This window comes from Sphingobacterium sp. DR205, assembly GCF_011064245.1.
GTDB lineage: Bacteria > Bacteroidota > Bacteroidia > Sphingobacteriales > Sphingobacteriaceae > Sphingobacterium > Sphingobacterium athyrii.
This window is the reverse complement of record NZ_CP049333.1, coordinates 7,208,934-7,251,189: the sequence shown is the minus strand read 5'-3', so window position 1 is coordinate 7,251,189 and position 42,256 is coordinate 7,208,934. Positions and strand designations below refer to the sequence as shown.

The window sequence follows — 42,256 nt, the reverse complement described above, 5'->3', positions numbered from 1 at the left end:
TCTAAAATTGTTAATAAGTTGATTTACAATACGCGACAAAAAATATGTTGATAACTTTCTCTGAGAACGAAGATGACAAAAAAAAATCAGCTAAAAAACTAAAATATAAAATAATTAATAAAAACCTATATATCAGTTATTTACCTTGTAAAATTGTGGAAAACTTGCGCTAAAATTGATCTCTAAAAATAATTATTAACATTCCAAATTTATTTCAAAAAAAAGAACAAAAAAAGTAGTAAACATACTACAGATCAGTCTTAAAGGTCTAGAACTAAATTAACCAAAATAAAAGCGAAATACAACCTTTAGTTCATATATTTTTAATATTAAATTTATAAGAATTTAAAGTCTACTTAACAACATTACTCCATATCTTTCTAACCAATTCTGGAGCCATTGGAAAATAAAAAAATCTCATATCAACAAGCGATCGGAAAATCATTTTGTAACATAGCCGACAGGAAAATTTTAAAAAAGGACTTGGTTTTATATCATAAAAAAAAGGAAACCCGTTTAAAGAATTTCCTTTTTTTATGATATAATATAAGTAGTCCTATCTATCCAACCATCGTATGGGTAAATTTTCCATCACACATTTTCTTTCCCTCCTGCACAATTGCAGCTGCATCGTAATGAGAATTTCGCCATTGGGCACTCTGCTCGGCATGCTCTACAATTCGGTCAGGAATACCTAATCGTACAATCTGACTGTTGTAGCCATGGTCTGCCATAAATTCCAATACAGCAGAACCTATACCACCTTGTAGACAGCCATCTTCAACTGTGATTATCTTTTTAAATTTTTTAAAGACCTGATGCAATAGGACTTCATCCAAAGGCTTGGCAAATCGCAGATCATAATGTGCAGGATGTATTCCCAATTCATTCAATTGCTGTACGGCTTTGACGGCTTCATTACCGATAGCGCCGAAGCTTAGAATAGCAAGTTCTTCACCTTCGGTAATCAAACGCCCCTTCCCGATTTCTATTTCCGTAAATGGACGGCGCCAATCGGGCATTACGCCATTTCCTCTTGGATAACGAATGACGAAAGGCCCCTTATTAGGCAATTGGGCGGTATACATCAAGTTTCTGAGCTCTTCCTCGTTCATCGGAGCAGAAACGGTCATATTGGGGACACAACGCATAAATGCGATATCATAAGCTCCGTGATGTGTGGCTCCGTCCGCTCCAACTACCCCCGCACGATCCAGACAAAAAACAACATTCAAATTTTGTAGCGCGACGTCATGGATAACCTGATCATAGGCACGTTGCATAAATGACGAATAAATATTACAAAAAGGTAATAGCCCCTGTGTCGCCAGACCGGCACTAAATGTGACGGCATGTTGCTCCGCAATACCGACATCAAAGGCCCGGTCAGGCATTGCGTTCATCATGATATTCATTGAAGAGCCTGAAGGCATCGCTGGTGTGATACCAACAATTTTTTTGTTAGCTTCAGCAAGCTCAACCATCGTATGTCCAAAGACATCCTGGTATTTTGGTGCTACCGGTTTTTCACTGGAAGATTTTTTTATCTCTCCGGTAATTTTATCAAATAAGCCCGGCGCATGCCATTTCGTCTGATCCTTTTCGGCAAGCGCGAATCCTTTTCCCTTAATTGTTACAACATGCAGCAATTTTGGACCGGGTATATGTTTAAGATCTTCAAGCGTTTTGGCTAATTTCTTTACGTCATGTCCGTCCACCGGACCAAAATATCTAAAGTTCAATGACTCAAAAAGATTAGCATTCTTTAATAAAGTCCCTTTGATACTTTTCTCCAGTTTTTTAGCAATACCGAGTGCATTTGGTCCTACTTCAGAAATTTTTGTCAGCACAGCAGCGATATCATCCCTGAATCTATTGTATCGTTTTGATGTCGTAATGCTTGTCAAATATTCTTTCAGCGCGCCGACATTAGGATCTATCGACATACAATTGTCATTCAGAATCACCAATAGGTTAGATTTGGAGATACCAGCATGGTTCAATGCTTCAAAAGACATTCCACCTGTCAAAGCACCATCTCCAATAACCGCAATATGCTGACGATCTTTTTCTCCCTTTATTTGGGAAGCAACAGCCATACCCAAAGCTGCTGAAATTGAGGTAGAAGAATGGCCTACCCCAAATGCGTCATATTCTGATTCAAAACGGTTCGGAAAACCCGAAATTCCATTTTCAATACGATTCGTATGAAATACCTCGCGACGTCCAGTCAGAATTTTATGACCATAAGCCTGATGGCCTACATCCCATATCAATTGATCATAGGGTGTATTCATTACGTAATGTAACGCCACCGTTAACTCAACGACTCCCAAACTTGCTGCAAAGTGACCACCATTCACCGAAACCTGATCAATAATAAATTGACGTAATTCCTGGCTTAGTTGTTCTAATTGGTCTTCCTTTAGCTTTTTAAGATCAGAGGGATCGTTTATTTTACTTAATAGTTCTCCAGCCTCAAATTGCATAGTACTGCTATTTACATTAAATGTTTACACAAAGTAACGACAATTTTATTTAATCTTTAAAATAAATCGCATTTCCATATTGAGCTACAACAAATAAAAACAGCAATAGTTTTCATATGAACAATTGCAACAGATTTTATTATGTAAATTTGTATAAGATATGCAAGTAGAAGAAGGTTACGAAATCAAGCTTCCTCAATTTGAGGGACCTTTTGATTTATTACTATTTTTTATCGAGCGGGACGAACTGAACATTCATGATATCCCTATTTCGAAAATTACCGATGATTTTTTGTCTTACGTAAGTCAGATGCAGGCACTCAATATGGAGATGGCCAGCGAGTTTATTTTTGTAGCCTCTACATTGATGCGTATAAAAGCAAAGATGCTACTGCCGAGACCGGATCTGGATGAAAATGAAAACGAAATAGATCTGAGAGAAGACCTCGTTCAGAAACTTATTCTCTATAAGCAGTTCAAAGAGGTCTGCGAAGGCCTCCGGGTGATGGAAGAAAACCGTCTGCAGTTGTATAGCAGAGGCAATATCCATTATGATATACGCCAACAACTTCAATTGGATGCTACAGGTGAAAACCTGGATAGCTTTGATCTATACGGCTTGATGATGATCTATGAACAAATGATGTATCAATTTCGCAATAGGCCACCCGAGGTAACACATACTGTTGTGAAGTATCCCTATACGATTGAACAACAGAAAAAAGCGATAGCTGAACTTATCGAAATTAATAAGAAATTAGATTTTCAGGAACTATTGAAAAACTCCGAAAATAAGGTTCAATTTGTCTATAATTTCCTGGCAATTTTAGAAATGCTCCAACAGCGTCTTCTACAGATTGAAGTAGGATTAGGCTACAACAATTTTAATGTCGAAGAGCGGGATCCGAAACAGGAGGATCTGGTACTCGAAGAAGAATTAGAACAATAAAAAAGGTTGTCCGCCAAGCTGGACAACCTTTTTTATTATCGTCTGAATATTTCAATATCTAACTTCTTCCATATTCATTCATTGAAAACTTGCTGTTCTCTTTAGCTATCTTAATTTAATCCTTCTTTTTGAAAGCATTCCAGCCCTGCGCCGTAATTGGATAAAGATTTCCGGATTTAGAAATCATTTCACAGCCTTCTGATGCAGCCGTCATGTAGCCTATAATACTGATATCGGGCAAATTCTTGATCTTATCGTGATCTGCCTGTGCTATTGTAAACAGCAGTTCATAATCCTCACCCCCATTTAATGCTGCTACCGTCGGGTCAATACCGAATTCACGTCCGGTATCGTAGGTCATCTGGTCCAATGGAATTTTTTCTTCATACAATCTACAACCTTTATCAGATTGTCGACAGATGTGAAGTATTTCGGAAGCCAAGCCATCAGAAATATCCATCATTGACGTAGGTAGGATATCTAATTTTGCAAATAACTCCACAATATCCTTTCGTGCTTCCGGTTTTAACTGACGTTCAACAATATAGTCTTTACCCTCCAGATCCGGCTGCACATTGGGGTTTTCCAAATAAATATCTTTTTCTCTTTCCAATAGTTGCAGTCCCATATATGCTGCTCCCAAATCGCCGGATACACACAATAAGTCGCCTTCCTTCGCACCGTTGCGATAGACAATCTTATCCGCGTCGGCATAACCAATACTCGTAACGGATAGAACAAGACCTTGGGCCGAAGCCGAAGTGTCCCCCCCAACCAAATCGACGTTATACTTCTTACAGGCGATCAAGGCTCCCTGATAGATCTCTTCTACGGCTTCCAGTGGAAATTTGGAAGATAACCCGATAGAAAACGTAATCTGTGAAGCTATTCCGTTCATCGCATAGATATCGCTCAAATTGACCTGTACGGCCTTATATCCCAAATGCTTTAAAGGGACATACCGCAGATCAAAATGAATACCTTCCAAAAGCAAATCGGTAGAAATCAAGGTTTTCTTTCCTTCAAAATCCAATACCGCTGCGTCATCACCAATTCCCTTAATGGTAGATTTTTCGGTCAGCTCCACTGCTTTACTGATATAGTCAATTAAACCGAACTCCCCCATTTCCTCCAAATTGGTGCGTTCAGTATTATCAAAATCAAACATGTTAAAAAATTTAAAATTTTAAACTATCATATAATGCTCAAACAGGTATCTCATACCGCTATGGTTTAGCTCCGTTAATAGCACTATAAAAATAATAATCGATATGAAAACCAACCTGTTATCATATCGATTATCATCAAAAATTATACAATTTATTACAATCCCAAACTTGCTGATATCTCCAACATACGCTCAATAGGCCGTTGTGCGCGAAGTATGACGTCTTCAGGAAGTAAAATTTCAGGCGATTCATATTTCAAACAATTATAAAGCTTCTCAAGCGTATTAAGCTTCATGTGAGGGCAATCATTACATGCACAGGCATTGTTTGGTGGTGCAGGAATAAAAGTCTTCCCTGGGCTTGCTTTCTGCATCTGATAAAGAATTCCAGATTCTGTGGCTACAATATAAACCTGCGCATTATCTGTTTGCGTAAACTTAAGCATCCCCGATGTGGAACCCACATAATCCGCTTTAGCCAAAATATGGTCTTCACATTCAGGATGGGCAATAAACTTAGCTTCAGGATATTCACTCTTCAGGCGATCAATTTTATCTTGAGAAAAAATTTCATGGACCATACAAGCACCGTTCCATAACACGAGATCACGGCCTGTTTTTTTCTTTACATAAGCTCCAAGATTACGATCGGGTCCAAAAATGATCTTCTGATCTTTCGGGAGACTCTCCACAATTTGGACTGCATTACTCGACGTACATACAATATCCGAAAGTGCCTTTAATTCGGCAGTACAATTGACATAGGTAATGACCAAATGGTCTGGATACTGTTCCTTAAATTTAGCAAACAAGTGTGGTGGACATGAATCCGACAACGAACAACCAGCTTTAGCATCCGGCAAGATCACCTTCTTTGTGGGCGAAAGTATCTTCGCTGTCTCCGCCATAAAATGTACTCCGGCAAAAACAATTAAATCGGCATCTGTCTTTGCAGCTTCCTGGGACAAGCCTAAACTATCTCCAATATAGTCTGCAATATCTTGAATTTCAGATTCCTGGTAGTAATGTGCCAAAATTACAGCATTCTTTTCTTTCTTCAATCGTTGGATTTCAGCTACCAAATCCAATGAGGGGTCAATCGGAGCATCGTTATATCCTTTTGCCTGAAGCTCATAATTTACAATTTCCATGCGGGTACTTTCAACAGTTTATGAACAGCAAAAATACGCATTGTTACATATATAAAAGTCAATAAAAAGCAAATTAATCAAATATGTAGCTGAGCAATAGTAGGAAGATATTGTAAATTTTTAATTAAATTATTATCATTAAAATAAATATACAAAGATATCACCCAATTTAAACCCTTTTAGAGTCGGATATTCAGAAAACTGCCGGGCAATATACCCTATATAAAAAGCTCAGCGGGCTTGCACCAAAATCTTTCCCACATAGAAAATGACTTTCTCTCCATTTTCCGCCTATTGAACGTTCTTAGGCATGATACAAAACAAGCAAAAATATAGCACAAACGGAAGCTTTATTTATTAACATTTCACATGCTGTTATCGTTTTGTGCCCGCCAGAATTTAAAATTTGCCACGAGAAAAAGAAAGAAAAAATATATGAAAAGCTCAAAGGCTTTAATAGGAAAGGTGCTGTTACTGTTTCAAACGGGTAACAGCACATATTACCATAGCATATCTAACGACAACCAATGAGCTGCAACAGCATTATGGCTGCTTCCGTTATAAACTCGCTCAGAATTGAATATTTACATACAATAGCCTAATGGGATGCTTTTAAGAAAACCTAAAAGACTTTATTTCGATAAAATTTACAATTTGAGTCCATAAAATTGGAAGGAAATACATTAGGTTTAATTTTTCAATTATCAGATCTCAATTAAAGTCCATGAGAATCGGATATTTTCAATAAATTATAGTATCATATCGTACAATTGATTGTGAGAGGCCTCAAATTGAAAAACAGCACGACACATACTTTAACATATTAAAAGCGAAATTATTCGCGGTAGCCAGGCAAAGACAGCTATCTGGGCTAGGATAGTTTCGAGCAGCTTTGAATAGCGAAGATTAGTTTAACAGTTTATTCGGTGCTTTCGTACTTCAAAGTCGTTTAGGATACGATTATTCTGTAAAAATTGAAAATAAAAAATTATAGCGCAAACTGGCGGGGTTTATTTTATCCATGAAATCATAAGAAGCAAAGTTAACGCCCATTAGAATGCGATATTTGCGCTGTTATTGGCTGAATAAAATTTTATGAAAATCTAAACCAGCTTGTATGAAGAGCTTTAAACACATTATTTTTCGGTTCAATAGGTTTTGAATGAATAAGTTGAAAAAAATCTCAACTAGGCAATGCTAGTGATATCCTACATGAATAGAGAATAGTACAGCTTAAATTTTATTTTATTAATTTATAAATTAATAAAATTACAATAAGTTTATAAAAATTATTAATATTTATTTTAAACAGCAAAAATAGGGCTTTACAATCCATTAAATTTGATAGAGCATTTAAAATAAAAATCTATCGCAATCAGGAGGACTTTATTTTTAAAATAAACCCTTTGACATTCCTCTAAAAAATTTATTATAGCTGATAATGGTAATTATCAAAATCTAAAAGACTAAATTATATTTTTTTTAAGCTCCCAATCGATACTGGGGTCGCAAATATAGTAAGAATCTTCATTCCACAATAATTTTTTAAAAATAATCTCCACAAATTTGATCCATTTGGCATTTGCTAATGGAGGCGATTCAAAGATTTATTGCAAAATCTTTTATCAAGCCGCTTAAAATCCAATAATCAATCAAAACGGCATTTTCAGAAAAAATATTCAATTCTAATTGAGTTTAATTGTATTAAAATTGATAACAAACCCTCCAGAAATTGCATAATTGCCGAAAAATCCTACAAAATTTCAAATATTGCAAAGAAATCGACTATAAGCTGATCTCCGAACAGATTTGCCAGATTTTATGCCCATAAATACACATTTTGAAATCTCCACTGGTAAAAATTAATTCCGATTGATCCAAAGTCACTTAAAATACCATAAAATCTTAAAAATTTATAAAAAAATCTAATATGCAAATCTAAATCGCTTTAGAAAAACGAAAACAGCATATCGATAAAATTCAAATTTAAATATTCCATAAAAATTCATCGAAAACGCTCTCTGCACAGCATATATTCAATTTTTTTTATAAAAAAATTGAATATCCAAACCTAAACGGCTCAAAATGCATATTTTTTTCAATCTCGAAAATTTCAAAGCCTTTCAGACTTTGATAAAATTAAAATAAAGCTACCAAAGTCTAAATAATTTAGTCTAAACGGCTCAAAAACCAATTTCTGGGCTTAAAGACATAAAAATGCCGATACAAACCCTTTTATAATTCCATAAAAAGTTGTTTAAAAAGTTTTAAAAAAAATATTCCATTCTAAAAAGGTCTAAAATACCTCAAGAATCTAGTTATCGAAAATAAAGCCGTTTAGAATTGAATATTTCAAAAGGGGAGTTTATCCCTTTCCAAATATCGTAACCTAAATAGGTTTGATTCGATGTTGACAAAGCTAAACAAAGATTCTCGAACGTATTCCACAATCTTTTTTTTCAATAAATACTAATATTTTAAATTAAAGATTCTCTTATTGTTTATTAGGGTGTGGAAAAGTGGTATAAATTGATCTGAATCGATTTTGATTTGCGGTTTTTATAGAGTTTTCAACAATTTTTCAACAGAATTTTTGCTTTAAAGAGCTGATTTTTAAAAATCTAATTTTTGACGTTTTTAATTTTCCATAATTTTTTGTTGAATAGTCGCTGTCGAGAAAATGTGGAAATCTATCAAATTTTATGCGGAAAAATAATTGGAATTCGTGCTGTGAATAGGGGATCTGTGGAATGTTAAATACTTTTCATTTTTATTTAACCTTTTATTTACACGTTTTCCACATTTTTCGTTAATTTCAACCATCACTTTTGGGGATAGTTTGTGAATTTAAAATATATGGCAGATAGAAAGGTAGATTTTTTGGTCATTGGATCAGGTATTGCCGGATTGAGCTTTGCGTTAAAGGCTTCAAAATTTGGTAAAGTGTTGATAGTCACGAAGTCCAATGAGGATGAGTCTAATACAAAATATGCGCAGGGGGGAGTGGCTGCCGTTGTGGATAAGTCTGATAGCTTCGAAAAGCATATCATTGATACTCAGATAGCTGGGGATGGATTATGTGATGTGGAAATTGTGGAAAACGTCGTTAGGGAAGCACCGGATCGAATTGCTGAACTTATTTCCTACGGAACCTCATTTGACAAGGAAGAATCGGGGGTATATGACCTGGCTAAAGAGGGCGGGCATTCGGCTCACCGTATTCTTCATTATAAGGATATAACAGGTTACGAAATAGAAAGAGCATTGTTGGAACAGGCTCACAGCGATCCCAATATTGAAATTGTCACACATTATTTTGCCATTGATCTGATTACCCAACATCATATGGGGGAATATGTGGATAAGAATAGGGAGGATATTACCTGTTATGGTATCTATGCTTTCAATACTTCATCCCACCTCGTGGACAAAATTTTAAGTAGGGTGACTGTCATGGCTTCCGGTGGAGCTGGTCACGTGTACTCGAGTACAACTAACCCGACTATTGCTACCGGTGACGGTATAGCCATGGTTTACCGGGCTAAGGGCAAGGTGCGCAATATGGAATTTATGCAGTTTCATCCCACTTCATTATATAATCCTAAGGATTCTCCGGCATTTTTGGTGTCTGAAGCCGTTCGCGGTTTCGGAGGGATTCTTAGACGGGTGGATGGTGAGTCTTTTATGGAGGAATATGACGAGCGGGCATCATTGGCTCCCAGGGATATTGTGGCACGCGCTATAGATGCCGAGATGAAAAAATCGGGTATAGATTATGTGTATTTGGATATTACCCATAGGGATAAGGAGGATATCATTAAGCATTTTCCAAATATTTATGAGAAGTGTCTTTCCATCGGATTGGATATGGCGACAGACTTTATACCGGTCACTCCGGCAGCACATTATTTATGCGGGGGAATTTATGTGGATGATTTCGGAAGAAGCAGTATACGCAACCTGTACGCTTGTGGGGAGTGTTCGTCAACCGGACTACATGGGGCAAATCGTTTAGCTTCGAATTCTTTGCTGGAAGCCCTTGTATATGCGCATCGCATCTTTTTGGATGCGACCAAAGCGATTGAATCCATACATTATGTTACTAATGTCCCGGATTGGGATGACTCCAAGACTTCACTTTCTAATGAGGACATTTTGGTTAGCCATAACTTGCGCGAATGTCAGAAAATTATGAGTGACTACGTAGGTATTGTCCGGTCAGATTTTAGATTGGAAAGAGCCCTAAAGCGTTTACATTTATTATATGCGGAAACGGAGGACTTTTATCGTAACACGAGGCTCTCTGTGAAGCTTTGTGAACTGCGTAATGTGATCCAGGTAGCTTATATTGTAACCAAATCGGCTATGCTGCGGAAAGAGAGTAGGGGCCTGCATTATACGACGGATTATCCACAACACTCAACTGTATTACAAGACACAATATTTTAGGACATATGGCACTTATTTTACCCGTTGTGGACAAGTCTCCATTGATCGCAGAAGAATGCTTTTTAGCACCCAATTCGACTATTGTTGGCGATGTGGAGATTGGGCACCATTGCTCGGTATGGTTCAATGCAGTGATCCGCGGAGACGTTAATTATATTCGTATAGGCCATTATACGAATATCCAGGATGGCGCTGTTATTCACTGTACTTATCAAAAGTGCGGGACTACCATTGGTAATTATGTGAATATCGGGCATCAGGCAATGGTGCACGGATGTATCGTGGAGGATTACGTGTTGATCGGAATGGGCGCTATCGTCATGGATAATGCAGTGGTGGAATCCAATGTAATTATTGCAGCGGGGGCTGTTGTTTTGGAGAATACGCGTTGCGAGTCCGGTTTTTTATATGCCGGCGTTCCGGCTAAAAAGGTAAAAGCGCTGACTGAAGAGCAGAAAGCGCTTTTGCAGCAGTTGCCGCACAACTACGTATTATATAGTTCCTGGTTTTAGCTTAAACGTATTAGCAATACAATTTTGCCTTTATTTTTGGCCGTGACCTTGACTTTATTCCTTTTTGAGGGCACTTATTGAAAAGCTATCTTTTTGTTCCCAGTTTGCACGTATCGTGAAAACCTTGTTTAAATAAACAACGGGTTCTGGAAAAGTCTTCTTTTCAACATCTCCGGTATCCCATATGCCGTTGTCATTGTCATCCCGAATGACACGTATGGTATATTTTCCCCCTGGAAATTGTTTATAAACTACTGAAGCATTATTGCTGTTGATTTTATCAACTCTATATATTTTATCTTTTTTCTCATTGATCAGTTCGACAAGGTAGGTTGTGTTGCTATCCAGATCGGTGAAATCAAATGTTAGATCCCCATAGTTTTCGCTATCGTCGTATGTCAGATCGAATTTTTTCTCTTTATTTTGTTCCCCGAAATATCCTGTTATGGCACCTTCGGTAAATTCTATTTGATATTTTTTATCCTTTTTCCAATTATAACGGATATGGTAAATATTGGAATCATTTGTATCCACTGCCAATTGATAATTTGTTCTTACAAGCGAGTCTTCTTTGAATTTTAGCTTTGCCTTATCTATATTTTTTATCGGTGTAAAGGCTGATACCTGAAGGTGATTGATTCTGTCCACTTTTCCATTATTTGGTGTAAATTGCGGATCAATGACCTGTTCAATTTTTACGTTTCCCCTTCTGACGAGAATGGTATCCAAAGGTTTTTCATTTTCCGTTAGAACGAGTTTTAAAGAGTCTATTTTTAGGTTTGGCAGAAACAAGGTCGCGGAATCAGAGCTCTTCGAGAACCGCACTATTTTATCCTTGTTGTTGACTTCATCATTCAGAATATTCAGTTTGGGTTTATCCACTCTTCTATTGAAAATGAGCAGTACACTACCATTTTTTTCAAACTTCTTTTCCTGGGTGCGGAATTTCTTTGGAATTGCTTTAAATATTTCGAGATTGATATTGCTAAGATCTCGCTCCAATACGATGGAATCTTTTAGAAAACCTATTTCTTCATCAGGTGCATTATAGATTCGGTCATTGTTCTTTTCCTGGAGCGCATAGATACGATATGTTCCTTCGCGGAGATTATTGAGTTTATAATTTCCGGCAGTATCCGTTGTTGTAAAAATATTCGCTTTCTTTTTTCCGAAAATTGAATCTTGACTGATGGGGATTAGAAGAACTTTAACCTCTTTCAGGACTTCTTTGGTCATTGCACTCTTTACATTGCCCGATATACTGAGCGAGTCAATTTTATCACCCGTTGCAAATACATAAGCATAATTTACCAATGCATTTCCTGCATTATAATCTACCAGTCCTTTACCAAAATAAATGCTATAGGTTGTATTTTTTTCCAGGGAATCAGGTAAGGTGATTTCCAGATTTTTTTTCTTGATTTTGAACTGGGGGGTACTTCCCATATCAGGTGTGATACTGAATTCCTTTTGCTGATTGGCCAACTTGACATACTCATCAAATGTGATGACTATTTTTTTCTCCGTAAAATTCTTCGAAAAGTTCGTAGGACTTTCCTGTAGAATTTTTGGTGGAATGGAATCTTTGGGCCCCCCTGTCGGCTGTTGTATACTCGCACATTGTATTGACAAGCCAATGAGCATTATAAACATGCTTAAAATAAGTAATCTCGTTTTTAAGCTACTTTTTAGCCTCTCTGAACTACTTTTATTATTTTTTAAGGAAGTTGTCATAAAAAATAGAATCTTGTCTTAAATCGCTTATTTTAAGCTTGTTTATTTTTATTTATAATTACCTGATAATCAATTAATTAACTCATATGTACCATCAAAACGCTGATATCTGACGGGGATACGCCCGAAATGCGCGAAGCCTGCCCCAATGTTCTGGGTTTTACTTTCGCTAATTTCTGCCTGGCTTCTATGGACAGTGAAGTTAACAAACTATAATCGAAATCAGGATTAATTTCTCTATCTTCCATCTTCTTCATGCGGTTGACGATCTCGATTTCCTTTTCGAAATAGCTTTCGTACTTGAGATTAATTTCAGCCTGCTCTATGGTTTCGTTGTCGAATTGAGAAACGTATTGAGCAAAGCCTTCGTCCCCTTTGACGATGTCCTGTATATTAACCTGCGGTCGGGCAAGTACGTTACTTAAACGAGTTTTTTGTGCAAGTGCACTTGAACCCACTTCGGCCATTACGGCATTCATCTTCTCGAGATCGGTTGAATTCTGCTTGAGGTATTCAATGATGTTATTCGAATTTTCTATTTTAGCCTCTACCTTCTTTAGTCTTTCTTCACTCACCAATCCCAGTTTGTAAGCTAATGGTGTAAGGCGGATATCGGCATTATCCTGACGTAATAAGAGCCGGTGCTCTGCTCTCGAAGTAAACATACGGTAGGGTTCTTCGGTTCCTTTTGTGACAAGGTCATCCACCAGTACACCGATATAGGACTCTGATCTTTTTAGAATAAGTTCTTTATCGTCATTGATACGTTGATGTGCATTTATACCTGCAAGGAAACCTTGTGCTGCTGCTTCTTCGTACCCTGTGGTTCCGTTGATCTGTCCGGCGAAGAAAAGGTGTTTCACCAATTGAGTTTCCAATGTTAGGTCAAGCTGCATCGGTGGAAAGTAATCGTATTCTATTGCATATCCCGGACGGTACATCTTGGCATTTTCAAAACCCGGAATGAGTTGAAGAGCTTTTAACTGTACATCTTCGGGAAGCGAAGTCGAGAAACCATTTACATATATTTCCACGGTTTTGAATCCTTCCGGTTCCACAAAAATCTGATGTCGCTCACGCTCCGCAAAGCGATTGATTTTGTCTTCTATGGATGGACAATAGCGTGGTCCTAACCCTTTGATCCGTCCGGTAAACATGGGTGATTTTTCAAAGCCGGTGCGGAGCATTTCATGTACCTTGTCGTTGGTATATGTAATCCAGCAACAGCGTTGTTCGGTGGGCATCTCTACATCTGTATAGGAGAAACGTCCCTTCTTTTCATCGCCCCATTGTTCTTCCATGAGCGCATAGTTGAGACTGCGACCATCAATTCTCGGTGGAGTACCGGTTTTCATTCTGCCCGATTCGAAGCCTAGGGAAACGAGCTGTTCGGTTAATCCTGTAGCAGCCTTCTCTCCTGTCCTACCGCCGCCAAATTTTTTATCACCGATGTGGATCACACCGTTTAGGAATGTTCCATTTGTTAGGACAACAGCATCCGATTCAATTTCTATTCCCATGGAAGTGATTACGCCGCATGCTCTTCCGTTTTTAACGATGACCTCTTTTACGGTGTCTTGCCACATATCGAGGTTAGGTAAAGATTCTAATTGTAATCTCCACTCTTCCGCAAATCGCATACGGTCATTTTGTGTACGTGGGCTCCACATTGCAGGACCTTTTGAAAGGTTAAGCATGCGGAATTGAATCGTTGATTTGTCTGCAATGATTCCGGTGTATCCACCCATTGCATCTATCTCTCTTACGATTTGTCCTTTGGCTACACCACCTATAGCTGGGTTGCAACTCATCTGAGCTATCACACCCATATTCATAGTAATAAGTAAAGTGGAAGAACCGAGATTGGCTGCTGCTGCTGCTGCTTCACATCCGGCATGTCCGGCACCTACTACAATTACATTATATTTTTTAAACATTTTTATATCCTTGTTCCACGTGAAACGTGGCTTTTTATTTGTCTACAAATTTACTCTTTTCTTTAGGTTCCACGTGAAACCCAATGAAAAATTTTACATAAAATCGGCCAGATATAACCAGCGCTCGGACTTTTGATCTATTTGTTCTTGCATTGTTTTTATCTCTTCTGCCAGTGTTGAAAGTTTGGTATGATCTGTCAGTTGGTTTAGTTCCTCAGTCTTGGCTTTCACCTGTAGTTCGAGGCTTTCTATTTCTGATTCGAGTTTATTGTATTCGAGTTGCTCCTTATAAGAAAGCTTTTTCTTTTCTTCTTTTATCTGAGGTTTCGCTATTTCCTGAATGTTCTTTTTTTGCTTTTCCTTTTCTAGTTTTTGAAGCTCGTCTTGTTCTATTTTAAAGTCGGCATAGTTTCCATTATAGATACGGATCTTGCCTGTCCCTTCAAATATGAAAAGTTGGTCAGTCAACTTATCCAATAGATACCTGTCATGGGATACCAATATCAGCACGCCCCTGTAGTTGTCGAGAAACTCTTCTAGTACATTTAGGGTATCGATGTCCAAATCATTGGAAGGCTCATCCAGTATAAGGAAATTTGGATTCTTCATTAATACCCGCATCAGCTGGAGACGTTTTCGCTCCCCGCCGCTAAGTTTGTTGACAAAGCCAAACTGCTTCTCCGGAGGAAATAAAAAGTGCGTGAGTAATTGAGATGCCGTAATTACTTCTCCGTTTGCCATCTCAATATAGTCCGCAATATTTTTTACAACATCAAGTACGCGGTCATTTTCGTTTACTTCGAGTCCCCCTTGTTTATAGTATCCATATACGGTGGTCTCTCCTACTGCTATGGTTCCGGCATCTGGGGTTTCTTCTTTTGTGATAAGATTTAGAAAGGTCGATTTACCTGTTCCATTCTTTCCAGCCAGACCTATGCGGTCTCCTTTTTTGAAGGTGTAAGAAAAATCCGTAATGATTTCTTTTGGTCCATAATGTTTGGATACATGTTCCAGTTCAAGAATTTTAGATCCCTGTCTACTTACTTTTACACTAAGTTGAACGGAGTCGTTTCCCTTTATTGATTTTGACTTTTCCTCCAGATCGTAAAACGCTTCGATACGGGATTTCGATTTGGTACCCCGAGCCTGAGGCTGGCGCCGCATCCATTCCAACTCTTTACGAAGTAGATTTCTGCTCTTTTCGACCATGACTGCATCTATCGTCTCGCGATCCGACTTCTTCTCTAAAAAATAAGCATAGCTACCTTTATAAATATATAGATTGCCCCTGTCCAGTTCCCGGATTTCCGTACAGATATTATCGAGAAAATAGCGGTCGTGTGTGACCAAAAGTACCGTTTTATTTCCGGTGGTAAGCAGCTTCTCTAACCATTCAATGGTCTCTATATCCAGGTGGTTGGTTGGTTCATCGAGGATATATACGTCTGGTTCATCTATCAAAAGCTTGGCTAGTGCCAGCCTTTTGCGTTGGCCCCCGGAGAGACTTTTTATATCCTGTTGAAAGTCCATAATGTTTAGGCGATTTAAAATCGTCTTGATATTATGCTCATATTCCCAGGCGTTCAGTGAACTTATTTTTTCAGTAAGATCTTCTAATTTTTTCTGGTCGATATCACTGCTTTCGAGAAGTTCTTCATATTCCCTGATTAGACGCTGCTGATCGTTGTCCGCACTATATATAAAATCGTTGATTGATTTTAATCCTGTGAAATCAGGATCTTGTTCGAGAAAACCAATTTTTATACCTTTTTCCTTGACAACTTTTCCTGATGTTGGCAAGGTACGGTCTGCTAAAATAGAAAGCAATGTTGATTTGCCTGTACCATTTATTCCGACCAAAGCCACCCGTTCTCCTTTTTGGAGTCCGAAGTGTAAATCTCTAAAAAGCCACCTATCGTGGAAGGAATGGCTTACTTGTTCTGTAGCTAAAATACTCACGTTATATCACCCAAAAATTAATTTTAGTCATTTTTAATACAATAAAATTCCCTTCAAGAATCCATTACCCTTGATGGTTTTTAATGTTTTGAAAATCAAATAGTTATATATATCTTTTTGATTTTCAATTATTTATATATTGAATCAATAATCTGTTTTGATTGCTGACTAATTAAATCTGTTGGGTGGCTTTCTATACGATGTTAACCGCTGCATGACGGGTAAATTGCCTTCGCGCAGCATGGTCTCAGTAACAGTTGATTTAGAATGCACGCAAAAATAAAGAAATAGTTTCTTATTCGATGCGAAAAAAGCTTCGTTGTGTGATAAATCGGCAATAATGATATTACCTTGATAAATTTAATTCAATGCATAATCCGCAATCAGATTGAAGCGTGGTATTTCAACCTGAAAACTGCTATTATCCAAAGAACGGATCATGTTGTAATGACCTTCCATGAAACCAAATTCACTGTTAAGATTACATCCCGAAGTATACTGATGTATCTGGCCCGGTTCGATGACAGGCTGCTCGCCTACAACGCCTTCGCCCGATACTTCCCTATAGTCGCCTTTTGCATCAAAAATTTTCCAGTAACGACTTAGCAATTGTACCGTGTAATCACTCAGATTTTCTATGCTAATGTGATAAGCAAACATAAAATGTTCACGGTCGGGATTAGAATACTCCGATTGATAGATGGTTTCAACCGAGATTTTTACGCCTTCTGTAATTTGTGTGATCATTTGGATGATGTTTATTGTTGCAACAAATACTTATGCTAAAATACTAATAATGAGTTTAAAATTTGCAAACTTAATCATTTTTAAAGGTTAAATTATGCTAAGTATAAAATTACTACAATCAAATGATCGTTAATTAGTAGGTTTGTATATGGCAAATGGTATATTATATTTAATTCCCGTTCCTCTGAGCGATGATGCTGCATTCCAGTCTTTTACTCCCTATTTGGTTGAAACAATCAATACATTGGACGAATATATTGTGGAAAATGAAAAGACTGCAAGAAAGTTTCTAAAGCTAGCAGGTTTAAAAATACCCCAAAGTGAATTGAAAATACATGATTATGGGAAACATGCACGGGACAAAGGAAATATTAATGATTTTTTTGAGGGCTTGAAGCAAGGTAAAAATGTGGGCCTCATGTCGGAGGCTGGCTGTCCGGGAGTAGCGGATCCGGGCGCTTCTGTTGTGGCCCGCGCGCATCAGCTCGGGATTAAAGTGGTGCCATTGGTTGGTCCCAGCTCCATCTTATTAGCACTTATGGCTTCAGGATTTAGTGGACAGAAGTTCGCTTTCCAAGGTTATTTGCCCATTGACAAAAACGAACGTACGAAGAAGATTAAAGATCTTGAGCTACAATCCATGCGTGAGAAGCAAACCCAGATTTTTATCGAAACACCTTTCCGTAACAATCACCTGCTGGAGGATCTTCTGAAAACCTGCAAATCGAATACTCAGCTCTGTGTAGCCTGCAATGTGACCTCAGCCGATGAATCTATACGGAGTCTGACTATCGCGGAATGGAAAAAACAAAAAGTGGATTATCATAAAAAACCAACCATATTTTTATTGTATGTCTGACTTTTTTTTGTTGCGTTCTCCCCTACCCTGCTTGATCTGATAAGGCGATTTTTATATGAAATAGGTATTTAAACAGTAATTAAGGGAGGTTTAGTTAATAAGTGAGCACTCACGTTTTCCTTTTTCGGTAACAAAACGGTAAATGCATGTTGGAACATAGCAAATTGTTGAGTAGATTTAGAAATAGTGATAAGATTATTTGATGTAAATATAATGCAATGATATTTAGTAGATTAGGTTATTTTATATTGTTTTTTTCATTAGCTGTAGGCTTAAAATCTACTTATGCACAGCAAACTACTTATGTTATTGTGCATGGTGCCTGGGGCGGTGCCTGGCAATTTAAAAAGACAGCAAATGAATTGGAGAAAGAAGGACATAAAATCTATCGCCCCACACTAACGGGCCTGGGAGAACGTTATCATTTAGCGGACACTTCTATTGGTTTACAGAACCACATCAACGATGTTATCAATACGATATTATTTGAAGATCTTCGGGATATTGTATTGGTTGGACATAGCTACGGTGGAATGATAATAACCGGTGTAGCAGACAGTCTTCCGGATCGGATAAAAAAGTTGGTCTATTTAGATGCCATCCTTCCGGATGATCAGGAGTCCGTCCTGAGTTTGATGGTAAAGCCTGATGGGGACAATGGTCTTTTAAAACTTGAGAAGGACGGATTTATTATTCCATTTTGGGTAAAGGACGAAGGCAAGTTTCCGCGGGATGTCCCCCACCCTTTGAAAACGATGACTGATAAAATCAGTTTAAGAAATCCGAAACGGGAGACAATTCCGGCAACTTACATCCTGACTTACGAAGATAATAAGGCAATGGACAAAGATGACTTTTATCCATTTTATGCAAAAGCAAAGCAGCGTCATTTTAAAACCGTTGAATTGATCAGCGATCACAATCCGCAAATAAAAAAGCTGAAAGAATTAGTAGATTTGTTATTACAGGAAAAATAAATAAGAGTAAGATATTTCAATGACGCAAGAAGAATTAGTAAAAGAATTAAGTAAACCCGAAGTACTGTATGCAGCCTTAGCCCTGGTCGTTATACGGATTATTATCTGGTTGTTATTTGCGAATACAATTCGCCGGACATTAAACTTGATAGCGGTGGAAAATAGATTGATGACACCCGGTCAGTCTTGGTTGGTCGCCATTCCATTGATCAATATTTACTGGAATTTTCAGGTTGCTTCCCGTCTGCGGGATTCGCTCATCAATGAGTTTTATGATCGCAAGATTGCTGTTGAGGAGAATCCGACCTTTCGGAAAGGATCGTTATATGCATGGATCTATTTGGCTACAAATATTCCCCTGCCATTTTCTATTTCAGGTGTGCTGGTGATCATGCACTTTGTCACATTGGCTAACTATTGGTTTAATATCAATGCAAATCGTAGAATTTTGGAAGAACATGATAAATTTCGAGAAAAGGAGGTCATTATAAACGATGAAAATTAAAGCAGTTATTCAATACCTGGAGCAGCTGGCTCCATTGGATTTGCAGGAATCTTACGATAATGCCGGACTTATTGTCGGCCATGCAGATCAAGAGATTACCAAAGTGTTAATTTCGTTGGATTGTACGGAGGAAGTTGTACAGGAAGCGATCGAAAAAGGGTGCAACTTAATTATTTCGCATCATCCCATTGTTTTCAAAGGATTAAAAAAGTTCAACGGAAAGAATTATGTTGAGCGTACTGTCATAAAAGCTATAGAAAACAAAATTGCCCTGTATGCAATACATACCAATCTGGATAATGTTATTGGCGGAGTTAATTCAAAAATCGCGGATAAGCTGGGCTTAGTTAATCAGGCGATATTGGAATCAAAACCCAATGTACTGCGCAAGATGGTTGTATTTGTGCCAAGGAGCCATGTAGAAGAAGTCAGGACAGCCCTATTTGAAGCCGGAGCGGGCCAGATCGGTAAGCATTATGACCAATGCAGTTTTAATACGGCCGGTTATGGAAGTTTCAGGCCGTTGGCCGGATCTGCACCTACGATCGGCGAAATTGGAACACAGGAACGTGTTGAAGAAACGCGGATTGAAGTGATCTATACCCGTTCAATTGAAAGAAAACTTCTTTTGGCACTTTATGAGGCCCATCCCTATGAGGAGGTCGCTTATGATCTTTTTGATTTGCAGAATACCGCGACAGCAATTGGAGCTGGAATGATCGGCAACTTAGCGGAGCCTATGGATGAACGGGAGTTTTTGGCTTATCTGAAAGAGAATCTCAAACTGAATGTAATTCGTCATACCGCGCTTTTAGGGAAAAAGGTTAGCAGGGTTGCTGTTTGCGGTGGTGCAGGTGGTTTCTTATTAGGGGCGGCAAAGCGCTCAGGAGCTGATTTTTTTGTTACGGCTGATTATAAATACCATGAATTTTTTGATGCGGAGGGTGAAATTGTCATTGCGGATACGGGACATTTTGAGAGCGAACAATTTACGCAAGAATTATTGTACGACATTATTACGAAAAAATTTCCTAACTTTGCAACCTTAACAACAGAAATAGATACAAATCCTATAAAATACTACAGTTGATGGAACAAACCGTAGAACAAAAATTGAAAGCACTATGGCTTTTGCAAGCCATACATACTAAAATAGACAAAATTCGCCAGGTTCGTGGTGAGTTGCCTATGGAAGTTGCAGATCTTGAAGATGAGATTGCGGGTTTAGAGACTCGTATTGAGAAGATCAGAACAGACTTAGACGATTTAGAAGATTCGATCGTTAAGCGTAAAAACATGATTAAGGATGCCCAGGCTGCCATCAAAAAATATGAGTCGCAGTTAAATGAGGTAAAAAACAATCGTGAGTACGACGCTATTTCGAAAGAAATTGAAATCCAGGGTCTTGAGATTCAGGTTTGTGAAAAGAGAATCAAAGAAGCAGAATTCGAGATTCGTAACAAAACAGAGAACTACGATGCTACTGTAGGTAACCTGGAATACAGCAAAAATGAACTTGAGGGTAAAAAGAAAGAATTAGAAACAATTACTTCAGAAACTCAAAAGGAAGAAGATGCTTTATTGGCTAAAGCTGCAGAAGCGGAAGCGAATATCGAAGAGCGTTTGGTAAAAGTTTACTACCGTTTACGTAATTCTTTCAAAAATGGTTTGGCGGTCGTTTCTATCGATCGTGATAGCTGTTCAGGATGTCACAATAAAATCCCTGCTCAGATGCAATCTGAGATTCGTCAACGTAAAAAAATCATTATCTGCGAACATTGCGGTCGCGTTTTGGTAGACGAAGGTATCGTATTGGAAATTGAGCAAGAATACGGTTTTTAATCGTTAATAAAAGGATAAAGCCCTGCCCATAAAGCAGGGCTTTTTTTATATAGTATATTTTATGCAACTTTGTTGATATACGATGTGATTTATTGGACAAAATAGTAGCTTTGTAGAGTAAGTTGTAACCTTTATATTTTTATGAATATGATATGCCGAGCATTGTACTGAACAAAATAGTAGCTTTGCATATTAATTTTAACCATTGAGCATTTATGAATAAAACTCATTTTAAGTTTATTGCTGCATTTTTGATCGGGACTTCATTTCTACAGGTCAAAGCCCAGGAAACTTTATTACTCCGAAATCCAAGTATCAGCGCCAGTAATATTGCTTTTGTGTATGGTGGAGATATCTGGATTGCAGACAAGAACGGTGCAAATCCGAGACGTCTGACAACAAATCCTGGTGTCGAACAAAACCCGATGTTCTCTCCTGATGGCAAGAAAGTTGCTTTTACGGGCAATTATGACGGTAATACAGATGTGTATGTTCTTCCTATTGAAGGAGGGGAACCGCAACGCATTACTTATCATCCTTCTTCGGATGTATTACGTGGCTGGCTGAACAATGATGAAGTTTATTATACGACATCCCGTGATTTTACCTATGCACTAAGCCCACGATTATACAGTTCTAATATTCAGCGACTGGGTATGGATAAGGCTTTATTGATGCCTGAAGCAACACAGGGTAGCCCCTCCATGGACGGACGCTATTGGGCCTATATCAAAAATACCGATCCCACAGAGCGGGATCGCGTGGCTTTCAAGCGCTATAGAGGTGGCGGTACACCTACCATCTGGATTTTTGATACAAAAACAAAAGAAATAGAAGCAATTCCCCAGGTAAAAAGCAACGATGTGAAGCCTCTTTGGTTAGGTAATAAGGTTTATTTCCTGTCGGATCGCGATAAAATAGTCAACATCTTCAGTTACGATACCAAGTCAAAGAAAGTTGAAAAGCTGACTGATTTCAAAGATTACGATGTGCGCTCGCTAAATGGAAACGGTAATGAATTGATTTTTGAATACGCGGGTGTATTGAATACATTAAACTTAACAAACAATAATAAGGTAACCGCCCTTCACATTAGTGTCAATACGGATGCTATGTTTAAGCGTCCTTTCTATAAAAATATCAAGGACGACATTCGTTATGCGACCCTGTCTCCCACAGGTCAACGTGCTTTATTTGAATCTAGGGGCGAGATCTTCACCGTACCCAAGGAGAAAGGTGAAGCACGCAATTTATCGAATTCGCCGGGGTCACACGAACGTTTTCCGGATTGGTCGCCCAACGGAAAATGGGTTTCTTATATCTCAGATAAGAACGGTTCTTATCAGCTCGTTTTAGTGGATCAGTTTGGAAAGGATCAGCCGCTATATTTCAATCTGGGCGAGACCAATTTTTATTTTGAACCTACATGGTCTCCGGATTCGAAGAAGCTGTTTTATAACGATGCTCATCTCAATTTGTACTATATTGATATCGCATCTAAGGCTATAGTGAAGGTTGCGGACGATAAACTGAGCGGCCAAACCGGCAGAGTTTCGAATCATTTTCAACCGAGCTGGTCTCCGGATTCCAAATGGATTTCATTTACACGTACCTTAGAAAACGGCGTACCGGCTGTGTTTATGTACAATCTGGATACCAAGAAAACGCAGCAGATTACAGATGGCATGAGTTCTGTTCGTAGCACTGCTTTTTCACAGGATGGGAAATATCTTTTCTTTACAGCAAGTACCAATACAGGATTGACCAATTCTGGTCTGCACATGTCGGCTACACAACGTAATGTTGACTATGCCGTGTATGCTTTCATCCTGTCAAGTAAAACCCCTTCTTTCTTTAAGAACGAAAGTGACGAAGAGCAGATCCGTGAAGATAAAGCGGACAAACCTGCGGAAAAAGAAAGCAGCAAAACAGCACGCGTAAAAGAAAACGATAAAAAGGCACCGAAAAAGGATAAAAAAGAAGAAACTCCGGCCAGTAAGCCTGAGGACAAAACCATTCCAGTAGATTTTGACCGTATTGAGAATCGCATTGTCGCTTTACCTTTGCCGGTAGGTACTTATTGGAATCTGAACGGGCTGGTTCCAAACCAGTTGACGTATCAGCGTGGAGGTACCATCGGAGCCTATGATTTCAAAGATCTGGAAAATAAAACATTGGTGGAGAATGCCCGTAGTTTTGTGATCAGTGCCGATGGCAAGAAGATGTTATATCAGACAGCCAACGGTTATAATATTGTGACGGCCGGACAGAAAGTTGCCTCCCCGACTGCAGGTGTTATCAAATTGGATGGTATTCAACAATTGGTGGATCCTGTCGCAGAATGGAAGCAGGTCTTTAATGAAGTCTGGGCAATGCAGAAAGATTATTTCTATGTGGAGAATATGCATGGAGCTGACTGGAAAGCCATGAAGGCCAAATATGAGAAGTTTCTCCCTTTTGTTAACCATCGTTCTGATTTGGGGTATTTATTGAATGAAATGATGGGCGAAATGGTTGTTGGACACAATTATATTTATCCGGGTGACCAGCCTTCTACCCCATCCGTGTCGGTGGGCGTATTAGGAGCCGACTATACGATCAAAAATGGCTATTACCAGATCGCGAAGGTATTCACACGCCTGGAATGGAATCCTTCTTTTAAAGCGCCGTTGGCAGAACCGGGATTGAATATCAAAGAAGGTGACTACATTGTCGCTGTAAATGGTATTGAATTAACGGAAGACAAGGATATCTATAGTTTATTTGATAATACAGTAGGCAGACAAGTGACGTTAAGAATTAATTCCAAACCATCGCTTGTTGGCGCCCGCGAAGTCGTTATAAAACCGATTTCTTTTGCAGATGAAATGAGTTTGCGCAGCATGGAATGGGTGGAACGTAACCGCAAGAAAGTGGATCAGCTAAGCAATGGACAAATAGCTTACGTATACATGCCAAATACCGGTCCGGAGGGATACACCTACTTCAACCGTTATTATTTCTCTCAGATGGATAAAAAGGCCCTTCTGATGGACGAAAGAAACAATGGTGGTGGCTGGGTAGCCGATTACGTCATTGACTTACTTTCCCGTGAATTAATTGCTGGGTGGGGGATCCGTGATGGCAAAGGATTTACGACGCCGGGCAATGGTATCTACGGGCCAAAAGCGATGATTATTAATGAAAATGCGGGTTCAGGAGGTGATATGATGCCTTATATGTTCCGCTTCAAAGGTTTGGGTAAGCTGGTTGGCCGCACTACGATGGGTATTCTGGTTGGTATCAGCGGATATCCGCCGTTGTTGGATGGTGGACGCATTACCTCGCCAAACTTTGGAGTATACGACCTGAAAGGTAACTGGATTATAGAAAATGAGGGTGTCGCTCCGGATATATTTGTAGAGCAATTACCGAAGGATCTCTTAGAAGGACGTGATCCACAATTGGAAAGAACGGTGAAGATTTTATTGGAAGAAATGAAAACCTACCCTTACAAAAATCTACAAAAACCAGCAGATCCGATACGGGTAAATTAATAGATCAATATCAATATTGTATAAAAAGGTTCCGGAAATTATTTCGGAACCTTTTTTATATTCCATCTCAGCGCTATTTACTGGATTTTGATACTTATTTTTTTAGTGTTTCCAACTGATCCGGAGCCTTTCATAATACCATTTTTTCCACTGATCCGGTCAGGGATGTCTTATTGAATTGCAGCGAAATGTATAAAGTGGCATGCTTTTATTGTTATCTTTAAAACATATTTAAAATTTTATGTATCCCGAGCAAACTACTTCCCCATTTCAATCATTATTGCGTCTGGTCCTGTTGGTCATCGGATTTACCTTTCTCTCGCAGGTCATCGGTATCCTTATGCTCTTTTTCTATTACAAATTTACAGGACAGGTATTTTCATTGGCTGCCCTCATGCAAGGTTCCGCAAATGAAATGCGTTTTTTGTTGTTGATGAGTAGTCTGGGGTCCTTTGTTGTACCGGCATATCTGATGCATACACGTGAGGGGTATGGAATCACTTATTTTAAACAAGAATACGCGCCACAGGCAAAGCAGTTTGCCTATATCTTTTTTGCCATGCTTGCTTTTATGCCGCTGATGAGTCTAATCGGACATTGGAACGAATCATTACAGCTGCCGGATAATATGAGGTCCGTGCAGGTTTGGATGGAGCGCAGTGAGCGAGAATCAGGAGATCTGATCAAAGGAATTATCGTGGAAACCAGCTTTTTCGGATTTCTGTTTAATCTGGTGGTTTTGGCGCTGATACCGGCCATAGGCGAAGAACTTTTATTCCGCGGTGTCCTCCAGAATATCGTCGGCAGGTGGATTTCCAATCCTCATGTTGTCATTTGGATTGTTGCAATCGTCTTCAGCGCCATACACCTGCAGTTTTTTGGTTTTATACCACGGATGCTGCTGGGGGCATTTTTCGGTTATCTCTATGTCTGGAGCAAAAATATTCTGTTACCTATTTTTGGTCATTTCGTCAATAACGCCGGAGCGACGGTGATGTCTTTTTATTACACACGAAATGGTAAAAGTTATGAAGAAATCAATGCATTTGAGCTGCAATCTTGGTGGATATATGTTGTAGGCTTCATTTTTACTGCTATTTTTGTATTCTTATTTTATCTGTCAACACAAAAAGGAAACCATGGAGAACGATTGGAAGAAAATTAAAACATATACAAATGCTATTCAGGCTGAAATAGTAAAACAGATGCTGGAAGAGAATGGTATCCCGGCCGTGGCATTAAATAAACAGGATTCTTCCTATTTGTTTGGAAAAATAGAACTATATGTTAGTGAAAACTCGGTTGAAACTGCCGAAAGATTGATTGAAGAAGCAGAGGGAGCGAATTAAGATGAAGACAAGAGCGATAACCGGTGCTATTTTTGTAGTTGTCATGGTGGCATCCACTTTATTCGGGCCATACCTATACAGTATCTTTTTTACGCTGTTAAGTGCATGGTGTCTGTATGAGTTTTATGGTATCGTGTCGTCCGAAGAGCGTGCGCCCAATAAGGCCTTGGGAATCATTTTGGCCATTACTGGATTTGCTATAGGATCTATGGTGGCTATGGATCTTTTGGAACCTAAATTTCTTTGGCTCATTACGCCATTGATCGGTTTAACCTATATTATTTCACTTTTTCAAAAGCGAAGTTTTCCCTTTAATGATATCGCCTATACTTTTTTGGGTATCTGCTATGTCACATTTCCCTTCTTTCTTTTTGCAAAGCTGGGTTTTATCAATGGCGTTTATAACCATTATATTCCCCTTGGTTTTTTAATATTGCTCTGGACCAATGATACTGGCGCATATCTTGCCGGCCGGAGCTTTGGTAAACATAAACTTTTTGAGCGTATCTCTCCAAAGAAGACCTGGGAAGGTTTTTTTGGCGGCTTCATTTTGGCTATTGTAGTCGCTATAAATCTGGAGAAATATTTTGGAAGTCTGCCCTTATGGCAATGGATCACTGTTGCCATGATCATCAGTATTGTTGGAACATTGGGAGATCTGGTTGAATCAATGTTAAAAAGGAGCTTACATGTCAAGGATTCGGGTAGTATCTTACCGGGGCACGGTGGCTTTTTGGACCGTTTTGACGGTTTATTATTGGCTGCGCCCATGGTCTACGTTTTCTTAATTTTAATCAGTTAACAGCATTATGAGTCACATTCAAAAATCTACCTTTGATTTTTTGACAGAATTAAAGGAAAATAATTCAAGGGAATGGTTTGCGGAGAACCGCGAGAAATATGAGTCTGCATTAGCGGATGTCCGGAGTTTTCTAACCGATTTAATAGCTGCGCTGAGTGAATTTGACCCCAAAATAAATACCTCCATTCAAGCCAACAAATGTCTGTTCCGTATCTATAGAGATACTCGTTTTTCAAATGATAAAACCCCTTATAAGACTTGGTTTGGGGCTGGGATATCTGTTGACGGAAGGAAGTTGCACGGTCCTGAATACTATATTCATATCGGTGCTGAAAATTCATTTATTGCCTGTGGTTATTGGCGGCCGGAGAAACCTCATCTGGAAGCGATAAGACAGGAAATTGACTATAATGGTGAGCATTTGGCAAAAATTCTCAACGGAGCCTTGGATGATGGAAAAATAACGCTGTTCAAAGAAGATCTGCTTAAGCGTGCTCCTGCCGGCTATGGTGAAGACAATCCCCATATTGATTTTATCAAGCTAAAAAGCTTTGTTCTGGATCAGCCCCTGACCATTAAAGACCTGTCAAACAAAAATGCGCTGGATAATATTAGCGCCTCTTATAAAAAGATGTTACCGTTCAAGGAGTTTTTACAAGAGGCGATAGAAAGTGAGTAGTTTACTCTGGCAGGCTAATTTTGCCCATACAAACCGCCGGAGAGTTTTTAATGTGTTCAACATTAGATCTTGTTCCAGCGAGGGTTTCATTCGCCAATAAAGCAAAGAGAACAGCCTCCTTGGCATCTGGGTCAATCCCCAGGTTGGCGAAGCTTTCTACTTTGCAGTCGGGCAGATTGGCTTTGATACTGTCAAAAAGCAAAGGATTATGTAATCCTCCGCCACTGATATATACAGAGACGTTCGGTAATCCTGCTGCTTGCCGGCGTATGCCGTTGATCATGGCCTGAGCCGAAAAGCGATTGAGTGTAGCCATGACATCCTCATGCGGAAGCGCTACTGTATCTGAACGTTTTTGAGCCTCTTTTAGGTAAGTTAGGTTGAACAGTTCCGGTCCTGTAGTTTTGGGAAACGGCAAGGCTAAGAATTCTTCGGCCAGAAGCTGTTCCAACAAGTCCTTATTGACACTTCCTTTTTTTGCGATCGTGGCGTTTTGATCCATCTCTAGGTCAAAATGCGCTTTCATATACTGGTTCATCATGGTATTTCCCGGGCCCAGATCCGTTGCATAAGCCTCCAGTTGACTTTGATGACTTGGTATGAAGGTAAAATTAGAAATGCCGCCTATATTTAGCAAGAACCTGTTTTCAGTAGGGTGAGAAAAAAGCAGGTAGTCGCCATAGGCTGCCAATGGCGCGCCCTCTCCTTCGGCAGCGATGTGTTTCTGCCTAAAATCTGAGAGCGTAATTATGCCCGTATGTATAGCGATATGATCTCCATCACCGATCTGTAATGTACTGTTAGGCCAATTAAGGTCTTTTGTCAGCGATTGCGGTGCATGGTAGACGGTTTGTCCATGACTGGCGATACAGTCGATTTCAGCAGCTGAAATGTTCCAGCTTTTGAGTGCTTGATTAATCAAATTCGCATGGGTGATACCTATGTATGCATTAAGGCCCGAAAATAGCTGCTGGTCGATGGTTCTTTTTGCGAATATTTCACGGACTTTGGTTCTAAAAATATCCTCGTAGTCCATTGTGATAAACTTTTCCAAACTGATTTTGGTCGTATTTCCGGCATTTTCAATACGGCATAATGCGATATCAAGGCCGTCTAATGAGGTTCCGGACATCAGACCAATAATAAAGCGCTCTTTTTTTAGGCCGATCTGATAAAGTTTTTCGATTTGAGGATTCATAGCTTAAAAATAAACACAAAAATGATATTCATTATAACATTTTTGACAATTGAAGATATTTTGTAACTTCACGGCATTAAAAATCAAAAAATTAGATACAATGAATTTTCCAGCAGAATTGAAATACACCAAAGATCACGAATGGATTCGTGTTGAAGGTGATGAAGCAGTTGTAGGGATTACCGATTTCGCTCAACGTGAATTGGGTGACATCGTTTTTGTTGACATTAACACTGTAGGTGAAGAAGTTGCCGCAAATGAAGTTTTCGGTACAATCGAAGCTGTAAAAACGGTTTCTGATCTGTTTTTACCTGTAGCAGCTACAATTTTATCGGTTAATGATGCAATTGATGCTTCTCCTGAATTGGTGAATTCTGATCCTTATGGTGAAGGCTGGATTGTTCGTATTAAATTGAATAATGCAGCTGATGTAGATGCATTATTATCTGCGGATCAATACAAAGAAGAAATCAACGCTTAATATCGGTGTAATAAAAAAGGGGCTTAATTTTAAAATTAAGCCCCTTTTTTGTTGCCATCTACTGGCATTTTATGACCGTCTTGATCTTTGCCTCCGGCATATCGACATCACTTGTCATCTCTGTTATTTTAGTCAGACAGCTCTTTTTATCCAATACATAAAATCCCTGAATACTACCCACCTGCTTTGCGTCCGATCCAAACATTTTTCCTTCCACATTTACTTTATATCCCTGCTCATTCACTTCGGCGAGTGTCATTTTGTTTTCAATTAGTAAGCCTGATTCTTCCGATTCGGTTTTTGAACTCCATGATTCGCCAACAGCAATGGCCTGTTCAGGTAATACGGTGCTGATATTTTCAAACATACTTCGATCGAAAGGCAGATTGACACCTTCAGGCAATTGTATATCCGAAGATTTTCCCAATTGATCTATCGAAAAGCCTATTTTACTATCCACTAGCTTGCCTACAGTAGCATGCATCTGTTTTGAAAATTCATTGGCTTCGGGATTTTTGGAATCATAGGTCATTTCCATGGCTTCTCCGCTCATTTTCATGTTGATGCCTGTATAGACAAGCTCAAATAGAAAGGAGTTGTCTTTCTTGGCTGTGTTTGTAATATCAAACCCCATCGTCAAATCGGTCACAATCTTCTGTTCCCCGGTTTCGATGTCCATTGCCATAATCACATTTTGCGCTATTTTCTTGCCCTCGTCCGGATTTACCCGTAGGGTGTATTTTTTTTGTGCGGATACAGATAGGGCTATAAACGCAAATAGAGCAGTCAAAGCCATTGTTTTTAGTGTTTTCATCTATTGGATTTTAGTGTTATTGAATAACAGGACAAATAAATATATAAAAAAACCCTTTTACATCAGTAAAAGGGTTTTTTATTTGCTTCGAAAAGTAACGGAATTACTTTTTGATATAAGATACTTCTTTCACGGCTTTAACCACTTTTTCTACACTAGGTAAAGCAGCTTCGATCAAGGTTGGCGCATAAGGAAGAGGTACGTCAGCACAGTTCACACGGATAACAGGAGCATCCAAATAATCAAACGCATTGCGTTGCACATTAAATGCCAAATCCGTAGAGATTGATGCCAAAGGCCAAGCTTCTTCTACGATAACCAGACGGTTTGTTTTCTTAACAGATTCGATAAGCGTAGGGTAATCAATTGGGCGCACAGAACGCAAATCGATCAATTCTACACTGATGCCTTCTTTTTTCAATTCTTCAACAGCAGGGATTACAACACGAGGGAGCATTTTACCGAAAGAAACAACAGTAACATCAGTACCTTCCTGGATGATATTTGCTTTTCCGATTTCGAGGTAGTACTCTTCTTCAGGAACTTGGCCTTTATCGCCGTACATGACCTCAGATTCCATAAAAATAACCGGATCTGGATCAATAATTGAAGATTTCAATAAACCTTTAGCTTCGTAAGGATTTGAAGGAACAACCACTTTCAATCCTGGCGTATTTGCAAACCAGTTTTCAAAGTTTTGAGAGTGTTGTGCTGCTAGCTGACCTGCATTTCCTGTCGGGCCACGGAAGACTATAGGGATAGAAAATTGTCCACCGCTCATGGAGTGGATTTTTGCAGCAGCATTGATAACTTGGTCAATCGCAACAAGTGAAAAGTTAAATGTCATGAACTCAACGATCGGTTTTAGACCGTTCATTGCCGCACCAACAGCGATACCAGCAAAACCAAGTTCAGCAATAGGTGTATCAATGATACGTTTTGCACCGAATTCATCGAGCATACCTTGGCTTACCTTATAAGCTCCGTTATACTCAGCAACTTCTTCACCTAATAAAAATATTTTGTCGTCTTTACGCATTTCTTCGTTCATCGCTTCACGAAGTGCTTCTCTGAATTGTATTTCTCTCATCAGTTGTAAAATAGTGTCAATTTTTAGATTACAAATCTACTATTTAAAATTGATATTTTGAAGATTTGACCAGCCTAATTGTATAGTTTTATGTCATTTTTTAATAAGTAAATGACTTTTGTATTAAATTTTGGAAAATAAGTCCGACAAGAAATCCAATGTTTGGATAAGTGCCTTATTACTATTCATTATTGCCAGCGGAATGTTCCACGTGGCACGGTTTCTTTTTTCCACATAATTGGAGATGCCCCGAAGCTCGATCACCGGGAGATCCATTTTATCCGCTGCAAAGAAAACTGCAGCGCCTTCCATGCTCTCGATACAGCTGTCGGGGTGGAGCTGTTGAAGTTTTGCAATTGTATCTGCATTCCCGTGTACCTTATTTACTGTGATGCCTTGCCCCTGGGGTAAAAACGGAAGCACTATATTTTCACCATGAAGCAAAGACGATTGAAATTTGGATTTTCCGTAACCCAATTGTTCGATCGGAATAAATTGTTGGTCATCCTCCGCCCCCAATTCGACCAACGATTCTGAGATGACCTGTACAACCGCGCCTATTTTCAGGTTGCGGTCCAAGCAGCCCGCAATACCTATATTTATAAGGAGGTCATATTTATTCTCGTGCAGCACCCTTCCTAATTCAAATGCTGTTGCCACCATTCCTACACCTGTGATTATTGTGTCACAGTCGGGGTAATTTGCGGCAACCTCCAGAAAAGGCTGAATTTCGAATTGCGTGGCAGAAACGATTAATATTTTCATGATGAACTTCTTTATAGTATGCGAAAATTACGAATTATCGAGCAGGTCTCGGGTACTTTGATGTAAAAATCAGCGGAGGATCTTTCTCCGTCAATTATATTACCCTATTCTGACGGCATTACTAAAATAGAAATGTTAAAATTGGCCTTAAAGCCGTATCTTTGTATTATTATGATATTTATAACTCGTCGTGAACGTTTTTGTGCAGCACATAAGCTGTATCGTGAAGATTGGAGCAATGAACAAAACGAACAGGTGTTTGGGCTTTGTTCTAATCCAAATTGGCATGGGCACAATTATGACCTTTTTGTCACGGTCAAGGGGGAAGTAAATCCCGAAACTGGTTTTTTGATCGATTTAAAGATCATGAAAGAAATTATCAACCGCAACATTATTGACAAAGTGGATCATCGTAATTTCAATTTGGATGTTGATTTTATGAAAGACGTCATGGCTTCTACAGAAAATATCGCTATTGAGATATTCAAAATCCTCAAACCGCTTTTTGAGGAAGAAGGAGTTGCATTGCATAGTGTACGTTTGCATGAAACCGAAAATAACTACGTCGAATATTTTGGCGATTAATCTTTAATACATTTAAATAGTAGAAACTATGAGTCAACACTCATTTGACAGCGAAGAGTTGGATGGATATATTAAGATCGACAAATACAATACTGAAAAAGTAGATCGCATCGCTTCTCATTATACAGATATATTGGAATGTTTGGGCGAAGATCCCAAGCGTGAAGGTCTGGTAAAGACTCCTGAGCGTGTCGCTAAAGCCCTGCAATTTTTAACGCATGGATATGATATTGATGCTGCAGAAGTGCTTAGAGGAGCCATGTTTGAGGAAGATTATAGCCAGATGGTGGTTGTAAAGGATATTGAAGTGTACTCCTTGTGTGAGCATCATATGTTACCATTCTTTGGCAAGGCACACATTGCCTATATCCCAAACGGTCATATTGTAGGCTTGAGTAAAATTCCTCGTGTCGTGGACATCTTTGCCCGTCGTCTGCAGGTACAGGAACGTCTTACCAATGAGATCAGAGATTGTATTCAGGAAACCTTGGGCGCCCGTGGAGTCGCTGTGGTGATGGAGTGCAAACACATGTGTATGGCTATGCGTGGGGTACAAAAACAAAACTCCGTTACGACGACCTCCGCATTTACAGGCGCATTTCAAAATGACGTAACACGCTCCGAATTTTTACGCTTGATCACAGCCGATCTTGCTTAGTATTTTTATCGCTAAATAATAAAAATAAGCCCTCGCGAAGCACGTCTTCACGAGGGCTTATTTTTTGATGAAATCGGGAAAGAAATACAAAAATCAAAAAATGGGGATAGTGCGTTTTTGGGCTTTTAAGGCTAGTCGCTAAAAAATCTCTTTACAAACCGATAATTATATCATGCTGTTTATCAGTTTTTTATAAAAAAATATTTTTATCATAAAAATGTTTTTTGGTACCTTTGTGGTTATGGAAATTGTTGCCAACGATTTAGAGTCCTATTTGGAACATACTACAGACGAAGAAAATTCGTTACTGAAAAGGGTAAATCGGGAGACATATTTGAAGGAAACAATGCCCCATATGTTATCTGGTCATTACCAGGGAAGAGTTCTTTCTTTATTGAGTAAATTGGTTGCTCCAAAACGTATTTTGGAGATCGGAACTTTTACGGGATATGCAACATTATGTCTCGCGGAGGGTCTTCAACAGGATGGGATATTACATACCATTGATCTCAATGAAGAGCAACAGGAACGAGTCCAAGGGTATTTTGATGGGTCTGAATTCGCGGATAAGATCCGATATCATATTGGTGACGCAGCAGAGATTATACCCACATTGAACGAAACATTCGATCTGGTATTTATTGACGCTGATAAAAAGAGGAATTTATATTATTTCGAAACGATAATAAATCAAGTTCCGTCTGGGGGACTTATTTTGATTGACAACGTCTTATGGAAAGGTAAGGTGTTGGATTCAAAACCAGACAACCAAACAAAGCAGATCATTGATTTGAATGCACGTTTAGCTCAGGACAAGCGCGTAGAAAAGGTAATACTACCGATTCGAGACGGACTTTTTGCATTGCGCAAGAAGTAATTTGTGAACTAAAACATTCTTCATGAATTTAAAACAATTAAAAAGCTTTGTACTGTTACTGGCTTTAGCAACTTTTGGGATTTCAAAAGTTTCAGCTCAAAGTGCGGCATATGTCGATAAGTACAGTCCAATAGCAAAAGAAATGATGGAGGAACATGGCGTTCCGGCATCGGTTATCCTAGCCATCGCTATGCATGAAAGCGGAAATGGGCGTAGCAGGATAGCAAAGAATTTGAATAACCATTTTGGTGTCAAAGGAAGAAACAATAGTACCGTTATTCGGTCAGCTTACAAAGGTTATCGGTCTGTATTGGACTCATATGATGACTTTGTAGGAATAGTAAAAAGAAAAAAGACTACTCAAAGCCTTTTTGAAAAACATCCGGGAGAAAAATATGAAGCTTGGGTAAAGGCAATTGCTCGTTCGGGGTATTCTACAAGTAGAGACTGGACAGCGAAGGTACTTAAGACGATTAAACTATATCATCTTGATGTATTTGATAATGATTCCAAGCAAAATAAATTCTCGTCTACAAAAAAATAAGCACGAAAGTATTGCATGAAGAAGTTTTTTTATGGCATGATTGTATTCATGATGTTGATTACATCATGTTCAAGCCGGAGAGGCACATTATCATCGGCTAAATCCGGCTCCAATTCAAAAACTTCTTCATCTTCTTCTTCAGGTCGGCCTTCCATGGCAGGAAATGACTACATTGCTCATTATAAAGATATCGCAATTGCAGAAATGAACAAATATGGCATTCCGGCCAGTATCAAACTTGCGCAGGCCCTGTTGGAGTCTGGCAATGGTAACAGCTACCTGGCGCGTGAAGCAAATAATCATTTCGGTATTAAGTGCGGTGGTGTATGGAAAGGTAAATCCGTGACCCGCCCCGACGATAATATCAACGACTGCTTCCGTGTATACGATAATCCCGAGCAATCGTTTAAGGATCATTCCGAATTCCTGCTACGTCCCCGTTATTCAGGTTTGTTCAAGTTGGACAAAAATGACTACAAAGGCTGGGCCAAAGGGCTTAAAGCTGCGGGATATGCAACCAATCCCCGTTACCCGGATTTATTGATAGAAATGATCGAGCGATATCATCTTGATCAGTATGACCGGGGAGAGACGCCGAAGGAGAAGGTGGTACGTGAAGAGACCGTGCAAGAGGAAATCGTGCAACAGGTTCAGGAGGCCCCTCCTGCTGTGGTCAAGACCGAAGAAATCAAAAGCCCCGTGGCGATGCGTATTCACGAGGTAAAAGCACAGGATACCCTTTATTCGCTGAGCAAACGCTATAATGTCTCTGTCGAACAGATCAAATCACTAAATGACTTAACAGATGAAGCATTGTCCTTAGGACAGCTATTGGTTATATCTAAATAGTTACGCTTTAAAAGATGTTAAATATTTCAGTTTTGTATGGCGATATAGTAGTTTTACGAAAGTGAAGCTATTACGATATATTTTTTTATTTTCGGCCATCCTCGGCTGTATCCCGCTACTTTTTTGTCAGGAAAAAAGAGTTGAAGGTATCGTATTTGACAAAAACACCAAACAACGTATCGGAAATGTGAAGCTCGCCAATCTCCGCACAGGCGAAGTAATCTATAATAATATTAAAGGCGAATTTGACTTTTCTGCCCGGATAGGTGATCAGGTTGTCGCTATGAGCAAAGGCTATTTTTCAGACACCCTTTCCGTTGACAATAAAGGTTTGTTGCTGTTTCATTTATTGCGTGAATCAATCTACATTGATGAGGTTCAGGTGTCCGCACGAAAGAGCCCCGAAGAAATTCTGAGGAAAGCAAAGGAAGATTATGAGAAAGCCTACCGCCTGGCGGGGTATGGAGACGTCTTTTCAGTAGGTCCTACCGGAGCAGGACTGAGTATAAACTCCATTTATAGTTTATTTAGCAAAGAGGCTAAAAGAGCGCGTAGGCTAACTAAAACCATAGAAAACGATTATAAGGAGAATGTGATTGATTATAAATTTACGAAGGAACTCATCAGTAAAGTTACAGGACTCAGTTTTGAGGAAGCCGAAAAATTTAGACGAATATTTAGACCGTCCTATTTTTTCATTCTGGCGGCGAGTGATTACGAAGTAACAAATTACATCAAAGACTGCTATTCACGTTACCGATTGAACCCTTCGCAATATTTTATAGAGCCTTTTCCAACAATTAATTATAAATTAGTACCGTAAACAAAAAAATAGACGTTTTCAGAATGAAATTATTCAATTTTGTGGGCATGGCTATGCTTTGCCTTTCTTTTACGAGCATAAGGGCACAGGATCTGAAGGATCTTAGAGCAAAACCAGATACCATAATTTCTGTACAAAAAGAGCAACCTTTAAATATCAAAACCATTCGTCCGGTGGTACCCAAGCTCAATCTTGAAGTAGATTACTGGAAGCATTGGACCAAGTTTGGTATCAATTTAAACCAGGCATCCTTTAATGATAACTGGAAAGGTGGTGGTGTCGGTTCCATCGCTGTTGGCCTCAACGCCAATCATAAATCAGACTATACGCGGGACAACTTTAATTTTGTGACCGAGGTAGACCTTCGTTACGGTAAGATCAAGAATACGAATAATATCGCTAAAAAGAACAATGACCGGATATTTTGGGATAACAAGTTATCCTATAAATTGTCGGCAAACTGGGCTTTGTTTACATCGGTTACCTTTGAATCGCAATTTGATGCGGGTTATAAATATATGACTAGAAATGGTAGGGATACAATAGACTATATAGAAAATGCATTTATGGCCCCGGCCTATTTGACCGAATCCTTCGGTCTTGAGTACAAGCCAAGCAATGAGTTTTCGTTACGTTTTGGTACAGGTACCGCACGGCAGACCTTTATTTTGGATGAGCGTGTAAAACCACGTTCGGTACAGGGATTTTATGATAAATATGGTTATTATCTTTTACCTGACATGAACAAGCCCGAGGGTGAAGGTAATCTCCGTAAAGGAACAGGGGAACGATTTGGTGTCAAAGAAGACCGTTCTTTTGCGAATGCACTCGCTTTCCAGCTTACGGGCAACCTGGATAAGAACTTTACGGATAAATTGAATGTGAAGGCACGTTACAATCTCTTCGCGGACTATGAGAAGATTTCGGATCCGACCCATCGTCTGGATGTTACCGTAACAGCAAAAGTGACCCGGGTAATCAACGTCAATCTAAACGGCATTATGATCTATGATCCGGATGTTATTTCAAGAGTTCAGTTGAGCCAGTCGTTAGCGATGGGAATTGTATATAGTTTACCAAAATAATGTTTAGACCAGTGTCAATTGGGATCATACTTGCTGTGTTGATGTCTTTGGCGAGCTGTAAGTCTAAGGGACAAGCCGCTGTGTCCAAACCGTTGGTCGCTTCTTTTGCCCCAGCAGTTGTCCTGGAGGAAAAAGTTGTTGAGGTCAAGCCCGATACAAATCAATTGACACCCCAGGAGAGAAAGGTAATCTTCCTGCAGAAAACCGGGGTTCACCCCGAATGGCGTCAAGCAGAAGCTATTCACTATGATGTTCGCAAGCCAAACTTTGTGATTATCCACCATACGGCACAAGATAGCGTCGCTCAGACCATCAAGACATTCCAGATTCCACGGACCAAGGTGAGTTCACATTATGTGATCGGCCGCAACGGTGAGATTATCCAGATGCTGAATGACTATGTCCGCTCGTGGCATGCCGGTGTTGCAAAGTGGGGATCCATTGTGGACATGAATTCCTGCTCTATCGGAATAGAATTGGACAATAATGGCAGGGAGCCTTTTCCAGATGCCCAGATCAATTCGCTGATGACGGTGTTGGATACTTTAAAATCACGCTATCTGATCCCTGACAATAACTTTATCGGTCATGCAGATATCGCTCCGTCGCGCAAGAATGACCCCAGTGTATTCTTCCCCTGGAAGAAGCTTGCGGAAAGAGGATTTGGTATCTGGTATGATGAAGGCCAACTAATTACCCCTCCTGATAATTTTAATGCCAGTGATGCGCTTAAAATCATCGGGTATGATACCGCTAACCTAAAGGCAGCGATCGTCGCATTTAAGCGGAAATTTATCGTGCGGGACACAACACCCGAGCTGACGGTGTATGATAAGAGCGTACTTTACAATATTTATAAAAAATACCAATAGGCTTTCTAAAAGCGAATCATGATCCATGCTATCAAATAAGAGGTTGGTATCTCGGTTTAATTATATGAAAAGTCCGGATTCGCCATGAATCCGGACTTTTCATATAATATTCGCGGGGCGAATAAAATACCCGCTTTAAATAAAATGCCGATTCGTAATCAGGGTCTTTGTTTACGGGCCGTTTACCGCTACCCTATTTTTTATGGATTGTTGCTATGGATTACTGCTCCTATTTGATGCCGTGGTATCATTTCTGAGCGAAAGCTGTATAAAATACGCGATTATCATTACCGCCACACAGCCGATGAGATTCAGCCATAGAAAAGGGATCTTATCGAGATACCAGATGCCAATAACCATGATCTCAGAGAGGATCGCAGCGATAAAAACGGCTTTCCCCTGAATTTTTTTTAGATAGAAAGCGACGATAAATATTCCGAGTATCGTGCCGTAGAATAAAGACCCTAGAATATTTACCGCTTCCAAAAGATTGCCCAGTCTGTTTGCATAAAGCGCGATAACGACGGTAAAAATTCCCCAGATCAAGGTAAATATACGTGACCAGAAGAGATCCTGCCTTTCGGTTGCGTTGCGGTTTATAAAACGTTTGTAGATATCTATGGTTGTGGTTGAAGCCAGGGAGTTAATTGCACTGGCCGTAGAGCCCATGGATGCCAGGAAAATAACGGCGATCAGTAAACCGATCAGGCCTTTCGGAAATGCTTTGGTTACAAACGAAAGGAATACATAGTTATTATCGTTTGTTTCGGCTGCCGGATTGTTCTTCTTGATCAGTGTCAGTGTACTGTCTTTCACTTGCTGCATCTGTGCATTCAGTTGATGCAATGCCGAGCGTGAGGCCTCGATGCCCCCCTGATCTTCCTTATCCAGTGCAGTACTGAGGCCATTGACGAGAGATTCACGCTGTTGGAATAGCTGCGTATGTTTTTGTTCAAGCTCTTGATAGGGCGCAGCATATTGACTTTCTTTCAACTTCTGTACTTCGACCTGGTTAAAGAAAATCGGTGGTTGATGGTATTGATAGTAGGTAAATACCAGGACACCGATCAGCAGGATGGCAAATTGCATGGGGACTTTCAAAAGTCCGTTCATAATTAGTCCCATTCTACTCTCTTTTATGGATGAACCGGTGAGATAACGGCCTACTTGGCTCTGGTCGGTTCCGAAATAAGAAAGCTGCAGGAAAAAACCTCCGATCAGCCCCGTCCACAGCGTATAGTTGTTATTCAGGTCAAAAGTAAAGTCCAGTGCATTGGTTTTACCCGATTTACCGGCGATATGAAGCGCTTTAGAAAGACCGATATCTGCCGGGAGCAAATGGATGACGAGCATACCTGCAATAAGCAATGATCCAAAGATAATGCTCATCTGGAGTAGCTGTGTATGGGATACAGCTTTTGTCCCTCCATAGGTGGTGTAGATAACCACAAAGCTTCCGATGATCAGGGTCGTTAGTGTCAGGTCGATATGAAGGATAGTGGAAATGATCAGCGACGGTGCAAAGATGGTGATGCCAGTGGAGATACCCCGTTGGATCAAAAATAGCAATGCGGTAAGCCCGCGGGTTTTGACATCGAAGCGTTTCTCCAGGAATTCATAAGCCGTGAAGACTTTAAGTCTGTGAAATATCGGGATAAAAGTGATACAGAGTACAATCATGGCCAGCGGAAGACCAAAATAGAACTGTACAAAACTCATTCCCGAAGAGTAAGCCAATCCGGGAGCGGAAAGAAAAGTAATGGCACTCGCCTGAGTGGCCATTACCGAAAGCCCTACATGGTACCAGGGCAAAGAACGATTGCCCAAAAGATAACCATCAATATTTTTTATACCTCTACTTTTATAGATGCCATAAGCGACAATCGACAGAAGTGTTAGTAATAAAACGGCCCAGTCTACTGTACTCATGAATAATGTTTCGTAAAAAAGTACAGAAAAAGGATAAATATAAATAGCCAGATAACGACCATCCAGTAGTAACGTTTCCAGCTATTCATCCTATTTTTATCTATCTGAGGGCTTTTGAGGATAGATAACACTGTTAAAAAAAGCAGCGATAATCAATCCGATAACCGCACCGCCGATGATACTTAAAAATGTTTCATTTGCAGTGAATCCAATTAATGCACCAAATATTACAGCGACCAAAAGGATGATTCCTTTTGCTTTTCCGGCATCTATCGTTGTGCAATTGTTGTCAATCTGATTTTCCATTGTGATATTCTATTTTGATTTTGATAACAAATTTACAAATAATCTGTAAGCTCCGGGAATTCCTGCGGGTAATTGTCTAAAAAAAGATAGTGATGTATAGACAAATTTTCCTTTCCCATAGTCTGCGATCAACAGAGCCCCTTTATGCAACGGTTCACCCGGATCTTGCATGGCGAGGGGTGTACGGTATCTTTTGTCTATATTTTCAGCGAAATACAAACCTCTTTCCTGCACCCAATTGTCAAAGTCGACTTTTGTAATTTTATTGGGATAATTGAAAATCGGATCTTTTTCGTCAAAATGAACGGCGGCAAGTTCATCGGTGACCCGGCTTCTCCCCAGGCTGAATGCATAGGGACCGAAATTTTTTGAAACCAGTCCGTTGCTCACGTTATATTGCTCAACGACAGTGCCTCCGGTATTGACATAGTCAAACAGCTTGTTCTGAATCTGTGCGATATCTTTATTGACATTGAAGATTCTGACACCCAAGATAATCGCGTCATAGCCCGATAGGTCACTTTTTAAAAGCTGTTCACTGGTCAGTATGTCCACTTTGATGCCAATTGCACTGAGCGATTCAGGAATAAGGTCTCCTGCACCATGGATGTAGGCTACTTTTTTAACCGTATTGATCAGGTTGATATTGCTCATTTTTATCGCAACATCAGGAAAGTAAACAATCTCTGGAATATGGTTATAACCAATTGTTTTTATCTCTTTTAGTCTATCCTTCTGATCAACTCGGAAAAGAAGTGTATCAATGGATGAAATAGTCGGATTCAAAGGGCTTATTGTGATTTCTTTTGATAGCCTGTTGACGTCTGGGGTAAACTGCAGTTCAAATGAAGCCGGATTTATTTCCCAGCCTTTTATTCCAATTGGCGTTATATGAAATGACTGTGCGGGTGTCTGTCCATTTTTTTGGAATGAAATATTTACTTTGACAGATCGGGCATTTTGGGTCAGAGCCAGTGGGCTCGAACTCTTTGCTGTGAGCTGTGGCAGAATGACGACCGGATTATAGATTTCGCCACGGACAGGGTCCGTATACTTATATTGTATATGCTGGTCAAATGTGACGGTGGTACCGTTGATCATTAATTCAAAGCGTACTTTTGGATGATCCGGGTTTTCGGGGTAACCGGTGAGATTGAAGTCCCTGACATTAAACTTCCCTTTGGCGTGCGGTTCATTCAGCCAATAGGGTTGTGTAGCGTTTGTCGCACGTACCGAAATAGTATCCTTTAAAAGAAGGTTGCTGACGAGATTTTTATGGATCTCTTTGCCATTGAGCTTCACCAGTTGTACCGTAACATCCGGACGTCTCGCAATAATGGCGTTGTCGACATTGATCTGATCGCCTAATGCATAATCCGGGTTTTTTGCGATACTTTCAAACCAGATCCCGCCGCAGGCAAGGATCAATTTTTCGACTTCTTTTTTCTTTTGATCCCGCCAGTAATCATTTTTGATCTGGTCGAGTGCTTTATAAAGCTGGAGCAGATCAGGTAAGGCCGATTCCGGTTTGTCGATCTGATAGTTTTGATTGATTTTTGCGATCAATGATTGTACCGTTCCGCTATTTGGTATTCGTTTCCAGGAAGTATCTATTGCTTCCAACGGAGAAGCTGTTGCGGGGGCACCGTCGACATATTCAAAATATTCAATGGAAGAGCCGCGTTGGGCGGCAGATCCAAAGCCCTGGCTTTTGTGGGAAGAGCGGCTATGCGCGG

General features: G+C 39.5%; 36 protein-coding genes (1 of these 36 running past the window's edge). 22 read left to right on the top strand and 14 right to left on the bottom strand.

All coding sequences use genetic code 11. The features are described 5' to 3' along the window. Window positions 1–560: 560 nt before the first annotated feature. Window positions 561–2,489 (bottom strand): 1-deoxy-D-xylulose-5-phosphate synthase, encoded by a 1,929-nt coding sequence (gene dxs, locus G6053_RS30535; protein WP_165309525.1) that lies wholly within the window; start codon window positions 2,487–2,489, stop codon window positions 561–563. Between the two features lie 160 nt (window positions 2,490–2,649). Here dxs and G6053_RS30530 point away from each other — a divergent pair, with 160 nt between their 5' ends. Further along, window positions 2,650–3,438 carry a segregation/condensation protein A gene (locus tag G6053_RS30530; protein WP_108635418.1) on the top strand — a complete coding sequence of 263 codons (789 nt, stop codon included), beginning with the start codon at window positions 2,650–2,652 and terminating at the stop codon, window positions 3,436–3,438. A 115-nt stretch (window positions 3,439–3,553) separates the two neighbouring features. Here G6053_RS30530 and thiL read toward each other — a convergent pair whose 3' ends face one another. Further along, on the bottom strand, window positions 3,554–4,606 hold the full coding sequence (thiL, locus tag G6053_RS30525; protein ID WP_165309524.1) for a thiamine-phosphate kinase: 1,053 nt from the start codon (window positions 4,604–4,606) through the stop codon (window positions 3,554–3,556). A gap of 155 nt (window positions 4,607–4,761) precedes the next feature. After that, the gene (nadA, locus tag G6053_RS30520; protein ID WP_108635420.1) at window positions 4,762–5,757 is read right to left on the bottom strand and encodes a quinolinate synthase NadA; all 996 of its coding nucleotides are present in this window, start codon (window positions 5,755–5,757) and stop codon (window positions 4,762–4,764) included. A gap of 2,856 nt (window positions 5,758–8,613) precedes the next feature. On the opposite strand from nadA, the gene nadB reads away from it, so the two are divergent. Both nadB and G6053_RS30510 read left to right on the top strand, forming a co-directional pair. Continuing rightward, complete coding sequence (gene nadB, locus G6053_RS30515) at window positions 8,614–10,206, top strand: L-aspartate oxidase (RefSeq protein WP_108635421.1); 1,593 nt, start codon at window positions 8,614–8,616, stop codon at window positions 10,204–10,206. A 5-nt stretch (window positions 10,207–10,211) separates the two neighbouring features. Then, window positions 10,212–10,718, top strand: coding sequence for a gamma carbonic anhydrase family protein (locus tag G6053_RS30510; protein ID WP_165309523.1), 507 nt, complete (start codon window positions 10,212–10,214; stop codon window positions 10,716–10,718). Window positions 10,719–10,772: 54 nt separating this feature from the next. On the opposite strand, the gene G6053_RS30505 is transcribed toward G6053_RS30510, so the two are convergent. From G6053_RS30505 to apaG, 4 genes are all read right to left on the bottom strand, one after another. Beyond that, window positions 10,773–12,371 (bottom strand): Ig-like domain-containing protein, encoded by a 1,599-nt coding sequence (locus G6053_RS30505; protein ID WP_241254890.1) that lies wholly within the window; start codon window positions 12,369–12,371, stop codon window positions 10,773–10,775. A 158-nt stretch (window positions 12,372–12,529) separates the two neighbouring features. Next, window positions 12,530–14,389, bottom strand: a complete 1,860-nt coding sequence (gene mnmG / locus G6053_RS30500; RefSeq protein WP_165309521.1) for a tRNA uridine-5-carboxymethylaminomethyl(34) synthesis enzyme MnmG — start codon at window positions 14,387–14,389, stop codon at window positions 12,530–12,532. Window positions 14,390–14,482: 93 nt separating this feature from the next. After that, a complete protein-coding gene (gene abc-f, locus G6053_RS30495; protein ID WP_165309520.1) occupies window positions 14,483–16,348 on the bottom strand; it encodes a ribosomal protection-like ABC-F family protein in 1,866 nt (621 codons plus the stop codon). Window positions 16,349–16,708: 360 nt separating this feature from the next. Beyond that, complete coding sequence (apaG, locus tag G6053_RS30490; RefSeq protein WP_104384765.1) at window positions 16,709–17,095, bottom strand: Co2+/Mg2+ efflux protein ApaG; 387 nt, start codon at window positions 17,093–17,095, stop codon at window positions 16,709–16,711. 148 nt (window positions 17,096–17,243) lie between these two features. Here apaG and G6053_RS30485 point away from each other — a divergent pair, with 148 nt between their 5' ends. From G6053_RS30485 to G6053_RS30440, 10 genes are all read left to right on the top strand, one after another. Beyond that, window positions 17,244–17,954 (top strand): SAM-dependent methyltransferase, encoded by a 711-nt coding sequence (locus tag G6053_RS30485; RefSeq protein WP_165309519.1) that lies wholly within the window; start codon window positions 17,244–17,246, stop codon window positions 17,952–17,954. A gap of 218 nt (window positions 17,955–18,172) precedes the next feature. After that, window positions 18,173–18,931 carry an alpha/beta hydrolase gene (locus G6053_RS30480; protein ID WP_108635427.1) on the top strand — a complete coding sequence of 253 codons (759 nt, stop codon included), beginning with the start codon at window positions 18,173–18,175 and terminating at the stop codon, window positions 18,929–18,931. Between the two features lie 19 nt (window positions 18,932–18,950). Next, window positions 18,951–19,436, top strand: coding sequence for a hypothetical protein (locus G6053_RS30475; RefSeq protein WP_108635428.1), 486 nt, complete (start codon window positions 18,951–18,953; stop codon window positions 19,434–19,436). Further along, on the top strand, window positions 19,426–20,526 hold the full coding sequence (locus G6053_RS30470) for a Nif3-like dinuclear metal center hexameric protein (protein ID WP_108635429.1): 1,101 nt from the start codon (window positions 19,426–19,428) through the stop codon (window positions 20,524–20,526). The genes G6053_RS30475 and G6053_RS30470 overlap by 11 nt, the downstream gene beginning before the upstream one ends. After that, window positions 20,526–21,278 carry a C4-type zinc ribbon domain-containing protein gene (locus tag G6053_RS30465; protein ID WP_077436898.1) on the top strand — a complete coding sequence of 251 codons (753 nt, stop codon included), beginning with the start codon at window positions 20,526–20,528 and terminating at the stop codon, window positions 21,276–21,278. The genes G6053_RS30470 and G6053_RS30465 overlap by 1 nt, the downstream gene beginning before the upstream one ends. A 215-nt stretch (window positions 21,279–21,493) precedes the next feature. Beyond that, on the top strand, window positions 21,494–24,814 hold the full coding sequence (locus G6053_RS30460; protein ID WP_108635430.1) for a S41 family peptidase: 3,321 nt from the start codon (window positions 21,494–21,496) through the stop codon (window positions 24,812–24,814). A gap of 241 nt (window positions 24,815–25,055) precedes the next feature. Beyond that, window positions 25,056–25,979 carry a CPBP family intramembrane glutamic endopeptidase gene (locus G6053_RS30455; protein WP_165309518.1) on the top strand — a complete coding sequence of 308 codons (924 nt, stop codon included), beginning with the start codon at window positions 25,056–25,058 and terminating at the stop codon, window positions 25,977–25,979. After that, on the top strand, window positions 25,954–26,163 hold the full coding sequence (locus tag G6053_RS30450) for a DUF2007 domain-containing protein (protein WP_108635432.1): 210 nt from the start codon (window positions 25,954–25,956) through the stop codon (window positions 26,161–26,163). Before G6053_RS30455 ends, G6053_RS30450 begins: the two co-directional genes overlap by 26 nt. A 1-nt stretch (window position 26,164) precedes the next feature. Beyond that, window positions 26,165–26,965 (top strand): phosphatidate cytidylyltransferase, encoded by an 801-nt coding sequence (locus G6053_RS30445; protein ID WP_108635433.1) that lies wholly within the window; start codon window positions 26,165–26,167, stop codon window positions 26,963–26,965. A 7-nt stretch (window positions 26,966–26,972) separates the two neighbouring features. Next, on the top strand, window positions 26,973–27,644 hold the full coding sequence (locus G6053_RS30440) for a DUF2461 domain-containing protein (RefSeq protein WP_165309517.1): 672 nt from the start codon (window positions 26,973–26,975) through the stop codon (window positions 27,642–27,644). A 1-nt stretch (window position 27,645) separates the two neighbouring features. Here G6053_RS30440 and G6053_RS30435 read toward each other — a convergent pair whose 3' ends face one another. Continuing rightward, window positions 27,646–28,842 (bottom strand): anhydro-N-acetylmuramic acid kinase, encoded by a 1,197-nt coding sequence (locus G6053_RS30435; protein WP_165309516.1) that lies wholly within the window; start codon window positions 28,840–28,842, stop codon window positions 27,646–27,648. A gap of 100 nt (window positions 28,843–28,942) precedes the next feature. Here G6053_RS30435 and gcvH point away from each other — a divergent pair, with 100 nt between their 5' ends. Beyond that, window positions 28,943–29,323, top strand: coding sequence for a glycine cleavage system protein GcvH (gene gcvH, locus G6053_RS30430; RefSeq protein WP_104384777.1), 381 nt, complete (start codon window positions 28,943–28,945; stop codon window positions 29,321–29,323). Window positions 29,324–29,381: 58 nt separating this feature from the next. Here the strand turns inward: gcvH and G6053_RS30425 are convergent, their stop codons facing one another. The 3 genes from G6053_RS30425 to mqnB form a co-directional block, all read right to left on the bottom strand. Beyond that, window positions 29,382–30,137, bottom strand: a complete 756-nt coding sequence (locus G6053_RS30425; protein ID WP_108635436.1) for a DUF6263 family protein — start codon at window positions 30,135–30,137, stop codon at window positions 29,382–29,384. A gap of 103 nt (window positions 30,138–30,240) precedes the next feature. Continuing rightward, window positions 30,241–31,227: a pyruvate dehydrogenase complex E1 component subunit beta gene (locus G6053_RS30420; RefSeq protein ID WP_108635437.1), complete on the bottom strand. Its 987-nt coding sequence runs from the start codon at window positions 31,225–31,227 to the stop codon at window positions 30,241–30,243. A gap of 123 nt (window positions 31,228–31,350) precedes the next feature. After that, window positions 31,351–31,992, bottom strand: a complete 642-nt coding sequence (mqnB, locus tag G6053_RS30415) for a futalosine hydrolase (protein WP_165309515.1) — start codon at window positions 31,990–31,992, stop codon at window positions 31,351–31,353. A 171-nt stretch (window positions 31,993–32,163) separates the two neighbouring features. On the opposite strand from mqnB, the gene G6053_RS30410 reads away from it, so the two are divergent. The 8 genes from G6053_RS30410 (at window position 32,164) to G6053_RS30375 (ending at window position 38,285) form a co-directional block, all read left to right on the top strand. Then, window positions 32,164–32,577 carry a 6-carboxytetrahydropterin synthase gene (locus G6053_RS30410; RefSeq protein WP_108635439.1) on the top strand — a complete coding sequence of 138 codons (414 nt, stop codon included), beginning with the start codon at window positions 32,164–32,166 and terminating at the stop codon, window positions 32,575–32,577. A 28-nt stretch (window positions 32,578–32,605) separates the two neighbouring features. Further along, window positions 32,606–33,235: a GTP cyclohydrolase I FolE gene (folE, locus tag G6053_RS30405; RefSeq protein ID WP_108635440.1), complete on the top strand. Its 630-nt coding sequence runs from the start codon at window positions 32,606–32,608 to the stop codon at window positions 33,233–33,235. Between the two features lie 241 nt (window positions 33,236–33,476). Further along, a complete protein-coding gene (locus G6053_RS30400) occupies window positions 33,477–34,112 on the top strand; it encodes an O-methyltransferase (protein WP_165309788.1) in 636 nt (211 codons plus the stop codon). 22 nt (window positions 34,113–34,134) lie between these two features. Continuing rightward, window positions 34,135–34,656 (top strand): glucosaminidase domain-containing protein, encoded by a 522-nt coding sequence (locus tag G6053_RS30395; RefSeq protein WP_108635441.1) that lies wholly within the window; start codon window positions 34,135–34,137, stop codon window positions 34,654–34,656. Between the two features lie 15 nt (window positions 34,657–34,671). Continuing rightward, window positions 34,672–35,505, top strand: a complete 834-nt coding sequence (locus tag G6053_RS30390) for a glucosaminidase domain-containing protein (RefSeq protein WP_108635442.1) — start codon at window positions 34,672–34,674, stop codon at window positions 35,503–35,505. 61 nt (window positions 35,506–35,566) lie between these two features. Next, complete coding sequence (locus G6053_RS30385) at window positions 35,567–36,328, top strand: hypothetical protein (protein ID WP_108635443.1); 762 nt, start codon at window positions 35,567–35,569, stop codon at window positions 36,326–36,328. 23 nt (window positions 36,329–36,351) lie between these two features. After that, a complete protein-coding gene (locus tag G6053_RS30380; RefSeq protein ID WP_165309514.1) occupies window positions 36,352–37,413 on the top strand; it encodes a DUF3078 domain-containing protein in 1,062 nt (353 codons plus the stop codon). Window positions 37,414–37,424: 11 nt separating this feature from the next. Next, window positions 37,425–38,285: an N-acetylmuramoyl-L-alanine amidase gene (locus G6053_RS30375; RefSeq protein ID WP_241254889.1), complete on the top strand. Its 861-nt coding sequence runs from the start codon at window positions 37,425–37,427 to the stop codon at window positions 38,283–38,285. Between the two features lie 213 nt (window positions 38,286–38,498). Here G6053_RS30375 and G6053_RS30370 read toward each other — a convergent pair whose 3' ends face one another. From G6053_RS30370 to G6053_RS30360, 3 genes are all read right to left on the bottom strand, one after another. Beyond that, entirely contained in the window at window positions 38,499–40,214 is a 1,716-nt protein-coding gene (locus G6053_RS30370; protein WP_165309512.1) for a sodium:solute symporter, read from the bottom strand. A 96-nt stretch (window positions 40,215–40,310) separates the two neighbouring features. Then, entirely contained in the window at window positions 40,311–40,520 is a 210-nt protein-coding gene (locus tag G6053_RS30365) for a hypothetical protein (protein WP_108635447.1), read from the bottom strand. 9 nt (window positions 40,521–40,529) lie between these two features. Then, window positions 40,530–42,256, bottom strand: the 3' portion of a protein-coding gene (locus G6053_RS30360; protein WP_165309511.1) for a PIG-L family deacetylase. It continues 727 nt past the right edge of the window; only the last 1,727 of its 2,454 coding nucleotides appear in the window; its start codon lies beyond the right edge, outside the window; its stop codon occupies window positions 40,530–40,532.

Coding starts and splice junctions, on each gene's coding strand:
- gcvH (WP_104384777.1), top strand. CDS start 28,943: ATGAATTTTCCAGCAGAATTGAAATACACCAAAGATCACGAATGGATT.
- nadB (WP_108635421.1), top strand. CDS start 8,614: ATGGCAGATAGAAAGGTAGATTTTTTGGTCATTGGATCAGGTATTGCC.
- G6053_RS30450 (WP_108635432.1), top strand. CDS start 25,954: ATGGAGAACGATTGGAAGAAAATTAAAACATATACAAATGCTATTCAG.
- thiL (WP_165309524.1), bottom strand. CDS start 4,606: ATGTTTGATTTTGATAATACTGAACGCACCAATTTGGAGGAAATGGGG.
- G6053_RS30435 (WP_165309516.1), bottom strand. CDS start 28,842: ATGAATCCTCAAATCGAAAAACTTTATCAGATCGGCCTAAAAAAAGAG.
- mnmG (WP_165309521.1), bottom strand. CDS start 14,389: ATGTTTAAAAAATATAATGTAATTGTAGTAGGTGCCGGACATGCCGGA.
- G6053_RS30365 (WP_108635447.1), bottom strand. CDS start 40,520: ATGGAAAATCAGATTGACAACAATTGCACAACGATAGATGCCGGAAAA.
- G6053_RS30460 (WP_108635430.1), top strand. CDS start 21,494: ATGAATAAAACTCATTTTAAGTTTATTGCTGCATTTTTGATCGGGACT.
- G6053_RS30410 (WP_108635439.1), top strand. CDS start 32,164: ATGATATTTATAACTCGTCGTGAACGTTTTTGTGCAGCACATAAGCTG.
- G6053_RS30370 (WP_165309512.1), bottom strand. CDS start 40,214: ATGAGTACAGTAGACTGGGCCGTTTTATTACTAACACTTCTGTCGATT.
- G6053_RS30510 (WP_165309523.1), top strand. CDS start 10,212: ATGGCACTTATTTTACCCGTTGTGGACAAGTCTCCATTGATCGCAGAA.
- G6053_RS30390 (WP_108635442.1), top strand. CDS start 34,672: ATGAAGAAGTTTTTTTATGGCATGATTGTATTCATGATGTTGATTACA.
- apaG (WP_104384765.1), bottom strand. CDS start 17,095: ATGATCACACAAATTACAGAAGGCGTAAAAATCTCGGTTGAAACCATC.
- nadA (WP_108635420.1), bottom strand. CDS start 5,757: ATGGAAATTGTAAATTATGAGCTTCAGGCAAAAGGATATAACGATGCT.
- dxs (WP_165309525.1), bottom strand. CDS start 2,489: ATGCAATTTGAGGCTGGAGAACTATTAAGTAAAATAAACGATCCCTCT.
- G6053_RS30400 (WP_165309788.1), top strand. CDS start 33,477: ATGGAAATTGTTGCCAACGATTTAGAGTCCTATTTGGAACATACTACA.
- folE (WP_108635440.1), top strand. CDS start 32,606: ATGAGTCAACACTCATTTGACAGCGAAGAGTTGGATGGATATATTAAG.
- G6053_RS30440 (WP_165309517.1), top strand. CDS start 26,973: ATGAGTCACATTCAAAAATCTACCTTTGATTTTTTGACAGAATTAAAG.
- G6053_RS30455 (WP_165309518.1), top strand. CDS start 25,056: ATGTATCCCGAGCAAACTACTTCCCCATTTCAATCATTATTGCGTCTG.
- G6053_RS30480 (WP_108635427.1), top strand. CDS start 18,173: ATGATATTTAGTAGATTAGGTTATTTTATATTGTTTTTTTCATTAGCT.
- G6053_RS30465 (WP_077436898.1), top strand. CDS start 20,526: ATGGAACAAACCGTAGAACAAAAATTGAAAGCACTATGGCTTTTGCAA.
- G6053_RS30485 (WP_165309519.1), top strand. CDS start 17,244: ATGGCAAATGGTATATTATATTTAATTCCCGTTCCTCTGAGCGATGAT.
- G6053_RS30470 (WP_108635429.1), top strand. CDS start 19,426: ATGAAAATTAAAGCAGTTATTCAATACCTGGAGCAGCTGGCTCCATTG.
- G6053_RS30505 (WP_241254890.1), bottom strand. CDS start 12,371: ATGTTTATAATGCTCATTGGCTTGTCAATACAATGTGCGAGTATACAA.
- G6053_RS30395 (WP_108635441.1), top strand. CDS start 34,135: ATGAATTTAAAACAATTAAAAAGCTTTGTACTGTTACTGGCTTTAGCA.
- G6053_RS30420 (WP_108635437.1), bottom strand. CDS start 31,227: ATGAGAGAAATACAATTCAGAGAAGCACTTCGTGAAGCGATGAACGAA.
- G6053_RS30475 (WP_108635428.1), top strand. CDS start 18,951: ATGACGCAAGAAGAATTAGTAAAAGAATTAAGTAAACCCGAAGTACTG.
- G6053_RS30380 (WP_165309514.1), top strand. CDS start 36,352: ATGAAATTATTCAATTTTGTGGGCATGGCTATGCTTTGCCTTTCTTTT.
- G6053_RS30425 (WP_108635436.1), bottom strand. CDS start 30,137: ATGAAAACACTAAAAACAATGGCTTTGACTGCTCTATTTGCGTTTATA.
- G6053_RS30530 (WP_108635418.1), top strand. CDS start 2,650: ATGCAAGTAGAAGAAGGTTACGAAATCAAGCTTCCTCAATTTGAGGGA.
- G6053_RS30445 (WP_108635433.1), top strand. CDS start 26,165: ATGAAGACAAGAGCGATAACCGGTGCTATTTTTGTAGTTGTCATGGTG.
- mqnB (WP_165309515.1), bottom strand. CDS start 31,992: ATGAAAATATTAATCGTTTCTGCCACGCAATTCGAAATTCAGCCTTTT.